57 protein-coding genes and 4 pseudogenes (1 of these 61 only partly in view) are annotated in these 56029 nt (G+C 69.2%); 32 read left to right on the forward strand and 29 right to left on the reverse strand.

Translation table 11 applies throughout. The annotated features are described in order from the left end of the window. Positions 1–236: 236 nt before the first annotated feature. Together FHX42_RS01940 and FHX42_RS01945 are read left to right on the forward strand one after the other, a co-directional pair. Positions 237–1013, forward strand: a complete 777-nt coding sequence (locus tag FHX42_RS01940; RefSeq protein WP_182542445.1) for a YoaK family protein — start codon at positions 237–239, stop codon at positions 1011–1013. Positions 1014–1223: 210 nt separating this feature from the next. After that, positions 1224–2207, forward strand: a complete 984-nt coding sequence (locus tag FHX42_RS01945; protein WP_220479758.1) for a LacI family DNA-binding transcriptional regulator — start codon at positions 1224–1226, stop codon at positions 2205–2207. Positions 2208–2212: 5 nt separating this feature from the next. Here the strand turns inward: FHX42_RS01945 and FHX42_RS01950 are convergent, their stop codons facing one another. From FHX42_RS01950 to FHX42_RS26165, 4 genes and pseudogenes are all read right to left on the reverse strand, one after another. Beyond that, on the reverse strand, positions 2213–3640 hold the full coding sequence (locus FHX42_RS01950; RefSeq protein WP_182542447.1) for an APC family permease: 1428 nt from the start codon (positions 3638–3640) through the stop codon (positions 2213–2215). Between the two features lie 127 nt (positions 3641–3767). Next, positions 3768–5021, reverse strand: a complete 1254-nt coding sequence (gene fmdA, locus FHX42_RS01955) for a formamidase (protein WP_182542448.1) — start codon at positions 5019–5021, stop codon at positions 3768–3770. A 126-nt stretch (positions 5022–5147) separates the two neighbouring features. Next, positions 5148–5327, reverse strand: coding sequence for a hypothetical protein (locus FHX42_RS26160; protein WP_235987132.1), 180 nt, complete (start codon positions 5325–5327; stop codon positions 5148–5150). A gap of 124 nt (positions 5328–5451) precedes the next feature. Further along, positions 5452–5658: pseudogene (locus tag FHX42_RS26165) on the reverse strand (lipase family protein); the annotation flags it as partial. Between FHX42_RS26165 and FHX42_RS26170 the strand changes: the two are divergent. After that, positions 5594–5791, forward strand: coding sequence for a hypothetical protein (locus FHX42_RS26170; protein WP_235987133.1), 198 nt, complete (start codon positions 5594–5596; stop codon positions 5789–5791). The pseudogene FHX42_RS26165 and the gene FHX42_RS26170 sit on opposite strands and share 65 nt — an antisense overlap. Before the next feature lie 251 nt (positions 5792–6042). Here FHX42_RS26170 and FHX42_RS01965 read toward each other — a convergent pair whose 3' ends face one another. After that, positions 6043–7002, reverse strand: coding sequence for a bile acid:sodium symporter family protein (locus tag FHX42_RS01965; protein ID WP_182542449.1), 960 nt, complete (start codon positions 7000–7002; stop codon positions 6043–6045). 345 nt (positions 7003–7347) lie between these two features. Between FHX42_RS01965 and FHX42_RS01970 the strand changes: the two genes are divergently transcribed. Continuing rightward, a complete protein-coding gene (locus tag FHX42_RS01970; RefSeq protein ID WP_182542450.1) occupies positions 7348–7764 on the forward strand; it encodes a CBS domain-containing protein in 417 nt (138 codons plus the stop codon). Positions 7765–7887: 123 nt separating this feature from the next. Further along, positions 7888–8169 (forward strand): DUF6480 family protein, encoded by a 282-nt coding sequence (locus FHX42_RS01975; protein ID WP_220479437.1) that lies wholly within the window; start codon positions 7888–7890, stop codon positions 8167–8169. A 59-nt stretch (positions 8170–8228) separates the two neighbouring features. Here FHX42_RS01975 and FHX42_RS01980 read toward each other — a convergent pair whose 3' ends face one another. From FHX42_RS01980 to FHX42_RS01990, 3 genes are all read right to left on the reverse strand, one after another. Further along, the gene (locus FHX42_RS01980) at positions 8229–8540 is read right to left on the reverse strand and encodes a DUF3040 domain-containing protein (RefSeq protein ID WP_182542451.1); all 312 of its coding nucleotides are present in this window, start codon (positions 8538–8540) and stop codon (positions 8229–8231) included. A 78-nt stretch (positions 8541–8618) separates the two neighbouring features. Continuing rightward, positions 8619–9611, reverse strand: a complete 993-nt coding sequence (locus FHX42_RS01985) for an aldo/keto reductase (protein WP_182542452.1) — start codon at positions 9609–9611, stop codon at positions 8619–8621. A gap of 36 nt (positions 9612–9647) precedes the next feature. Further along, positions 9648–10673 (reverse strand): aldo/keto reductase, encoded by a 1026-nt coding sequence (locus tag FHX42_RS01990; RefSeq protein WP_182542453.1) that lies wholly within the window; start codon positions 10671–10673, stop codon positions 9648–9650. A 420-nt stretch (positions 10674–11093) separates the two neighbouring features. Here FHX42_RS01990 and FHX42_RS01995 point away from each other — a divergent pair, with 420 nt between their 5' ends. The 4 genes from FHX42_RS01995 to FHX42_RS02010 are packed head-to-tail and all read left to right on the forward strand — an operon-like array spanning position 11094 to position 14941. Then, positions 11094–11393 (forward strand): hypothetical protein, encoded by a 300-nt coding sequence (locus FHX42_RS01995; RefSeq protein WP_182542454.1) that lies wholly within the window; start codon positions 11094–11096, stop codon positions 11391–11393. Between the two features lie 27 nt (positions 11394–11420). Further along, entirely contained in the window at positions 11421–12215 is a 795-nt protein-coding gene (locus FHX42_RS02000) for a hypothetical protein (RefSeq protein WP_182542455.1), read from the forward strand. Positions 12216–12255: 40 nt separating this feature from the next. Beyond that, positions 12256–14154: a fumarate reductase/succinate dehydrogenase flavoprotein subunit gene (locus tag FHX42_RS02005; protein WP_182542456.1), complete on the forward strand. Its 1899-nt coding sequence runs from the start codon at positions 12256–12258 to the stop codon at positions 14152–14154. A gap of 28 nt (positions 14155–14182) precedes the next feature. Continuing rightward, positions 14183–14941 (forward strand): succinate dehydrogenase/fumarate reductase iron-sulfur subunit, encoded by a 759-nt coding sequence (locus FHX42_RS02010; RefSeq protein ID WP_182542457.1) that lies wholly within the window; start codon positions 14183–14185, stop codon positions 14939–14941. Positions 14942–15124: 183 nt separating this feature from the next. Here FHX42_RS02010 and FHX42_RS02015 read toward each other — a convergent pair whose 3' ends face one another. The 3 genes from FHX42_RS02015 to FHX42_RS26175 all read right to left on the reverse strand — a co-directional run bounded on the left by FHX42_RS02015 (position 15125) and on the right by FHX42_RS26175 (position 17928). Beyond that, a complete protein-coding gene (locus FHX42_RS02015) occupies positions 15125–15943 on the reverse strand; it encodes a bifunctional allantoicase/(S)-ureidoglycine aminohydrolase (RefSeq protein ID WP_182542458.1) in 819 nt (272 codons plus the stop codon). Positions 15944–16320: 377 nt separating this feature from the next. After that, positions 16321–17214 carry an SDR family oxidoreductase gene (locus FHX42_RS02020; protein ID WP_235986875.1) on the reverse strand — a complete coding sequence of 298 codons (894 nt, stop codon included), beginning with the start codon at positions 17212–17214 and terminating at the stop codon, positions 16321–16323. Positions 17215–17310: 96 nt separating this feature from the next. Then, a complete protein-coding gene (locus FHX42_RS26175) occupies positions 17311–17928 on the reverse strand; it encodes a DUF305 domain-containing protein (protein WP_182542459.1) in 618 nt (205 codons plus the stop codon). Positions 17929–18286: 358 nt separating this feature from the next. Between FHX42_RS26175 and ctaD the strand changes: the two genes are divergently transcribed. The 5 genes from ctaD (at position 18287) to FHX42_RS02050 (ending at position 24808) form a co-directional block, all read left to right on the forward strand. After that, positions 18287–20068 carry an aa3-type cytochrome oxidase subunit I gene (ctaD, locus tag FHX42_RS02030; protein ID WP_182542460.1) on the forward strand — a complete coding sequence of 594 codons (1782 nt, stop codon included), beginning with the start codon at positions 18287–18289 and terminating at the stop codon, positions 20066–20068. A 171-nt stretch (positions 20069–20239) separates the two neighbouring features. Continuing rightward, positions 20240–21475 carry a phosphoserine phosphatase SerB gene (gene serB, locus FHX42_RS02035; RefSeq protein ID WP_182542461.1) on the forward strand — a complete coding sequence of 412 codons (1236 nt, stop codon included), beginning with the start codon at positions 20240–20242 and terminating at the stop codon, positions 21473–21475. 60 nt (positions 21476–21535) lie between these two features. Next, positions 21536–22321, forward strand: a complete 786-nt coding sequence (locus tag FHX42_RS02040; protein ID WP_182542462.1) for a peptidyl-tRNA hydrolase — start codon at positions 21536–21538, stop codon at positions 22319–22321. 313 nt (positions 22322–22634) lie between these two features. Beyond that, complete coding sequence (locus FHX42_RS02045; RefSeq protein WP_235986876.1) at positions 22635–23609, forward strand: tetratricopeptide repeat protein; 975 nt, start codon at positions 22635–22637, stop codon at positions 23607–23609. A 116-nt stretch (positions 23610–23725) separates the two neighbouring features. Next, positions 23726–24808 (forward strand): polyprenyl synthetase family protein, encoded by a 1083-nt coding sequence (locus tag FHX42_RS02050; RefSeq protein ID WP_182542464.1) that lies wholly within the window; start codon positions 23726–23728, stop codon positions 24806–24808. Between the two features lie 50 nt (positions 24809–24858). Here the strand turns inward: FHX42_RS02050 and FHX42_RS02055 are convergent, their stop codons facing one another. The 8 genes from FHX42_RS02055 to FHX42_RS02090 form a co-directional block, all read right to left on the reverse strand. Further along, entirely contained in the window at positions 24859–25464 is a 606-nt protein-coding gene (locus tag FHX42_RS02055; protein ID WP_182542465.1) for an energy-coupling factor transporter transmembrane component T family protein, read from the reverse strand. After that, positions 25461–26135: an energy-coupling factor ABC transporter ATP-binding protein gene (locus tag FHX42_RS02060; RefSeq protein ID WP_182542466.1), complete on the reverse strand. Its 675-nt coding sequence runs from the start codon at positions 26133–26135 to the stop codon at positions 25461–25463. The genes FHX42_RS02055 and FHX42_RS02060 overlap by 4 nt, the downstream gene beginning before the upstream one ends. Beyond that, entirely contained in the window at positions 26132–27262 is a 1131-nt protein-coding gene (locus tag FHX42_RS02065) for a thiolase family protein (RefSeq protein ID WP_182542467.1), read from the reverse strand. Before FHX42_RS02065 ends, FHX42_RS02060 begins: the two co-directional genes overlap by 4 nt. Further along, a complete protein-coding gene (locus FHX42_RS02070) occupies positions 27259–28659 on the reverse strand; it encodes a class I adenylate-forming enzyme family protein (RefSeq protein ID WP_328795844.1) in 1401 nt (466 codons plus the stop codon). Before FHX42_RS02070 ends, FHX42_RS02065 begins: the two co-directional genes overlap by 4 nt. 3 nt (positions 28660–28662) lie before the next feature. Further along, entirely contained in the window at positions 28663–29244 is a 582-nt protein-coding gene (locus FHX42_RS02075; RefSeq protein ID WP_182542468.1) for a biotin transporter BioY, read from the reverse strand. 173 nt (positions 29245–29417) lie between these two features. Beyond that, on the reverse strand, positions 29418–31361 hold the full coding sequence (locus FHX42_RS02080; RefSeq protein WP_182543446.1) for an ATP-dependent DNA helicase: 1944 nt from the start codon (positions 31359–31361) through the stop codon (positions 29418–29420). Between the two features lie 257 nt (positions 31362–31618). Continuing rightward, the gene (locus FHX42_RS02085; protein WP_182542469.1) at positions 31619–32182 is read right to left on the reverse strand and encodes a nicotinamidase; all 564 of its coding nucleotides are present in this window, start codon (positions 32180–32182) and stop codon (positions 31619–31621) included. A gap of 95 nt (positions 32183–32277) precedes the next feature. Next, positions 32278–33582, reverse strand: coding sequence for a nicotinate phosphoribosyltransferase (locus FHX42_RS02090; RefSeq protein WP_182542470.1), 1305 nt, complete (start codon positions 33580–33582; stop codon positions 32278–32280). A gap of 73 nt (positions 33583–33655) precedes the next feature. Between FHX42_RS02090 and clpS the strand changes: the two genes are divergently transcribed. From clpS to FHX42_RS02120, 6 genes are all read left to right on the forward strand, one after another. Then, positions 33656–33949: an ATP-dependent Clp protease adapter ClpS gene (gene clpS / locus FHX42_RS02095; RefSeq protein WP_182542471.1), complete on the forward strand. Its 294-nt coding sequence runs from the start codon at positions 33656–33658 to the stop codon at positions 33947–33949. Beyond that, entirely contained in the window at positions 33946–34509 is a 564-nt protein-coding gene (locus tag FHX42_RS02100) for a DUF2017 domain-containing protein (protein ID WP_182542472.1), read from the forward strand. Before clpS ends, FHX42_RS02100 begins: the two co-directional genes overlap by 4 nt. Then, entirely contained in the window at positions 34506–35555 is a 1050-nt protein-coding gene (locus FHX42_RS02105) for a P1 family peptidase (protein ID WP_182542473.1), read from the forward strand. Before FHX42_RS02100 ends, FHX42_RS02105 begins: the two co-directional genes overlap by 4 nt. 88 nt (positions 35556–35643) lie before the next feature. Continuing rightward, the gene (locus FHX42_RS02110; RefSeq protein WP_328795845.1) at positions 35644–36099 is read left to right on the forward strand and encodes a M67 family metallopeptidase; all 456 of its coding nucleotides are present in this window, start codon (positions 35644–35646) and stop codon (positions 36097–36099) included. Positions 36100–36175: 76 nt separating this feature from the next. Then, positions 36176–36454, forward strand: coding sequence for a MoaD/ThiS family protein (locus FHX42_RS02115; protein ID WP_182542475.1), 279 nt, complete (start codon positions 36176–36178; stop codon positions 36452–36454). A 234-nt stretch (positions 36455–36688) separates the two neighbouring features. Beyond that, positions 36689–37639: a PLP-dependent cysteine synthase family protein gene (locus FHX42_RS02120; protein ID WP_182542476.1), complete on the forward strand. Its 951-nt coding sequence runs from the start codon at positions 36689–36691 to the stop codon at positions 37637–37639. Between the two features lie 79 nt (positions 37640–37718). Here FHX42_RS02120 and FHX42_RS02125 read toward each other — a convergent pair whose 3' ends face one another. Further along, positions 37719–38561 (reverse strand): SMP-30/gluconolactonase/LRE family protein, encoded by an 843-nt coding sequence (locus FHX42_RS02125; RefSeq protein WP_182542477.1) that lies wholly within the window; start codon positions 38559–38561, stop codon positions 37719–37721. Between the two features lie 106 nt (positions 38562–38667). On the opposite strand from FHX42_RS02125, the gene FHX42_RS02130 reads away from it, so the two are divergent. Together FHX42_RS02130 and murI are read left to right on the forward strand one after the other, a co-directional pair. Further along, a complete protein-coding gene (locus FHX42_RS02130) occupies positions 38668–39306 on the forward strand; it encodes a rhomboid family intramembrane serine protease (RefSeq protein WP_182543447.1) in 639 nt (212 codons plus the stop codon). Beyond that, entirely contained in the window at positions 39303–40112 is an 810-nt protein-coding gene (gene murI / locus FHX42_RS02135; protein ID WP_182542478.1) for a glutamate racemase, read from the forward strand. The genes FHX42_RS02130 and murI overlap by 4 nt, the downstream gene beginning before the upstream one ends. A 169-nt stretch (positions 40113–40281) precedes the next feature. Here murI and FHX42_RS26180 read toward each other — a convergent pair. Beyond that, positions 40282–40563: pseudogene (locus FHX42_RS26180) on the reverse strand (zinc ribbon domain-containing protein); the annotation flags it as partial. On the opposite strand from FHX42_RS26180, the gene FHX42_RS26185 reads away from it, so the two are divergent. Continuing rightward, positions 40514–40678, forward strand: coding sequence for a hypothetical protein (locus tag FHX42_RS26185; RefSeq protein ID WP_235987134.1), 165 nt, complete (start codon positions 40514–40516; stop codon positions 40676–40678). The pseudogene FHX42_RS26180 and the gene FHX42_RS26185 sit on opposite strands and share 50 nt — an antisense overlap. A 248-nt stretch (positions 40679–40926) precedes the next feature. On the opposite strand, the pseudogene FHX42_RS26190 reads toward FHX42_RS26185, so the two are convergent. Beyond that, positions 40927–41139 (reverse strand): annotated as a pseudogene (locus tag FHX42_RS26190) (helix-turn-helix domain-containing protein); the annotation flags it as partial. A 26-nt stretch (positions 41140–41165) separates the two neighbouring features. On the opposite strand from FHX42_RS26190, the gene FHX42_RS02145 reads away from it, so the two are divergent. From FHX42_RS02145 to FHX42_RS02165, 5 genes are all read left to right on the forward strand, one after another. Next, positions 41166–41936 (forward strand): MBL fold metallo-hydrolase, encoded by a 771-nt coding sequence (locus FHX42_RS02145; RefSeq protein ID WP_182542479.1) that lies wholly within the window; start codon positions 41166–41168, stop codon positions 41934–41936. Positions 41937–42004: 68 nt separating this feature from the next. Continuing rightward, on the forward strand, positions 42005–42424 hold the full coding sequence (locus tag FHX42_RS02150; protein WP_182542480.1) for an Imm1 family immunity protein: 420 nt from the start codon (positions 42005–42007) through the stop codon (positions 42422–42424). 54 nt (positions 42425–42478) lie between these two features. Further along, positions 42479–43237, forward strand: a complete 759-nt coding sequence (gene rph / locus FHX42_RS02155; RefSeq protein ID WP_182542481.1) for a ribonuclease PH — start codon at positions 42479–42481, stop codon at positions 43235–43237. Then, positions 43234–43839, forward strand: coding sequence for an RdgB/HAM1 family non-canonical purine NTP pyrophosphatase (gene rdgB / locus FHX42_RS02160; RefSeq protein ID WP_182542482.1), 606 nt, complete (start codon positions 43234–43236; stop codon positions 43837–43839). Before rph ends, rdgB begins: the two co-directional genes overlap by 4 nt. Before the next feature lie 191 nt (positions 43840–44030). Continuing rightward, a complete protein-coding gene (locus tag FHX42_RS02165; RefSeq protein WP_182542483.1) occupies positions 44031–44789 on the forward strand; it encodes a sulfite exporter TauE/SafE family protein in 759 nt (252 codons plus the stop codon). A 41-nt stretch (positions 44790–44830) separates the two neighbouring features. Here FHX42_RS02165 and bcp read toward each other — a convergent pair whose 3' ends face one another. Further along, positions 44831–45298: a thioredoxin-dependent thiol peroxidase gene (gene bcp, locus FHX42_RS02170; RefSeq protein ID WP_182542484.1), complete on the reverse strand. Its 468-nt coding sequence runs from the start codon at positions 45296–45298 to the stop codon at positions 44831–44833. 420 nt (positions 45299–45718) lie between these two features. Here bcp and FHX42_RS02175 point away from each other — a divergent pair, with 420 nt between their 5' ends. From FHX42_RS02175 to FHX42_RS02185, 3 genes are all read left to right on the forward strand, one after another. After that, positions 45719–47449, forward strand: coding sequence for a pyruvate dehydrogenase (locus tag FHX42_RS02175; RefSeq protein WP_182542485.1), 1731 nt, complete (start codon positions 45719–45721; stop codon positions 47447–47449). 72 nt (positions 47450–47521) lie between these two features. Then, entirely contained in the window at positions 47522–48370 is an 849-nt protein-coding gene (locus FHX42_RS02180; RefSeq protein ID WP_182542486.1) for a helix-turn-helix domain-containing protein, read from the forward strand. Further along, the gene (locus tag FHX42_RS02185) at positions 48371–48619 is read left to right on the forward strand and encodes a DUF397 domain-containing protein (protein ID WP_182542487.1); all 249 of its coding nucleotides are present in this window, start codon (positions 48371–48373) and stop codon (positions 48617–48619) included. Positions 48620–48631: 12 nt separating this feature from the next. Here FHX42_RS02185 and FHX42_RS02190 read toward each other — a convergent pair whose 3' ends face one another. From FHX42_RS02190 to FHX42_RS02210, 6 genes and pseudogenes are all read right to left on the reverse strand, one after another. Next, positions 48632–50149, reverse strand: a complete 1518-nt coding sequence (locus FHX42_RS02190) for a PH domain-containing protein (RefSeq protein ID WP_182542488.1) — start codon at positions 50147–50149, stop codon at positions 48632–48634. Continuing rightward, complete coding sequence (locus FHX42_RS02195) at positions 50146–50661, reverse strand: PH domain-containing protein (RefSeq protein WP_182542489.1); 516 nt, start codon at positions 50659–50661, stop codon at positions 50146–50148. The genes FHX42_RS02190 and FHX42_RS02195 overlap by 4 nt, the downstream gene beginning before the upstream one ends. A gap of 190 nt (positions 50662–50851) precedes the next feature. Then, positions 50852–51100, reverse strand: a pseudogene (locus FHX42_RS26195) (hypothetical protein); the annotation flags it as partial. 43 nt (positions 51101–51143) lie between these two features. Beyond that, positions 51144–52493 carry a hypothetical protein gene (locus tag FHX42_RS02200; protein WP_328795846.1) on the reverse strand — a complete coding sequence of 450 codons (1350 nt, stop codon included), beginning with the start codon at positions 52491–52493 and terminating at the stop codon, positions 51144–51146. Positions 52494–52557: 64 nt separating this feature from the next. Further along, positions 52558–54342: a glycoside hydrolase family 15 protein gene (locus FHX42_RS02205; protein WP_235986877.1), complete on the reverse strand. Its 1785-nt coding sequence runs from the start codon at positions 54340–54342 to the stop codon at positions 52558–52560. Continuing rightward, positions 54339–55349, reverse strand: a complete 1011-nt coding sequence (locus FHX42_RS02210; protein WP_182542490.1) for an SDR family oxidoreductase — start codon at positions 55347–55349, stop codon at positions 54339–54341. The genes FHX42_RS02205 and FHX42_RS02210 overlap by 4 nt, the downstream gene beginning before the upstream one ends. 171 nt (positions 55350–55520) lie before the next feature. Here FHX42_RS02210 and FHX42_RS27230 point away from each other — a divergent pair, with 171 nt between their 5' ends. After that, positions 55521–56029: the 5' portion of a HigA family addiction module antitoxin gene (locus FHX42_RS27230; RefSeq protein WP_328795847.1), read on the forward strand. 88 nt of this gene lie beyond the right edge of the window; only the first 509 of its 597 coding nucleotides appear in the window; it begins with the start codon at positions 55521–55523; its stop codon lies beyond the right edge, outside the window.

A 56029-nucleotide genomic window follows, 5' to 3' on the forward strand; every position in this document is an offset into this window, starting at 1 on the left:
CATTCCGATGACGGCGAAAACGCTGCTGTGCACAGAACTTCATATGTAATTCATTTTCTTGTCACAAAAAAAGAGTAGTTCTTACACGATCGAGTGTTTCCGGTCATTTTTCGTTGGCGATCGGTAATGTCGTGGCTAGTGTGGGAGTGCCTTGACTCGGTAATTTTCGGGCGTGTCCGCACGTTCGTCAATGCTGCCGAGCTTCCGCTTTGCTTCCGTTTCGGAACGGCCCCATCATGAGTGCTTCGACAGCGGGCGCGGACACCGATGCGTCATCGGCCCGGATTCCGAGCCAGCGCCGTCGGGCGTCCGCCCACGAACCCTCCGACAGCGGCCTCCCCACGGTTCTCATGGGACTGACCGTGCTCAGCGGCATCATCGACGCGGTCAGCTACCTCGGGCTCGGGCGGCTGTACCTGGGGAAGATGACCGGTAATATCGTCGTTCTCGGTATCTCCACCGCGCAGGTGCCGGGGTTCTCGTTGAGCGCCCCGGGGACCGCGCTGTTGTCCTTCCTGGTGGGAGCCGTTCTGGGAGGACGGTTAAGGACCGATCTCGGGCATACCAAGTTCCGGTGGGTGACGGTGGCGCTGGCGCTCGAGGCGAGCCTGCTGGCGGCCTCCGCGAGTACCGCCGGCGTGGCCGCCGCGGACGGCTCCGGACTGACGGAGACCGAGATCCTGGTTCTGATCATGTTGCTGGCCATGGCCATGGGGCTGCGCAACGCCACCGTGCGCAAGCTCGCGATCCCGGACATGACCACCACGCTCATCACGCTCACCCTGGCCGACGTGGCTGCCGACTCCTTTCTGGCGGGGCGGCGCAATCCGCGCTTGAACCGCAGGATCGGTGCCGTGCTCTCGATCTTCGGCGGGGCGCTCCTCGGCGGTTACCTCGTGTTCAGGTACGGGTTGGCGGTGCCGTTGGCCGTCGCCGCCGCGCTGGCCACGGCGCTGGCCGTCGGGTATCCGGCGTCGTGCGTGTGGCGTGCCCGCGGGCGCACCCGTCGCTGATGGCGAGGATTTCGCTCGCATCGGTGAGGGCGTGGTGCCGGTGAAATATGAAAGCGATTACGCAAGCGCTTTCGTATGATGTGTCCGTGGCGATGACGGCCGAGAGGCGATCGGGTGGATTTGCCGTAGCAATCGCTTACGTAACAACTTTTCGCGCGGTAGGATTGCCGGAACGGGTTTTCGGGAGGTTCGGGAGGCATCGTGACGACCATGGCTACGGTCGCCCGGGTGGCGGGCGTGTCCGTCGCGACGGTCTCGCATGTTCTCAACGACACCCGGCCGGTTCGTTCGGCGACTCGTCAGGCCGTCCTCGAGGCGGTCGACGAGCTCGGCTACACGCACAACACGCTGGCGCGCTCGCTGGTCACCGCGAGCACCCGGACCATCGCCGTGGCCATTTCGACGGTGAACAACCCGTATCTCACCGACCTCCTGCAGGGCATCGAGGCAGAGGCCGTCGCCAGTGGCTACACCCTGTTGTTCGGTGATCCGCACGACGACCCGGACCACGAGCTGGACGTGGTGCGCACGCTGCACCAGCGCAGGGTGGACGGTGTGATCGTCGCCCCCTCCGCGCGTCCGACCGAGTTGGTGCGCTACCTCGACCGGCACCGGGTTCCCGCCGTTTTCGTGGACCGGTTGGTCGGCGAGGGATACGACCAGGTGACCGCCGAGAGCGCCGAACCGGTGGCGCGGCTGGTCGACCACCTCGCCGAGCACGGTCACCGCAGGATCGGGATGGTCTCCGGGTTGCCGGGCCTGAGCACGACGGCGGAGCGCGTCGCGGGCTACCGGCAGGGTTTGTGGCGGAACCGGCTGGTCGACGAGGACCTGATCGCGACCGGTTACTCGGAACCGGACGGAGCCTACGGCGCGGTGTCGCGGCTGCTGTCCGACGAGACGATCACGGCGCTGGTGACCGGTAACAACTTCATGACCATCGGTGCGATGCGTGCGCTGCGGGACACGGGACGTTCGATCCCCGAGGACATCGCGCTGGTCTCCTACGACGACTTCGCCTGGGCGGACCTGTTCTCCCCACGCCTGACGGCCGTCGCGCAGCCGAGCCGCGAACTCGGCGTGCGGGCGGTGCGGTTGTTGTTGAGTCGGCTGGCCGACCCCGAGCAGCAGCCGCGCACCGTCCGGTTGCCCACCACCCTCATGCACCGGGAATCCTGCGGCTGCCGCACCTGAGGTTTTCAGGTGCGACGTGCGTCCAGGGCTTCCGCCAGCTGGTTCTCGGCTTCCGGGCCCGCGGGTACACGAGGCACGCGAGTCAGGAACACCACCCCGACGGTCCAGAACACGATCATGATCAACCACTCGTGCGGCCAGGCCAGGGCGGCCGGCATACCGGGCAGGCACACCACGATCAGTGCGGAACTGAGCACCGCGGCCAGCACTCCGACGGTGCGGGCAGCGCGTACGCGGTACGGGCGCGCCAGCTCGGGTTCCCGTCGCCGCAGGACGAGGAAGGACACGGCGACCAGCAGGTATCCCACGGCGATGTTCGTCGCGCCGGCGTTGGACAACCACGTCAGCATCCTGTCGCCGAACAGCGGTGCGAGCACGCTGATCGCCCCGACGAACAGCACCGCGTTGCTCGGGGTCCGGTGACGCGGATGCAGCCTGGCGAACCAGCTCGGCAGCATGCCCGAGGTGCCCATGGCGTAGAGCAGTCGGCTCGCCCCGATCAGCAGCCCGTTCCAGCTGGTCAGGATTCCGGCGATGCCGCCGAGGACGAGCACCTGCCCCATCAGCTCGCTGTGGTAGACGGCCGTCATGGCCGCGGCGGTGTCCAGTTCGGAGGCTTGCAGTGCTCCTCCGCTCAGCGCGGTGCCCACGGTGAGTTGGACGAGGACGTACCAGGCTGCTGCCAGGAGCACCGAGAGGACCAGCACCCGACCGATCTGGCGGTAGGGCAGCTTGATCTCCTCGGCGGACTGGGGGATGACGTCGAATCCGACGAACAGGAACGGTGTGGCCACGACGACTCCGAGCACACCCGTGGCGCCCCCGGTGAACAGCGGTTCGGCGTGGCTCCACGAACCGCCGAGAACGGAGCCCACCACCAGCAACGCGCCGATGCCGAGCAGGAAGAGCACGGCCAGCGCCTGTATCACGGTGGCGGGACGGATGCCCACGTAGTTCACCGCGGTGATCGCGACGGCGCCACCGACACCGACGAGTACCCAGCTCGGGTAAACTGCGGACCCCGCCATGGTCCACAGGGGGCTCGTCGACAGCGCTGCCGTCGACGTCCCGGGGAGCAGGTAGGACACGGTTTCCGGCAGTGCCACGGCTTCGAAGGCGACCACCGAGACGTAACCGAGCAGGACCGCCCACGAGGCGACGAAAGCCCAGCGGGTTCCCAGCGCACGCAGCGCGTAGTGGTGCTCCCCGCCGGCCTTGGGCATGGCGGCCACGAGCTCGGCGTAGGTCAGCCCCACCAGGCCGACGACCATACCTCCCACGGCGAAGGCCAGGGCCGAGCCGAGCGTGCCCGCCTGCGCGAGGTAGTCGCCGGCCAGCACGACCCAGCCGAATCCGATCATCGAGCCGAATCCGAGCGCGATGACGTCCCGGCGTCCGAGCACTCGGACGAACGCCTCCTCGGTACTGCTCATGCTCGCTCCCACGTGAACGCAGTCACCGCCGGCGGGCGGTGGCGATCATCTTCGGTCGCGTGCGAGGCGATTCGCAAGAGCCGTGGAAGTGGTGGGAAGCGGTGCCGGAGTGGCCGGGTCCGGTCGGTCAGGAGGAGGGAACGGCGCACTGCCCGCGGTCGGTGCGCACGGGTCCGGAGTCGCCGGGCCTGATGTCGACGTCGAAGATCTCCGTCGGCAGGTACAGCGTGCAACAGGCGTTGGGGATGTCCACGATCCCGCTGACCCGTCCCTCGATCGGCGCCGCGCACAGGATGAGATACGCCTGCTGCCCGGTGTAGCCGAACTGCTTGAGGTGGTCGATGGCGTTGAGGCAGGCGCGCCGGTAGGCGATGGTGGCGTCCATGTAGTGCTGCTCGCCGGACTCGTCCACCGACACTCCCATGAACGAGAGGAACTCGGTGTAGTGCGGCTGCTGCCTGCCCGGCTCGAACAGCGGCATGCTCGTGCCGTAGCGGCGCATCCCGTCCTTGATCAATCCCACGCCGATGTCGACGTGGCCGCCCATCTCCACGGCTCCGCAGAAGCTGATCTCGCCGTCGCCCTGGGCGAAGTGCAGGTCCCCGATCGAGAAGTTCGCCCCGGGGACGTAGACCGGGTAGTACACCCGGGAACCGACACCGAGATTCTTGATGTCGACGTTGCCGCCGTGCTCACGAGGAGGGACCGTGCGCGCCCCCTCGCGGGCCACGCGGTCGCGGGCCGCGCCGGTGAGCGTGCCCGGCAGGGCGGCGGATTCCAACGGTGGCAGTGCCAGCGGCGGAACCCGGTCGGGGTCGGTGTCGACGAGGGCCCGTTCGCGCCTGTTCCACTTGGTCAGCAGCTCCTCCGAGGGAGCGCATCCCGCCAGGCCGGGGTGGATGTTGGAGGCGATGCGCACTCCGGGCAGGTGGCGCGAGGTCGCGTAGCGACCGTGGAAGTCCCAGACCGCCTTGCCCGCTTCGGGGAAGTGGTCGGTGAGGAAGCCGCCGCCGTTGTCCCTGGCGAAGATCCCCGTGTAGCCCCAGCCCTGGCCGGGCTGGCCACCGCGACCGCGCTCGACCGTGTGCGCCGGGCCGATGTCGAGGTAGTCGACGACGAGCAGGTCACCGGGTTCGGCACCCGCGACGGCGACGGGACCGCTGAGCATGTGGTTGTGGTCCAGCACCATGTCGCGGACGTCGTCGGCCGAGTCGTTGTCGCCCACCTGGCCGTCGGTCCAGTCCTTGCACTCGATCCGGAACTCGTCGCCGGGACGCACCTCGGTGACCGCGGGGATCTCGGGATGCCAGCGGTTGTGCCCGGGAACGTCCTGGTCGTGCATCGACTTCGTCTGGTCGACGTGGAACACCGTCTCGGGCATGGGGCCTCCTCGCCACCGGTCGGGGTGGGTCTCGCGCACCACCCGTGCTCCCGTGATAGCAGCGTTGCCGTCGGCGCGCGACCGGATCTCCCCGGCCCGGCGGCGCGGGCCGGGGAGAGGGCGACCTCAGGCGAGGTTCTTTTCCATGGCCTTCAGGTAGTTGCTCGTGAAGTGGTCCCGGAGCCCGTCGCCGGCGGGAGCGAGCGGGTCGGCGGTGAGTCCTCCGATCCTGTCTCCCAGGGTGCTCAGGTACGTCGCGTCCTCGTGCACGTTCCCGCCCGCGTCGAGGTAGCGCACGCTCTGCACGTGACTGCAGAGCGGCTCCGGCGGCACCGTCGGGACGACGTCGTTGTTGGCGAAGCGGAAGCAGCTGCGGCTCCTCGAAGTACAGCCGGGCCCCGGCCAGCATGGCCAGGGCCCCGCCGAGGCTGTGCCCGGTGATCCACAGGGTCTGCTCGTTGGTGCGATACTCCTTGATCGCGTCCCGAACGTCCGGGTACGCCGAGTCCAGCGCCTGGCTGAACCCGAGGTGGACCATGCCGTGCTGCGCAGGACCGGGGGCGGTGGGTGCGTTGACGTCCGAGAGCCAGTCCTTGATGTTGGTCGGTTCGGTGCCGCGGAACGCCATGATGACCATGTTGTCGCTGGCCGCGACGTGGGCCTGCGTGTCGTCCAGCGGGAACGACTCCTCGTGGCTGGTGTGGAAGAACCGGAACCGGTCGAAACCCCACTCGCCGGTCCTGGCGCGGATCGTGGACTCGTCCTCGTAGGCCAGTTCGGCGGTTCCGCACAGCCAGTAGGCCTGGTGCGTCCCGTACTCGGTGGCGTGGTGGTCGATGGGGCGATGGTCATCGGCGTGCACCTTTCGTCGTGCTTCGACGGAATTGCCGTGACCAAGTTAGAAGTCGTGGGGGCCGTGTCCGTGGGAATCAGAACGGCGTGAGAGTGACTTTTCACGACGATTCCGATGCTCGTCGTGAGTATCTCCTCCGCGGAAACGAGTTCTCGCCCGAATCACCAGTTACGAGGACGCCACCTCGGAATCGTCGGAACGCGAGGCGGGACGTCGGGACCAGAAGGAGGCCACGGTCGCCCCCGAGAGGTTGTGCCAGACCGAGAAGACCGCGGCGGGCAGGGCGGCCAGTGGCGTGAAGTGGACCGTGGCCAGGCTGGCGGCCAGCCCGGAGTTCTGCATCCCCACCTCCACGCTGACAGCGCGACGCGCCGCTTCGGTGAGTCCGACCGCCTTCGCGGCGAAGTAGCCCAGCGCCATGCCGCAGGCGTTGTGCAGGACGACGGCCAGCAGTACGAGCAACCCGGCGGAAAGCACCGTCCGGGCGTTGGATCCCACCACGGCCGCGACCGTGACCACGATCCCCAGCACCGACACCAGCGGCAGGAGCGGAAGCGCGCGCTCCACCGCACGGGGAGCGAGCCAGCGCGTGCCGATACCGGCCACGACGGGAACGAGCACGATCTTGACGATGGACAGGAAGACCCCGACCGCGTCGACGGGCAGCGCCGAACCGGCCAGCCCGAGCACCAGCAGGGGCGTGAGCAGCGGTGCGAGCAGGGTGGAGAACGACGTCATCGCCACCGACAGCGCGACGTCGCCGCGGGCGAGGTAGACCACGACGTTGGAGGCCGTGCCGCCGGGGGAGGAGCCCACGAGCACCATGCCCACCAGCAGGGTCGCCGAGAGCCCCAGGGCCGCGCCGATGCCCCAGCCCAGCAGCGGCATGACGACGTACTGGGCGAGCAGTCCCACCAGCACCGCCCGGGGATGACGCAGCACCACGGAGAAGTCACCGGGCCGCAGCGTCAGCCCCATGCCGAACATGATGACCCCGAGCAGCAGCGGAATCGCCGGGGCCGCGCTCGCCGTGATCCCCGGCAGCAGCAGGCCCACGGCGGCGCCGGCCAGCACCAGCAGCGTGAACCACCGACCGATGAATTCGGCGATTCCGCGCAGCGCGCTCATCAGCCCGTGTCCTTTCATGACAGAGGTCACCGCGGGAGAGGATTCCGCGGGAGGGTCGGTGACACACTGGCTCCGACGAGGATGTCTACCCGAATTCGTCTCACCGTGTAAAGGCGTCCCGAACCATGGACACCAAGAGGCAACGACGTGGTGCCGACATCCCGGCGTTCTCGCCGAGGCCTGTCGCGGCGGTGAAAGCGTCGTCGTGTTCGATTCAACGCGCACCGTCATGATTCCGGCGGGTTTTCGCGACGATCAACCCGGGTATGCCTCACACGAACAGCCGGTGACCTCCTCGGCGCGGGATCGCCGAGGAGCACCGCACTCACCAGGAGGAGGGTAATCGTGACCACAGCCAGGGAGATCATGACCGCCGGTGCGGACTGCGTGCGTACCGACCAGACGGCCGCCGACGCCGCTCGCCTGATGACCGACCGCGGGGTGGGCGCGCTGCCGATCTGCGGCAAGGACGACAAGATCAAGGGCGTGCTGACCGACCGCGACCTGGTCGTCAAGGTGCTCGGCCCCGGCCGTGACGCGGGCACGTTCCCGGCCGGGGACCTCAACCAGGAGGAGGCCGCCACCGTCGGCGCCGACGACGCGGTCGAGGACGTGCTGGCCACCATGACCCGCTACAAGGTCCGTCGGCTGCCCGTCATCGACCAGCAGCGGCTCGTCGGCATGATCTCGTTGGCCGACGTCGCTCGTGCGCTGCCGGAGTCGCAGGTCGGTGACCTGGTCGAGGTCCTCAGCAGCGAGTGAGTCCTCCGGGGACTCTCCGCGGGGGTTCCACGGTTGGAGCATCACCGGTGCGGGAACACCGGGAGGAGGACTCGTGGAGTGGCCGGTGGTTCCACCGGCCACCGACCGCGGGGAGGTGTCGACATGTCAGAGAACCGCCCCGACCCGGATCACGGATCATCCGGTCCCGATCCGGATCGCGAAACACCCGGGCCCGATCCCGACGTGGTTCCCGGACTGGGGCCGGGCGGGGACGTACCACCCGGAGAGACGCCACCGGAATCGGCGACGACCTCGGGCCTGTCCCGGCAGGAGAAGGGGCCGGTCCGCTGGACGCACCTGATCACGCTGTTCGCTCTGCTGATCGTCGTGCTGGCCGTCGCGGCGTTCTTCGGCGGATATCTCTTCGGGTTGTTCCAGATCTGACGAGGATGTGCGGTTTCGGAGCGAATCGCACATCCTCGCCGCGCCGTTCCTCCGGTGGATCACCCGCTGGGCGAACGGCCGCCGTGCTTCCTCCTGAGCCACAGCAGCGTGATTCCGGGCAGGAGCGCGAAAACCCCCAGGGCCACCGCGCCGGGGACGGAGCCGCCCGCGAGGCTGACCAGGGCCAGCACCACGAGAAAGACCATCGTCGCCAGCAGCAGGCCGTGTAGCGTGCGCGCCCGCTGCCGAGGAGTTCTACGGTCGAAACACCGCAGCCTCATGGCCAGGTCCGGGTCGTCCTCGGTCAGTTGGTGCTCGATGGCAGCCAACCGTTGCCGCTCCCGCTTGCTCAACATGCCGACCCCCGGCACGAGTGCTCCTACCGTTGCCCGTTCGACCTCTCGGTTTCCCGTTTCGGCGGCTCGTTAAGCCCCTCCCGGGCACCGAGTTCAGCGATGGATGGTCGTCATGCCCTGCTCGTTGTAGCGCTGGCCCGCGGCCACGCCGCGTGGTGCGACCGCCTCGATCGCGTCGAGATCGGACTGGCTCAGCGAGATGGTGGCGGCCCCGAGGTTCTCCTCCAGGTACTCGCGCCGCTTCGTGCCCGGGATGGTGACGATGTCCTCGCCCTGGGCGAGCACCCAGGCCAGCGCGAGCTGCGTGGGGGTGATGCCCTTGCGGTCGGCGAGCTGGTGCACCTGGTCCACCACCGCCAGGTTGCGGTCGAAGTTCGCACCCTGGAACCGGGGCGATCCCCGGCGCCAGTCGTCGGTGGGCAGGTCGTCCAGCCCCCGGATCGTGCCGGACAGGAACCCGCGCCCCAGCGGTGAGTAGGCGACGAAACCGATGCCCAGTTCGCGGCAGGTGTCCAGCACGCCGTTGTCCTCCGGTTCACGGCTGAACAGCGAGTACTCCGTCTGCACCGCCGTGACCGGGTGGGTCTCGTGCGCCCGCCGGATCGACTCCGGAGCGGCCTCGGAGATGCCGAGATAACTCACCTTGCCCGCTTCGACCAGCTCGGACATGGCTCCCCACGTCTCGGCGACGGGCACGTCCGGGTCCACGCGGTGCTGGTAGTAGAGGTCCACGTGGTCCACGCCGAGCCGTCGCAACGAGCCGTCGACGGCCTGCCGCACGTACTCCGGCCGTCCGTTGACCCGGCCGACGAGGTTGCCGTTGGCGTCGACCTCGTTGCCGAACTTCGTGGCGAGCACGACCTCGTCACGACGCTTGCCCAGGGTTCGCCCGATCAGCCGCTCGTTCGTCCACGGGCCGTACATGTCGGCCGTGTCGAGGAACGTGGCACCGAGGTCGAGCGCGCGCAGGATCGTGGCGGCCGACTCCTGGTCGTCACCGCCGGTGTAGGCGAAACTCATGCCCATGCACCCCAGCCCCTGCGCGGGCACGGTCAGGCCCTGGCTTCCCAAACTCCGTTGCTGCATGTCAGTGGCTCCAGGTAAGTCGCTGTGGCTTCGGGCTCACCGGCGGCGGCGTAGCTTCTTGTCGGCCAGCGGTGCGGGGGTCCATCCCGCGTCGGCGGGGTTGAGGTTGGTGCCCGGCGGGACGATCTCGTCGACGCGGTCCAGGGTCTCCTCGTCCAACCGGACGTCGGCGGCGCCGAGCTGGGATTCGAGTTGTTCCATGGTGCGCGGCCCGATGATCGGGGAGGTGACCGCCGGGTGGGCCAGCGTGAAGGCCAGCGCCAGCTCGACGAGGCTCACCCCCGCGTCCTCGGCGACGCCGATCAGGGACTCGACGGCGTCGATCTTGGCGGCGTTGTCCGGCGAGTTCGGGTCGAACCGGGACATCGCCCACTGGGAGCGCAGGCTGTCCGTGGCCGTTCCCCTGCGGTACTTGCCGGACAGCCAGCCACCGCCGAGCGGGCTCCAGGGCAGCACCGCCATGCCGTACTTCTCGGCCGTGGGCAGCACGTCGGTCTCGATGCCACGGGTCAGGATCGAATACGGTGGCTGCTCGGTGACGAACCGCTCGCGACCGCGCTGCTCGGCGGTCCAGTGCGCCTCGACGATCTCGTGCGCGGGAAACGTCGAGCAGCCCGCGTAACGGATCTTGCCGGCGCGGACCAGGTCGCTGAGCGCGGCCAACGTCTCGTCGATGTGGGTGTCCGGATCCGGCCGGTGGATCTGGTAGAGGTCGATGTGGTCGGTGCCCAGCCGGCGCAGGCTGTTGTCGACCTCGCGAACCAGCCAGCGTCGCGAGTTGCCGCGGGTGTTGGGATCCTGCCCCATCTGGGCGTGAGCCTTGGTGGCCAGCACCACGTCGTCACGGCGTCCGTCGGCCAGGGCCTTGCCCACGATCTCCTCGGACTCGCCGTGGGAGTACACGTCGGCGGTGTCGATGACGTTGATCCCGGCGTCCAGGGCGCGGTGGATGATGCGAACCGAGTCGTCGTGGTCGGTGTTGCCCCAGGCCCCGAAGTTCATCGCCCCCAGCGTCAGCGGACTGACCCGGACTCCGGTGCGGCCGAGTGGCACGTATTCCATCTCGAAGGCTCGCTTTCCTCGGGACGTTCACCGCCGGTCACCACTCCGGTTTCCGTCGTTCCGGCGGGTGAGGTGAACACCGGTGATCTTATCGAAGGTTTTTGACGGTGGGCAATCCGACAACGGCGCGTGCGTGTCGCGTCGGCCCGAAAGGGCGGTGGCATTCGGGTGATTCCCCGTGAAAGCGTCGGCGTGCGCGTGTGCCCGGACCGATGGCGAATGCGCGCAGTAATAGTGAAAGTCGTTCATTCGGTTTCCGCGCCCCGATCGCCCCGGCGCCTCCGGGACGCCGATCTCGTGGGCCCGTCGCGGCCGGAGGCGCGCGAAGTGATCGCTTCCCCAGTGTGTCGCTTGTCACGAGAGCTTGTTCGGGGCAGAGTTTGCGAGTAAGGCAGTCACCCACCTGAGAGGTGTTCTCCCATGCCCGCTACGACCACCGAGCTTTCCGACGTTCTCCGGGCGCTGGCTCAGCTGCGCGCCGGTGTCGGTGCTCTGCGCGCTCGCTACGGCGACGTGGCCGAGGTGCGCCGGATCGACAACGATCTGGAGCGACTGGAGATCGACGTCGCCGATCTGTCCACGGTGAATCCCGCGCCGATGCAGCGGCACGGCGGTACGAAACAGCGGGAGATGGTCGAGGTGCCGGACACCCCGTACGACTCATCGCTGTGGCGCGATGTCGACGAGGAGGGCATGGGTGGCTGGAAGCACGAGCACTGACGAACAGGAACGACGGCGAGGTTGTCGATGTCAGCTCCCACCACCCGGGCAGGCCGCGCCCGCACGTCCGCACGCACCCTGCGAACCGACCGGTGGTGGTTACCACCGCTGGTGACGTTCGTCGGACTGTCGCTGTTCGTGATCTACGGACTCGTCCGCACCTTCATGAACCAGTGGTACTGGGCACCGGAGTACCACTACCTGGCTCCGTTCTACTCACCGTGCCTGAGCACCTCGTGCGTGCCGGGAGCGAGCCACCTGTTCGACGTCCCGTTGCCGGGGTGGTTCCCACCGCCGATCATCGTGCTGCCGTTCGTCCTCGGGTTCCGGTTGACCTGCTACTACTACCGCAAGGCCTACTACCGCTCGTTCTGGGCGTCCCCACCGGCCTGCGCGGTGACCGAGCCGCACAGCCGCTACACCGGCGAGTCGCGGTTCCCGCTGATCCTGCAGAACGCGCACCGCTACTTCTTCTACCCCGCGCTCCTGGTCGCCGCCGTGCTCACCTACGACACCGTGATCGCCTTCCACGGCGTCGGCGGCGGGGTCGGCGTCGGGCTGGGCACCGTGCTGATGCTGATCAACGCCGTGCTGCTGTGGGCCTACACCCTGTCGTGCCACTCGTGCCGCCACCTGGTCGGTGGTCGGATCAACCACTTCTCCAGGCATCCGGTGCGCTACTGGATGTGGACCCAGGTGACCAAGCTCAACGGCAGGCACATGATGCTGGCGTGGGCCTCGCTGATCTCGGTGGCGGTGGTGGACCTGTACGTGATGCTGGTGGCGGGGGGAGTGTTCCCGGACCTTCGCCTGATCAACTGAAAACGCCTGATCAACTGAAAACGAGGAGTCGGTACCACAGATGGCAGACATCGAACGCCACGACTACGACGTGATCGTGATCGGGGCCGGTGGCGCGGGGTTGCGCGCCGCGATCGAGGCGCGGAGTCGGGGCCTGCGCACCGCCGTTGTGTGCAAGTCGCTGTTCGGCAAGGCCCACACCGTCATGGCCGAGGGCGGCATCGCCGCCTCGATGGGCAACGTCAACTCCCGCGACAACTGGCAGGTGCACTACCGCGACACCATGCGCGGCGGGAAGTTCCTGAACAACTGGCGCATGGCCGAACTGCACGCCAAGGAGGCCCCGCAGCGGGTCTGGGAACTGGAGACCTACGGTGCCCTGTTCGATCGCACTCCGGAAGGAAAGATCAGCCAGCGCAACTTCGGCGGCCACGAGTATCCGCGGTTGGCGCACGTGGGCGACCGCACCGGGCTGGAACTGATCCGCACCCTGCAGCAGAAGATCGTCTCCCTGCAGCAGGAGGACCACGCCGAGCACGGTGACTACGAAGCCCGGCTGCGGGTGTACCCCGAATGCACCGTCACCGAGCTGCTGCTCGACGAGGGGCGCATCGCGGGTGCGTTCGCCTACTGGCGCGAGAACGGGCGGTTCCTGCGACTGGAAGCGCCCACCGTGGTGCTGGCCACCGGTGGGATCGGCAAGTCGTTCAAGGTCACCTCGAACTCCTGGGAGTACACGGGGGACGGGCACGCGCTCGCGCTGCGCGCGGGAGCGAACCTGATCGACATGGAGTTCGTGCAGTTCCACCCGACCGGGATGGTCTACCCGCCCAGCGTCAAGGGCATCCTGGTCACCGAGTCGGTACGTGGCGACGGCGGAGTGTTGCGCGACGCCGAGGGGCGCCGGTTCATGTTCGACTACGTGCCCGAGGTGTTCAAGGGCTCCTACGCCGACAGCGAGCAGGAGGCCGACGGCTGGTACTCCGACCCGGACAACAACCGACGACCCCCCGAACTGCTGCCGCGCGACGAGGTGGCCCGCGCGATCAACAGCGAGGTCAAGGAGGGGCGCGGCTCCCCGCACGGCGGTGTCTACCTGGACGTGGCCAGCAGGCTCCCGGCCGAGGAGATCGCGCGTCGCCTGCCGTCGATGCACCACCAGTTCAAGGAACTGGCCGATGTGGACATCACGGCCGAGTCGATGGAGGTCGGCCCCACCTGCCACTACGTGATGGGAGGTGTGGAGGTCGATCCCGACACCGCCGCGTCCGGGGTGGCGGGACTGTTCGCGGCCGGGGAGGCGGCCGGCGGGATGCACGGTTCCAACCGGCTCGGCGGTAACTCACTGGGTGACCTGCTGGTCTTCGGCAAGCGCGCCGGAGCCGGCGCCGCGGAGTACGTGGCCGGGCTGGGAGCCCGGCCGGAGGTCTCGCAGGCCGATGTGGAAGCCGCCGAACAGCGCGCGTTGCGGCCGTTCGAGGAGAGCGGCTCCGCGGCGGCGCAGCACCCGTACGCGCTGCACGGCGAGTTGCAGCAGGTGATGAACGAGCTGGTCGGCATCATCCGTCGGGGCGAGGAGATGAGCTCGGCGTTGGACGAGCTGGCCGAGCTCAAGGACCGCGCGGGTCACATGGCCGTGTTCGAGGGCAACCGCCAGTTCAACCCCGCCTGGCACCTGACGCTGGACGTGGCCAACATGCTGCTGGTCAGCGAGTGCGTGGCCAGGGCGGCACTGCGGCGCACCGAGAGCAGGGGCGGACACACGCGCGACGACCATCCCGGCATGGACGCGACCTGGCGGCGACGACAGCTCGTCTGCGAGCACCGCGACGGCGCGGTCACCGTCACCGAACGGACGCATCCGCCGATGCGTCGGGACCTGCTCGAGCTCTTCGACATCACCGAGCTGCGCAAGTACTTCACCGCGGACGAGCTGGGCGAAGTCACCGCTGAACTCTGAAAAGGCACGAGGAAGGACGAGCGCGACGATGGCATACCAGGCGCATCTCCAGGTGTGGCGCGGTGACGCCGATTCCGGCGAGCTGCGGGACTACACCGTCGAGGCCAACGAGGGCGAGGTGGTGTTGGACCTGCTGCACCGCTTGCAGGCCACCCAGTGTCCGGACCTCGCCGTGCGGTGGAACTGCAAGGCGGGCAAGTGCGGATCGTGCTCGGCCGAGGTCAACGGGCGTCCACGGCTGACCTGCATGACGCGCATGTCGGTCTTCGCCGAGGGCGAGACGATCACGGTCACGCCCATGCGGACGTTCCCGGTGATCAAGGATCTCGTCTGCGACGTGTCCTACAACTACGTCAAGGCCCGCGAGGTGCCGTCGTTCACGCCGCCGGAGGGGCTGGAGCCGGGGGAGTACCGGATGCAGCAGGTGGACGTGCAGCGCTCGCAGGAGTTCCGCAAGTGCATCGAGTGCTTCCTGTGCCAGGACACCTGCCACGTGATCCGCGACCACGAGGAGAACAAGGAGTCCTTCTCCGGACCTCGCTTCCTGATGCGCGTCGCGGAGCTGGAGATGCACCCGCTGGACAGCTACGAGGAGGCCGGAGGCAACCGGGCCGAGGAGGCACGCGGCGAGCACGGCCTCGGCATGTGCAACATCACCAAGTGCTGTACCGACGTGTGCCCCGAGCACATCCAGATCACCGACAACTCGCTGATACCGCTCAAGGAGCGCGTCGCCGACCAGCGCTACGACCCCATCACCCGCTTCTTCCGCCGCAAGAAGGACTGAGTCCCCGGTGGTGTCCTCCGACGACGCCCCGGCGACGTTCTCGCCGGGGGCCGAGGCGCCCGTGGATGCCCGGGTGCGTGGAGAGTGCGGTTTCGCGCGAATCCGTCAAAATGCGGTTTCGCGCGAAACCGACGGAACCCTCGCCCGGGTGCCGTCGCGCACCTCCACCGGTCGTGAGCGGGGTCAGGTGAGCTTGATCTGGCGGTTCACGTCCTTGTAGAGCAGGTAGCGGAACCTGCCCGGGCCGCCCGCGTAGCAGGCCTGCGGGCAGAAGGCGCGCAGCCACAGGAAGTCACCGGCCTCCACCTCGACCCAGTCGTTGTTGAGCCGGTACACCGCCTTGCCCTCGAGCACGTAGATCCCGTGCTCCATCACGTGGGTCTCGGCGAACGGAATGACGGCGCCCGGCTCGAAGGTCACGATGTTGACGTGCATGTCGTGGGCGAGATCGTCCGGGTCGACGAACCGCGTGGTCGCCCAGGCGCCGTTCGTGTCGGGCATCGGCGTGGGCTCGACGTCCTGTTCCTGGACGGTGAACGCCTCGGGGGCGTGGCCCTCGAGGGGCTCGTAGGGCTTGCGCACCCACTGGAAGCACGCCCGTTCCGCGGACTCGTTGGCCACCGACCAGTCCGACCCGGCGGGGAGGTAGGCATAGCCGCCGGGTGCGAGGAAGTGGTCCGTGCCGTCGATGGTGACGTGCAGGTCGCCGGTGAGCAGGAAGAGCACCGATTCGACGCCGCTCTCGGGCTCGGGCTCTGTGCTTCCACCGCCCTCGGAGACCTCGACGATGTACTGGGCGAACGTGGTGGCGAAGCCGCTGAGGGGCTTGGCCAGGATCCAGGCCCGAGTACGGTTCCAACCCGGCAGGTTGCTGGTGACGATGTCGCGTAGTACGCCACGAGGAATGACCGTGTAGGCCTCGGTCATGACGGCGCGGTCCGTCAGCAGCGTGGACTGCGAAGGCAGACCGGCCTCCGGTGCGTAGTACGTCGGCTCGCTCAAGTGGGACTCCTGTCCTGGTCGTGGCGGGTTCACGCGCTGCCGGGGTCGGCGCCGTCCTGACGGCGCCACGCATGAGGAACGGACCTTCGCAGCCTAGACAACCCGCGCTGCTCTTCGGAAGCCGTTGGGCCCGCGCGACTTCGTGATGAATCAGGCAAGTGGCCGTGGTGGCGTTTTCTCGCCACTCCCGCCGCGGCGAACGGCGCCGCCACTACATTCGATGCCAACTCGAAGCGGGTTCGAACGACCGTCCGTGAACGCCCACCGTACGAGTGTCCGCCGACTCGCTCGCCGCCGAAGCTCCTCTCCTCGGCGCCGAGCGCCCCGGCGGCCGGGCACGGCCCCGGCCGCCGGGTTCCACCGTCCGGGCGTCGCAGTCAGTCGGTGCCGGTGCGCTCGATGTTCAGCTGTTGGTTGCGGGCGGTGAAGGAACGTCCGAGATCGGCCACCTCACGTTCCATCTTCGGCATGAGCCGGCGGGTCAGGGGACGCATCAGCAACCCCGTGAACCGCGCGGCGGGCACGTTGCGCAACCAGTGCATCAACATGATCGAGCGAGGGACGTAGACGCGGCGGGCACGGCGCCGCACCCCGTCGGCGAGAGCTCGGCCACACCGCTCGACGGTCGTGGTCGAGCGCATCGGCCAGGGCAGGCGACGTCGCATCTCGCTGAAGGTGGGCAGGTCGGAGGAGACGTCGCGGACCAGATCGGTGTCGATCCAGGAAGGGTGTGCGCTGCCCACGGCCACGCCGTGGTGGGCTACCTCCGAGTGCAGGGCGCTGGCCAGCGCCTCGCAGCCGGCCTTGCTCGCGGTGTAGGCCGCCATCCCGCCGATCGGCGCGAAAGCCGACAGCGAGGAGACCGCCAGCAGGTATCCGCGCCGGTCGATGAGGTGCGGAAGGGCCGCTCGTGCCGTGTGGAACACGCCGTTGAGGTTCACGTCGACGGTCTTGGTGAAGGCGCGCGGATCGTGACCGCGCACCGTGCCGAAGGGAGCCACCCCGGCATTGGCGATCACGACGTCGATTCCGCCCATCGTGGTGACGGTGTCGGACACGGCGGCCTCGATCGAGGCCGGGTCGGTCACGTCGGCCTCGAACCAACGGTGCTTCGGTCCCAGCTCGGCGGCCATCGCCTCGAGCTCGTCGGGTTCCAGCCCCACCAGGGAGACTCGGGCGCCGCGACCGGCCAGCACCCTGGCGGTCTGCGCACCGATCCCCCTGGCGGCGCCGGTGATCAGGACGACTTTGCCGGACACGGACATCGACATGGGGCTCCCCGTTCCTACTCGGCAGTAGTTTACTCATAGTAGGCTGGAGCGATCGCCGGCGAAAGGGTGCGAAGGGCGCCGATCTCCGCGACGAACTCAGTACTTGCGTTGCAGCGACTTCAGCGTGTCGATCTCCTTCTCCCGCTGGGTCTGGATCTGCCGGGCCGCCTCCCGCATCTGCGGGTCGCTGCCCCCCGCGAGCTCGGTGTGGGCGATCTGCATCATCTGGTGTTCGTGGGTGAGCATGGACTTGATCCACAACGGGATGAACTGACCCTGCTGAGCCTCCCGCAGCTGGGACATCTCGGTGTTGCCCACGCTCGGCATGTACAGCCCCTCGCCGGTTCCGACCTCCTCCGGAGCCGCCTCCGGGGATATGTTCTTGGTGGCCAGCCACTGCTTGACGTGCTCGATCGTCGGCGGGTGCTGGCGGATCCGTTCGACCAGCCCCAGGACGTCCTCGTTGTCGGTGTTGGTCTCGGCGACCTCCACCAGCTGCTTCCCGACCTCGTGGTGGGCGATCACCTGCTCGGCGAACCGAATGTCGACGGTGTCCTTCTTGGCCTCGCCCGTGTTGGTGGCGGGCGCGATCGCGCTCGGCGGGGGCGGAGTGCCCGGCACCGGGGGCTGGGAGCTGGGAACGTCGGAGTAGCTGCATCCCGTGAGTGCGAGGCCGGCAGCCGTCAGAATGCCGGTGATCAGGCTCGTGCGCACTGTTGTCGCCTCCAGCGATGGTCGTCGAAAAGGAGCGGTCCTGCCGGGGTGAGGTACCGATCGCGTGTCGGGGCGTGAAGCCCTGTGCCCATCAGGTTAACGGGCCTTCCACCGCGCGCTCGTCGCCCACTCGCCGCGGCCGCTCCTGTCGTGTGGATCTCATCGGCGGTGACCGCCTCCCCGTCGATGACTAGGGTGGCTACGGCCCGCTCGCGTTGCCGAAAAGTGTTCGGGCTAGTATCCGCAGATGGCAGCGATCGTGACCTTGGGCCGCGGGCTGTCGGTAACGATGAGCCGACCCAACCGGGTCGGGCGGACTCCATGGGGTTCGTAAGCTTCAGGCAGTGCAGGAGGCACCGTGACGGCCGTCGCGCCACAGCCGATCGCCTCGCGCCCACACCCGGTGCGAAAGACGTCCAAGGGGTCCGCACTGGTGCGCATGCTGCGTACCACCGACCCCAAGCAGATCGGGCTTCTCTACCTGGTCACCTCGATGGGCTTTTTCCTGATCGGTGGCCTGATGGCCATGCTCATCCGTGGTGAGCTGGCCGTTCCGGGGATGCAGTTCCTGTCCCAGGAGCAGTACAACCAGCTGTTCACCATGCACGGCACGATCATGCTGCTGCTGTACGCGACACCGGTCGTGTTCGGCTTCGCCAACTACATCCTGCCGTTGCAGATCGGCGCGCCGGACGTGGCCTTCCCCCGGCTGAACGCCTTCTCGTACTGGCTGTTCCTGTTCGGCGGGCTCACGGTGGTCAGCGGCTTCCTGGCGCCGGGCGGTGCGGCCGACTTCGGCTGGTTCGCCTACACGCCGTTGTCGAACACCATCTACTCGCCGGGTATCGGCGCCGACCTGTGGATCGCGGGTCTGCTCGTGTCCGGGCTGGGCACCATCCTCGGTGGTGTCAACATGGTCACCACGGTGGTCTGCCTGCGCGCCCCCGGCATGACGATGTGGCGGATGCCGATCTTCACCTGGAACATCCTGGTCACCAGCGTGCTGATCCTGATGGCGTTCCCGATCCTGACCGCCGCGCTGCTGGGCCTGATGGCCGACCGGCACCTCGGTGCGCACGTGTTCGACCCGGCCAACGGCGGGGTGATCCTGTGGCAGCACCTGTTCTGGTTCTTCGGCCACCCCGAGGTCTACATCGTCGCGCTGCCGTTCTTCGGCATCGTCACCGAGATCTTCCCGGTGTTCTCCCGCAAGCCGCTGTTCGGCTACCACGGTCTGATCTACGCCACGCTGGGGATCGCCGCGCTGTCGGTGGTGGTGTGGGCGCACCACATGTACGCCACCGGTGCCGTGCTGCTGCCGTTCTTCGCGTTCACGACCTTCCTGATCGCCGTGCCCACCGGGATGAAGTTCTTCAACTGGATCGGGACCATGTGGCGCGGTCAGCTCACCTTCGAGACCCCGATGATCTTCAGCGTCGGCTTCCTGGTGACGTTCCTGTTCGGTGGCCTCACCGGGGTGCTGCTGGCCGCCCCGCCGATCGACTTCCACGTCTCCGACACCTACTTCGTGGTCGCCCACTTCCACTACGTGCTCTACGGCACGATCGTGTTCGCGACCTTCGCCGGGATCTACTTCTGGTTCCCCAAGTTCACCGGCCGGATGATGGACGAGCGGCTGGGCAAGCTGCACTTCTGGCTGACCTTCATCGGCTTCCACGGCACGTTCCTGGTCCAGCACTGGCTGGGCAACGAGGGGATGCCCCGGCGCTACGCCGACTACCTGCCCTCCGACGGGTTCACCACGCTGAACACGATCTCGACCATCGGCGCGTTCGTCCTGGGCGCGTCGATGCTGCCGTTCCTGTGGAACGTGTTCAAGAGCTACCGCTACGGTGAGGTCGTCAGCGTCGACGACCCGTGGGGCTACGGCAACTCGCTGGAGTGGGCGACCTCCTGCCCGCCGCCGCGACACGGCTTCACCGAGCTGCCCCGGATCCGTTCCGAGCGCCCCGCGTTCGAGCTGCACTACCCGCACGTGGCCGAGCGCATGCGCCTGGAGGGACACGTCGGGCTCTCCGGCAAGCCCCTGGGCCACAAGTCCGGTCACGAGTCCGGTGCCGGCTCGCACGCGGTGGCGGTACTGGACCAGGACACCGGAAACGAATCCGAGGATAAGTGATTTTCGTTCTAGTCCGGCACCGCACGGGTGTGTAACAGTGGACCAGCTCGACGTTGAGCCCCGGCAGACACCGGCCTCCGGTGTGCCGGGGCTCGATTGTTGTCCGCCCCGGGCGGGCACGTCGTCGACGCGAGAAGAACGGTTCACAACCCCAAAGGAGTGCCTTCCGCCGTGACCACGTCGAACACCACCACTGTGTTGATCACCGTGACCGGTCGGGACAAGCCGGGGGTCACCTCGGTACTCTTCGCGGCCCTGACCAGGCACGGGGTACACGTGCTCGACGTCGAGCAGGTGGTGATCCACGGACGTCTAGTCCTCGGTGTGCTGGTTTCGACCAGCAACGATCCGGAGCAGCTGCAGGAGTCGATCGAGCAGGCCATGGCCACCGTCGGCATGTCGGTGGAGATCGAGATCGGTGCCGACGACGGAGAGGCCGACAAACTGGGCTCCACCCACGTCGTGGTGGTGCTGGGGCAACCGGTGACCGCCCGCAGCTTCTCCGAGGTCGCGCGCGATCTGGCCGCGATCGACGTGAACATCGACTCCATCCAGCGCGTTGCCGACTACCCGGTTACCGGGCTGGAGTTGCAGGTCAGCGCCCCGGGCCGGGGTGAGGAAGCGGACACCGCGCTGACCGCCCAGATGGCCCAGCTCTCCGCCCGCAGCGGTGTCGACGTGGCCGTGGAGCGCACCGGCCTGATTCGCCGGGCCAAGCGGCTGGTGGTCTTCGACGTCGACTCGACCCTGATCCAGGGCGAGGTCATCGAGATGCTCGCGGCCAAGGCCGGCTGCGAGGATCAGGTGCGCGAGGTCACCGAGCAGGCCATGCTCGGTGAGCTGGACTTCGCCGAGTCGCTGCGGCGTCGGGTGGCGGTCCTGGAGGGGCTGCCCGCCAGCGTGCTGGACGAGGTCGCCGCCGAACTGGAGCTGACTCCCGGTGCCCGCACGACCGTGCGCACGCTGCGGCGCCTGGGATACCACACCGGAGTGGTCTCCGGCGGGTTCACGCAGATCATCGACGCGCTCGTCGACGACCTCGGCCTGGACTTCAGCGCGGCCAACGATCTGGAGGTCGTCGACGGCAAGCTCACCGGCAGGGTGCTGGGCGAGATCGTCGACCGTCCGGGCAAGGCGCGCGCGATGCACCGCTTCGCCGAGTCCTTCAACGTGCCGATCGGGCAGTGCGTGGCCGTGGGTGACGGGGCCAACGACATGGACATGCTCTCGGCCGCGGGGTTGGGTGTGGCGTTCAACGCCAAACCCGCGCTGCGCGAGGTCGCCGACACGGCGCTGTCGCTGCCCTTCCTCGACGCCGTGCTGTTCGTCCTCGGTGTGACCCGGGCCGAGGTGGAGGCCGCCGACGCGGAGGACGGAACCCTGCGCCGGGTGCCGCTGGAGGCCTGAGGCGTCGACGTGGCCGAGCACACGCTTCGGTCACCCGTGGCGGGCGGGCATGATGGTCGGGTGACCGATGCCGCTTCCGTGCTCGAACCGTTGGCCGCCCGCTACGCGTCCTGGCTGAGGTTGTCGGAGGAATCCACCGCCGACACCTCGGACGAGGACCCCGACACCGTCGTGCTGATGCCGATGGTGCTGCGCATCGAACGTGCGGAGCCGCCACGGCGCACGGCGCTGCTGGAGGCTGCGGCCACGGCGGCGTTGGCGGTGTGCCTGGACGAGCGTTGCGCGCCCGGCGGGGAGTGGCACGAGGCCGTGCACGCCTGGACCTCGGGACGCATTCGCAAGGTGACCAGGCGTGCCCGGGGCTCGCACTGGAACGCCGTGCAGTCGTTGCCGGGAATCACCGTGAACAGCGGCGATGCGGAGGTTCGGGCGTTGCTGCCGATGCGGGTGGCCGACATGCCCCGGCAGCTCACCCGGCTGCAGATCTCCGGCAGCGAGCTGGAACACGACGAGCCGGACGCCGTGCCGGAAGGCGTGCCGACACTGTGGCTCAACCCCGGGGTGGAGATGAGCGCGGGCAAGGCCGCCGCTCAGGTCGGTCACGCGAGCATGATCCTGGCCGCGCTGTTGCACGCCGACGGCCTGGGCGCCGAGCTCGAGCGGTGGAGCGAGTCGGGGCTGCGCTGTGCCGTGCGCGCTCCGGGGTCCGACAGCTGGCAGCGTTGGTGCCCGCGGGGCGACCCCGAGACGGCCTGGAGTGAGCACCGGATCGCGACGGTCCGGGACGCCGGGTTCACCGAGGTGGATCCCGGCACCGTCACCGTGCTGGCACAGTGGCCGCGGTGAGGCCGGCCGAGGAGTTGCTTCACGAGGGGCCGGTGGCGGTCGCGCGCTCGATGACGCCGGACGCCGCTCGGGGGCGCCCCGAGAATCACCTCGGCCGAAAGTACGAGACACGACTGTTCCTCCAACCGCTCGACTGAGCGAATATCGGCGGTTCGGCCGAGGTGCGCCGGCGGATTTTCCGGATACTTTTGAACTCGGCGGGAGAGAAGTCCCGTGATTCCGCGGACCGGATCGGTCGGTCGAGAGAGCAGTTCGGGTGATGTGCGTGTCGTGTACGGCGTTCGCTCCGGAATACCGGGGTTCGCTCGGGGAAATGTCGGTCAATACGGCTTACTCGCAGGTGTTGGAGGAGGCGTACGGCCGCGAGCGTCGAGCGGAGGAGGCGCGGGATTGGCTGGAAGTGGCCCATGCCCGCTTGGCGGTGGCCGAGGCGTGCCGGCGCCTGGGCCGGCTCGATCAGGCGGAGGCCGCGTGGAAGGCGAGTTACCGTACCGCGAGATCGCTGCCGGATTCCGGAGCCATGGCCTGGGCGCTGTGGAGCGGGGGAACGTTGGCTCGTCAGAGCGGCCAGCTGGACATGGCGCTGCGGTGGCTGCAGCGTGCTTACCGGTTGGCGCGCGAGGGGGAGGACGAGCACGCGTGTGGATACGCCCTGGCCGGGATAGCGGAGACCCGCCGGATACGGGGTGAGCACGAGGAGTCGAGGACGCTGCACCAGCGGATTCTGACCGAAGCCCGCCAACGGGACGAGACGCGGCACATCGTCTGGGCACTCGAGGGAATCGCACAGATCGATCGCACTCTCGGGGACCTGGAGACGGCCCGGAGTGGTTTCGCCGAGGCCCGTGACATCGCGCGGCGGGGGAGTGACTTCCGGGGGTATGCCTGGGCACTACGCGGCCTGGCCGATGTGTCCTCCCTCGAAGGTGAGTGCGAGCCGGCCTTGGAGCTGCTGCGGTGGGCCGAACGGACCTGCCGTGAGATGGACCTGATCAGTGCCTTCGCCTACTGCCGGAAGATGCGGGGGAACGTGCTGTACCGGGCGGAGCGGTTCGCCGAGGCCGAGCAGGTCTACGGGGAGGCGTTCGTGGAGTTTCAGGGCATCCACGAACCGCGCGGGAGCGCCCTGGCGCGCCTGGGCACGCTGAAAAGCCAGCACCGGCTCGGCCGGGACCGTAGCGCGACGCGCCACGATCTCCTCGCACTGTACGAGTCCCTCGACAGTCATCAATTGCACCACACGCGCTCCATGGTCGAAAAAGCCCTTTTCGAGCTCACGGGCGAATGATTCGGAAAAGTCGGTGACCGTGCGGAACGGAACATTTTTCCTTTCGGTGACGTCGCCGCTGTAATCGTGTTTTTCGAAGGGGAAACTGCATGGTACTGACACAGTATTCTTCCGACATGGTTCTTCCCGGCATGGAGGAGGTCCGTGAGCGTGTCGACGTCCGGATGAGGGATTTCGTCGACAGGCAGCGAACTTGTTCGGCGGCGTTGCTGCCCGAGCGGGGAGATCGCTTCTCCTGGTCCGTGGCCATGGACGATCTTCACCGTTTCGTCGGGCGCGGCAAGCGCCTGCGCGCTGCTTTCTGCTACTGGGGCTGGCGTGGGGCGGGGGGTGATCCGGATGACGAGGGGATCATCACCGTGGCCGCCGCCGTGGAGTTGTTGCACGCGTTCGCGCTCATCCACGACGATCTGATGGACGACAGTGACACGCGTCGCGGGGAGGACTCGCTGCACCGACGACACGCCTCGTTGCACAGCTCGTCGGGTGCGGGAGGTTCCTCGGAGCACTTCGGCAAGTCCGTGGCACTGCTACTGGGAAACCTGTGCCTGGGGTGGTTTCACGAGCTGCTGGCCGAGACGACGGCTCCTCCGGAACGGGTCCGGGCCGTTCGTTCCGTGGTCTCCCAGGAGTTCCTGGAACTCGTGTTCGGCCAGTACCTCGATCTGGTGGAACAAACGGGTTTTCCCGGTTCCGTGGAGCGTTCCCGGCGCGTGATCCACTACAAGACGGCGAAGTACACGATCGAGCGCCCCCTGCATCTCGGAGGCGCGCTCGCGGGAGCCTCCCCGGGACTGCTGGACTCCTACACCGCGTACGCGGAGCCGTTGGGCGAGGCCTTTCAACTCCGCGACGACGTGCTGGGGGCCTTCGGCGACCCGGCCTCGACGGGAAAGCCCGTCGAGGACGATCTCACGACGCGCAAGGCGACCGTGCTCATGGCCACCGCTCGACGCAGGGCCACGGCCGCTCAGGCCGTCCGAATGGAGCGTGTGTTCGACAAGCCACACCTCGACGCCGAAGACGTCCAGACCCTGCGGACCCTGCTCGTCGACACCGGAGCCCTGGCGGAAATCGAAGGCGTGATCGAGGAGAGGGCCGCGGTCGCGGCCACGGAGTTGAGCACGCTTCCCGCGGATGCCCGCACACGGCACGTGCTGGACGAGCTGATCCACTCGGTCACACACCGTCGGCAGTAACACCTCACCGGCGGGGGTTCTCGTGTCCGCCGCACAGGACCGTGTCGAGTTCAGTCGTCGCCGACGCCTCGGGCAGCCAGTGCCTCACCCAGTTCGTCGGCGTGCCGCAGCGTGCGCACGAGGAAGGGAATGGCGAAGGCCGAGACCGAACGGTCGGCACTCCGTGCTCGCTGCGCTTCTCGTGTCTGGCTCGCCATGGTGGACAGGGCGGCCACCGCTTGCAGGGTCAGTCCGACCAGCAGTCCGACCCGCTCCGGTCGCACACCGAACCGCCGCGTGGGGCGAAGACCTCGTTCCACGGCCGCGACCAGGTCTTCGACCCGGGTGGTGAGGGTGAACAGATTCGCAGCGGCCAGAGCCGCGAGCAGCCGCAGGCACACCACGGCCGCACTGTCGAGTCCCAGCAGCCACCACTGCACGGCGAACACGAGCCCCAGCATCGGCACCAGTAGCCGCGCGATCCCCCAGCAGTGCCGCGGCGCGATACCGGCGACGAAGTAGCCGAGCACGACCATCCCCGTGACCACGCCCAGCCACAGGGGGGATCCCACCACGAGGACGAGGACCGCCAGGGACAGCAACGCCAGGAACTTCCAGCCCGCGGGCACTCGATGCAGCGGACTGGTTCCGGGCAGGTACAGGCCGAGGGGAGTCAACCGATCAACGCCCTGTAGTGCTTCAGGGCCGTCTCGGGCAGGTCGTCGGCCACGACCCGGCCGGCATCGAGCACGATGACGCGCTCGAAGCCCTCCAACAGCTCCAGGTCGTGAGTGACCAGCACGACCTGCTGCTCCAGCTGCTCCAGCCGCTCGACGAAGCGTCGCTTGTTGCGCAGGTCGAGCAGCGTGGTGGGTTCGTCGCAGACCAGCACGTCCGGTTCCAGCACGAGCATCGAACACAGCGCCAACAGCTGTTTCTGCCCGCCCGAGAGCTGGTGGGCGGGATGCTCGGCGTATCCGTCCAGGCCGTGGCGCGCGAGCGCCTCGGCCGCCCGGTCCCGGCGTTGCGACTTCGACAGTCCCCTCCCGCGCAGCGAGAACGCGACGTCCTCGCCCGCCGTGGGCATGACGATCTGGCTGTCGGGATTGGTGAAGACGAACCCGACCCGTTTACGGACGGCGCGCCCCTCGCGGGCCGGGTCGTGGCCGTCGACCAGTACCCTGCCCCGGCTCGGCAGCACCAAGCCGTTGATCATCCGGGCCAGCGTCGACTTGCCCGAGCCGTTGGCGCCGACGAAGGCGACCCGCCGTTCCGGCAAGCGCAGGTTCACCCCGTCGAGGACGGCATGGTCGTCGTAGTCGTGCCCGACGTCCTCGAACTCGATCACAACACTCGCTCCCACATCGTGGCTACACCCAGTCCGCCCCCGGAGGAGACGGCGGACAGTCCGGTGCTGTGGTCGCCGCGCACCATCCTGTCGAACAACCGCACCACCAGGATGGCACCGGAGGCACCCCAGGGGTGCCCCAGCGCGATGGCGCCACCGTCCGGACTGACCCGGTGCTCGTCGATACCGGCCGCGTCCAGGCAGGCCAGCGCCTGCCCCGCGAAGGCCTCGTTGAACTCCACGACGCTCGGCGCCGACTCCCCGCGCTCCAGCACCTCCCGCATGGCGGGGGCGGCCCCGAGCCCCAGCCGGTTCGGATCCACCCCCGAAGTCCGTGCGTCCACCAGCCGCAGTCCCGGGAGACCACGCCGTCGACGGTAGGCCTCGCTGACCAGCAGGACGACGGCCGCCCCGTCGTTGATTCCACAGGAGTTCCCGGCCGTGGCCGTGCCGTCCGCGGTGAAGGCGGGTCGGAGTCGAGCGAGCCGCTCGGCGGTGAAGCGCTCGCGGGGCCGCTCGTCGGTGGTGGTGCCGCCGACTTCCACGAGTTCCGCGTCGAAGCGGCCGGTGCGCCGCGCCTCCACCGCGCGTGCGTGACTGCGTGCGGCGAACTCGTCCTGCCGCTCGCGGGAGATCCCGGCCTCCGCCGCGACCAGATCGGCGGCCGGCCCCATGTCCGGATCCCCGTGCTGGGGTGGGGCGAACGGTGCCCGGGTGTAGAAGCGGGGCGGTTCGGCCGCCGAACGCGGTCGCCACGCTCGCCACGGTGCCGTCGACGGGCTCTCCACCCCGCCCGCCAGGTACGCGTCGCCGACACCGGCGCGGATCATCGAGGCAGCGGTGACGATCGCGCTGAGCCCGCTGGCGCACTGGCGGTCGAGGGTCATGCCGGGAACCGCGTGCCCGAGCCCCGCCCGGAGGGCCGCGACCCTGGCCGGATTGCCGCCGGGACCGAGGGCGTTGCCCAGCACCACGTCGGTGACCGCCTCGATCCCGACATCCTCGAGCGCCTTGGTCAGCGGCGGTGCGGCGAGCTGATCGACGGTGTGGTTCCGGAGCACGCCCCCGGCCTCGCCGACCGGGGTGCGGCGAGCCGCGACGACCACCGGTGTGCGCGGATCCGTCATGGCAGCGCCCCTCTCTCCGGTGCCTCCCACGCGCGCGCTTCCAGCGTGCCCGTCGCCAGCCGTTCGGCGATCAGCGACCGTGCGGGCTTGCCCGCCGCAGTACGGGGAAGATCGGTGGTGGCCAGCCAGCTCCGCGGTCGTTTGGCGGATTCCAGTGACTGCCGGACGCGGGAGCGCAACGCGGACAACCACGGTGGCTCGTCGGGGTCGATCTCCAGCACCGCCGTGACGATCGAGCCGAGCCGGGGGTGGGGAGTGGCCGAGACCACGACGTCGAGCACGCCCGCCACGTCGCGCACCACGGCCTCGACCTCCTCGGCAGAGACCGCTCTCGCCCCGCTGCTGATCGTCGAACTTTCCCGGCCCAGCACGGTCAGCGATCCGTCCTCGTGTCGCACGGCCCGATCCCCCACGCTGGAGAATCCCGCACCGGGGACTCGGACCGTCCCCTCGTCGAGGTAGCCGCCGAAGGTCAGCTCGGAGCGGACCCACAGTTGCCCGGCCGTCTCGGGCGGCAGCCCGCGCTCGCCCTCGCGGACGTCGACCTCGACGCCGTCGACCGGATTCAGCGGCCCGTCACCGCGGCGAATCCCGATGAGGGAGTGCTCGGCGGCCCCGTAGTACTCGATCAGTTCGCATTCGGGGAACACGGCGTGCAACCGGCTGCGCAGCGCCGCGTCCACGCGAGCACCGCCACAGACGACCTTGTCGACCACGCACCTCTCGCGCAGCCGTGGCTGGTGCTCCCAGATCGCCAGCAGCGCCGACAGCATCGGCGGCACGACGTGCAGCACCGTGCTTCGACGGCAGGCTTCGGCCGCCTCCGCCGCCGACCAGCGTTCGAGCAGGTGCACGTCGGCACCTTCGCGGAGCCCGTGCAGGGCGGCGAACAGGAACAGCGAGGAGCTCAGCGGTCCCGGGACCAGCACCGCGTCCCGCGCGGTCAGACCGATCTCGAAAGCGTCGAAGCTGCGCAGCCAGGAACGGCGATCGCGCGTCATGACGCGCGGCCGTCCGCTGCTGCCCGAGGTCGTGGGCAGGTAGAAGTGCGTTTCTTCGTCGCCGCGGGGTGTTACCGGGCGAGAGGTGGGGTGCGGCATCGCCTCCACGAACCTGTCCGGGCGCGCGTCCCCGAGAACCGCTTCGTGCTCACGTGCGGTCCAGGTGGGCTCGGTGATCAGGGTCGCCGCACCGAGGAGATCCGCGCCGAGGAACCAGCACATGCGCGAGAGCGCATCGGTGTTCGGTCCGACCGCGATGCGCGCGGGCGCGCCGGTGTCCGCCAGCTCTCGGGCGGCGCCGTGCGCACGCGCGAGCAGTTCAGGAGCGCTCAGGCTCGCGTTCTCGGAGGAAAGGTGGAGGGTGGTGGGGTCGCCGAGGACCGGAGGTGTGCGCACGGATCAGCTCCGCGCGACGCGGGTGGGTCCGGTCAGTGACGCGGGAACCGCGCGATGGACGGCGACGGCCACGAGCGAGACGAGCACGAGCTTGACGGCGTCACCGGGGAGGAAGACCAACGACTGGATGGCGGCTGCCCCCAGGTCACCGGTGAACGCGGCCCAGTACGGGATGCCGACGAGGTAGTCCACGACCACGCCGGCGAGGTTGGCGAGCAGGAGCACGAGCAGGCCGGGCCGGGGCGTGGCACGCCGCACGATCAGGCCGACGACCACGGCCGAGAACACCCAGCCGATCAGGAAACCACCGCTCGGGCCGAAGAAGGGGGCGATACCGCCGCGTCCACCCGACAGCAGCGGGAGCCCGAGCGCGACCAGGGCGAGAAACAGCAGCACCGACGCGCCGCCCCGGCGCGCACCCAGGATGCTGCCCGCCAGCAGCGGTCCCATGTTCTGCAGGACGACCGGTACGGCGGCCCCGCCGAGGTAGAAGCCGGGAAAGATACCGAGCACGGCGATGAACGCCGCGAAGACCACGGTTCTCGCCAGGTCCGCGGCGGGCAGGGCGTTACTCGATCCGGGCACGATGCCTCCCTGGAGTCAGCCGGTCGGGCGGCCGTTGTCGATGGTGCGGCGACAACGTACCCGGCATCGGCACGAGAACAGAAAAGATCGCGGCAGGTTGTGGACAGCCCACAACCGGGCGCTTGGGCGCGGCGGTTTCGCGCGAAACAGCGCCGGCGACGGTGCCGCCGGGGTCACCCGGTTCCCGCGGAGGTGTCGAGGCGACGCAGGGCACCACGCACCAGTTCGGGGTCGTACGTGGTCCAGAACGGCGGCAGCGACGCGCGCAGGAAGCCGCTGTACTTCGCCGTGGCCAGCCGCGGGTCGAGCACGGCGATGACTCCCCGGTCGTGGGTGGAACGCAACAAACGACCCGCGCCCTGGGAGAGCAACAGTGCCGCGTGCGTGCCGGCCACGCTGAGAAAACCGTTGCCCCCGCGCGCGTCGACCGCCTGCTGCCTGGCAGAGGCCAGCGGATCGTCCGGGCGGGGAAAGGGAATCCGGTCCATCACCACCAGTTGGAGCGACTCGCCGGGCACGTCCACGCCCTGCCACAGCGACAGGGTGCCGAACAGGCACGCGCGCGGGTCCTCGGCGAACGAGGAAACCAGCAGCGAGGTGGTGTCCTCGCCCTGGCAGAACACAGGCGTGTCCAGGCGCTCCCGCAACTGTTCACTGGCCTGGCGTGCCGCCCGCATCGAGGAGAACAACCCCAGCGTGCGCCCGCCCGCGGCCCGAACCAGCTCGGTCAGTTCGTCCAGGTACTCCGCGGGCAGTCCGTCACGTCCCGGTTTCGGCAGGTGCCGCGCGAGATAGAGGATCCCGCTGCGCTGGTACTCGAACGGTGAGCCCACGTCCAGACCGGACCACTTCGGGCCGGTGGAGTCCGCGGGCGGTTCCTTGTCGAGCGCCATGTCGGCGGCCGGTTGCGCCTGCTGTCGCGGTGGTAGTCCCCACTGCTGGGCCAGCGGGTCGAAGGAACCGCCCAGCGCCAGGGTCGCCGAGGTCAACACCGTCGTGCGCTGCCCGAACAGTCGCTCGCGCAGTAGTCCGCCCACGCCGAGCGGTGCGATTCGGATGGTCGGGGCGCGGTTGGGCTCGGCGGTGGTCCAGACGACGTCGCGACGCTCGCCCACCTCCTCGCCGAAGGTGTCGATCAGCCGAACCGCGGTGTCGTGCACCTCCTCGGTGACGGCGAGCGCGAGCTTGCGGGCCGTACCTTCCTCGGTGTCCTCCCGGCGCTCGGCACCCAGCGCCGTGGTGCAGGCCGCCGCCGCGTCGCGCACGGAGCTCAACGCCCCCGACAGGTCGCGGGGCAGTTCGTCGAGCCGCCCGGGGCGCGCGTCGGTCAGGATCAGTTCCAAGCCGTCCCCGGCCTCGTCGAGCCGGTCGGCGATCTCCTGGTCGACCGCTCGCCCGCACCGGCGCGCGGCGAGCTTGATCGCGCTGGCGGACAACTCACCCGTGGACGCCGAGGTCACGCGGTCGACCAGCTCGTGGGCCTCGTCGACCACGACCACGTCGTGCTCCGGCAGCACCGGCCGGTCGTCCAGCGCGTCGATGGCCAGCAGGGCGTGGTTGGTCACGACCACGTCGGCCCGCCCGGCCTCGCCGCGAGCGCGCTCGGCGAAGCAGTCGGCACCGACGGGGCAGCGGTGCGCTCCCAGGCACTCCTTCGCGGTGACCGAAACCCGGCGCCACACCTGGTCGGAGACGCCGGGAACGAGGTCGTCGCGGTCCCCCGTCTCGGTCTCCGACGACCACTCCCGCACGCGCTTGACCTGCCGTTCCAGCGCCGAGGCCGCGAACGGGTCGAACAGCTCCGAGGTCTCGGGTTCCTCCGGGGCGTTGCCGTGCAGCCGGTTCAGGCACACGTAGTTGCGCCGCCCCTTGAGGATCGCGAAGGTGGGCGCGCGTCCCAGCGCACCGGACAACGCCGTTGCCAGCCGGGGCAGGTCCCGCTCCACCAGCTGGGTCTGGAGCGCGATCGTGGCCGTCGAGATCACCACCGTGGCCCCCTCGGCGACGGCGTGGCGCAGTGCCGGGACCAGGTAGGCCAGCGACTTGCCGGTGCCGGTTCCCGCCTGGACCGCGAGGTGCTCGCCCGAGTCGATCGAGTGCCGCACCGCCTCGGCCATCGCCGCCTGACCCTCGCGCTGCGTGCCGCCGACCGCGTCCACCGCGAGCTCCAGCAGCGTGCTCAGGTCCGCGACCTCGCCGGTCCCCGCTTCGACCGGTCGTTGCTCGGTCGGCTCGTCCCCGTCCAGTTCGGCGGCGAGTTCGGGTGGCAGCTCGTCGTCGCCGTCGAGCTCGAAGGTATCGGGGTCGGACCACCGTGGCGCAGAGGTAGGCACGCCCCGAAACACTACCGTTCTCCCGCGAGGCCGCGGACCAGCTATCCCACGACGGGTTCGCCGTGCAGGGTGACCCCCGCGGCGCGCAGCTCGTCCAGCGCGGCATCGACCGTGGAGCGCGACACCCCCGCCGTCAGGGGCAGCAGCACGGTGGTGGCGAAACCCGCACGGGCGGCGTCCAGGGCCGTGGCACGCACGCAGTGATCGGTGGCCAGGCCCGCGACGTCGACCCGGTCCACGTCGCGCTCGCGCAGCCAACGCCCCAGGTCGTGCTCCTCGGTGACCTCGAATCCCGAGTAGCCGTCGGTGTACTGCCCCTTGGAGAACACGGCGTGCACCGCGGAGAGGTCGAGCTCCGGGTGGAACGACGCTCCGGGAGTGCCCGCCAGGCAGTGCACCGGCCAGGAGCGCACGTAGTCCGGTTGATCGCTGAAGTGGGCGCCCGGATTGATGTGGTAATCACGGGTGGCCACGACGTGGTCGTGATCGGCACCGGTCAGGTACCGGGAGACGGCCTCGGCCACGTCGGATCCGCCCGTCACGGCCAGCGCACCTCCCTCGCAGAAGTCGTTCTGCACATCCACGATGATCAAAGCTTTGCTCATCACGACCCCTTCGCCGACCTCGTCGTCCCCGCCCATCCTGCGACACGTGCGCCGCCGGCCGACACCCTTTCGCGACGGGTCGTGCGCCGAACGGTTCAGGACACGTCCGGGAAAACCGTGGGGATCGCCGGTTCCCCCGCGGAAAGCTTCAGACCCTCCCACGGCACGCTCACCAGGGCGTGCCGCAGGCGCTGCCGATTGTCCTCCAGACCGGGCAGGTCCTCGACCCGTTGGCCCCCGCGCATCAGCGGGATCGGCACGAACCGGTCGTGGGGCCCCGGCTGTGGCGGGGCGTGACCGGGCGAGGTGGGGTACACGAGCTCCTCCAGCGCCGTACCGGTGCTCTTGTGCCTGCGCAGCGCACCCTTGCCGCCACCGCGCGACTCCTTGTGCGAGCTGCGTTTGGCCACCGGACGTCCCTCCACCTCCACGAGCTTGTAGACCATGCCCGCCGTGGGAGCTCCCGACCCGGTGACCAGCGAGGTGCCCACCCCGTAACCGTCCACGGGTTCCGCGCGCAGCGCGGCGATGGCGTACTCGTCGAGATCACCGGAAACAACGATGCGGGTGCCGGTGGCACCGAGCGAGTCGAGCTGTTCGCGAGCCTGTCTGGCCAGCACGCCCACGTCGCCGGAGTCGATCCGGACCGCTCCCAGCCCGGTACCGGCGACGTCGATGGCCGTCTCGATGCCGGTGGTGATGTCGTAGGTGTCGACCAACAGCGTGGTGCCGGTTCCCAGGGCTTCGGTCTGGGCCTCGAACGCCGAGCGCTCGGTGTCGTGCAGCAGCGTGAAGGAGTGCGCCGAGGTGCCCGTGGTCGGGATCCCGTAGCGGAGCCCGGCCTGCAGGTTCGAGGTGCCCGTGAATCCGGCCAGGTAGGCCGCTCGAGCCGCTGCCACGGCCGACTCCTCGTGCGTGCGGCGCGAGCCCATCTCGATGATGCGGCGTCCGTTGGCCGCCGAGACCATCCGCGAGGCCGCTCCGGCGATCGCGCTGTCGTGGTTGAGGATCGACAGGATGACCGTCTCCAGGACGACGGCCTCGGCGAACGTGCCGCGCACCGTCAGCAGCGGCGAGCCGGGGAAGAACAGTTCCCCTTCGGGGTAGCCGTCGATGTCCCCGCGAAAGCGGTAGTCCCGCAGCCAGGCCAGCGTCTCCTCGTCACCCACCTGCTCCCGGGACAGCGACCGCAGCTCGGCCTCGCCGAACCGGAAGTTCTCGACGGCTTCCAGCACCCGCTCCATACCCCCGACGACGCCGTAGCGCCGTCCGTCGGGCAGACGTCGGGTGAAGGCCTCGAACACGCACTCGCGTTCGGCGGTCCCGTCGCGAAGCGCGGAGGCGAGCATGGTCAGTTCGTAGTGATCTGTGAACAGCGCCGTACTGCCTGGATCGGTCATGTGGAAGAGGCTACGTGCCGTCTCGGGCGCTGTGGTCGGTATCGGGCGGGCACGTTCGTGAGAAAATGGAACCATGACCTCGCCCGCCGAAACGGAACACGCCGAACCCCAGGTGGAGGAGAGCTCTTCCGAGGACAGGCCCTGGGTAACCATCGTGTGGAACGACCCGGTCAACCTGATGTCCTACGTGACCTACGTGCTGCAGAAGGTGTTCGGATACGGTCGCGAACACGCGACGAAGCTCATGCTCGACGTGCATCACAAGGGCAAGGCGGCGGTGTCCTCGGGAGAGAAGGAAAAGGTGGAGGCCGACGTGGCGAAACTACACGCCGCGGGTCTCTGGGCCACGATGCAGAGGGACTCTTGAACGGCTGGACACGCAAGAACGGTCGCTTGGTGACCGAGTTGGCGCAGCAGGAAGCCGCGGTGATCCGCGGCCTGGTGGGCCAGATCAGGGACATGCTCACGGCACGTGCCGACGAGGCCCCCACCGACGAACTGGCCGAGCTGACCGGCATCCGGACCGGGCCGACCACCCCGCCGCGGGACCGGGTGCTGGAGCGCTTGTTGCCCGACTTCTACCGGAAGGACCCCGAGACGGGGGAGTCCGACGAGGAGGAGGCCGACGCCGCCGGCGCGATGCGCTCGCTGCACGAGCCGGAACTGATCGAGCTCAAAAGCGGTGTCGCGGCCACCGTCCTGGAGACCTGCCCCGCCGAGGGCGGCAAGGTCAAGCTCACCGCGGAACAGGCCGACAGCTGGTTGTCGGCGCTCAACGACGTGCGATTGGCCCTGGGCACCGCGCTGGACCTCGACGAGGAGACTCCCGAGGAACTTCCGGAGGACGACCTGCGGCAGGAGCACCTCAACATCTACCAGTGGCTGACGTGGGTGCAGGACAGCATGGTCGAGGCCCTGTGGCCGTGAGCGCGCCGCGTCGTGGGCCGGGCAACACCGTCACCGACGTCGACGGCGTGCGGCTGGGGCACCACCAGCGGCTCGACGAGCAGTGGGCGAGCGGGGTCAGTGCCGTGGTGGTGCCGGAGGGCGCGGTCGCGGCGGTCGACGTCCGGGGCGGTGGTCCCGGCACGCGCGAGACCGACGTGCTCGAACCCACGCACCTCGTTCAGCAGGCCCACGCCGTGCTGCTGGGCGGTGGCAGCGCCTACGGGCTGGCCGCCGCCGACGGTGCCATGCGCTGGCTCGGCGAGCGGGGTCACGGCCTGGCCGTGGCGGAGGGGGTCCACGTCCCGATCGTCCCCGCGGCCGTGCTGTTCGACCTTCCCGTGAACGGTCCGGGCCGATGGCCCGACGCGGAGTTCGGACACGCCGCGTGCGCGGCGGCCACCACCGACGAGCGCGGGCGGGGCAACATCGGCGCCGGTACCGGCGCCGTGTCCGGCGGTATCAAGGGCGGATTGGGCACGGCCAGCGCGGTGCTGGGCAGCGGAGCGACCCTCGGTGCCGTCGTCGCCGTCAACTCCGCGGGCTCGGTGATCGATCCGGACACCGGGCTGCCCTGGGCGGCTCGGTTCGGCCACGACGGTGAGTTCGGCCTGCGCGCACCCGACGGCGCCGAGGTCGCCGCCGCGCGAGAGCGCACGACCCGTCCCGCCCGGGGTGGTGCGGCGACGTCGATGCTGAACACCACGATCGGCGCGGTGGCCACGGACCTGACGCTGACCAAGGCCGAGTGCCACCGGGTGGCCGTGGCCGCCCACGACGGGATCGCCCGCGCCGTCCGGCCCGCCCACGCGATGGTCGACGGGGACACCGTCTTCGCGCTGGCCACCGGACACCGAGCCGCGCTGCCCGGACCGGTGGGTGGTGCGGACTGGGCGGGCGCGCTCGACGAGGTCGGCGCCGTGGCGGCCGATGTAGTGACCCGGGCCATCGTGCACGCCGTGTTGGCGGCCGAGCCCGTCGCAGGGGTGACGACGTACACGTACCTCTATCCGTCGGCACGGGAATGAAGCACAGTGGGGATCACGTTCCCCGGGAGAACACCCCGGTGTGTTCACATGCTGAGACCCCGGTGACTCATTCCGTAGGATGGTGCCTGTGCTGGTGATCCAACGCGACCTCGTCGACAGGATGGTCGCGCATGCTCGACGGGACCACCCGGACGAGGCGTGCGGCGTTATCGCCGGCCCGGAGGGGTCGGACCGACCCGAGCGAATGGTCGAGATGGTCAACGCCGAGCGTTCGCCGACCTTCTACCGTTTCGACTCGGGCGAGCAGTTGCGGGTGTGGCGCGAGATGGACGCCGCCGACGAGGAACCGGTGGTGATCTACCATTCACACACCGCGACCGAGGCATACCCCTCGCGTACCGACATCTCCTACGCCTCCGAGCCGTACGCGCACTACGTGCTCGTCTCCACCCGGGATCCGAACTCCTACGAGCTGCGCTCCTACCGCATCGTCGACGGTGTCGTGACCGAAGAACCGGTCGACGTCGTGGAGTCCTACATGTTCGCCCACACCGGCGGCGACGACGTTCCCGACGGCGAGTGACCCACTCCCCCTCACGCCGGTGCGGCGTGATGCGGTCTCGCGTGCAATTTCCTTGTAGTGGACAGGAGGTCCCGTCATGGCAGTCAACGTTTCGATCCCGACCATTCTGCGCTCCTACACCGGCGGTCAGAAGTCCGTCGAGGCCAGCGGCAGCACGGTCGCCGAGGTCATCAACGACATCGACAGCCGCAACGGTGGTATCAAGGACCGGCTGGTCAAGGAGGACGGCCTGCACCGGTTCGTCAACGTCTACGTCAACGACGAGGACGTACGCTTCGTCGGTGGCTTGGAAGCCAGCGTCGCCGACGGCGACAGCGTGACGATTCTGCCGGCCGTGGCCGGCGGCATGCGCTGAACATTCCGACGGTCCCCTCAGCGGGGTTTTGGCGGTAAGCGGCGAAGCCGCTTACCCAGCGAGCAAGCAAGCCGACCCGCCGTGGGTTCTCAGACGTCGCCTCGCGAGGACGGCCATCCACCCCCTGGGGTGGGCAGCGTAGTGGCTACTCGGTGTGCCGGATCCCGGGGACGAGGCGACGTCTGAGGTTCCCCTACCCGCACCGCTCGAAAACCACTCCACAAGGACTCTTCCGTGGCACGTTACGACTCGTTGTTGGACACCCTCGGCGACACCCCGATGGTGGGGTTGCCCAGCTTGTCGCCGTCGGAAAACGTGCGACTGTGGGCGAAGCTGGAGGATCGCAACCCGACCGGCTCCATCAAGGACCGGCCCGCGCTGGCGATGATCGAGGAGGCCGAGAAGGCCGGCAGGCTGACCCAGGGTTGCACGATCCTGGAGCCGACCTCGGGAAACACCGGCATCTCGCTGGCCATGGCCGCCAAGCTCAAGGGCTACGGGTTGGTGTGCGTGATGCCGGAGAACACCTCGGAGGAACGCAGGCAGATCCTCCAGGCCTACGGCGTCAGGATCGTCTCCTCCCCGGCCGCGGGGGGTTCCAACCAGGCCGTGGTGGTGGCCAAGGAACTCGCCGAGCAGAACCCCGACTGGGTGATGCTGTACCAGTACGGCAACCCCGCCAACGCCGAGGCGCACTACAGCACCACGGGACCGGAGATCCTGCGCGACCTGCCCGGGGTCACTCACTTCGTCGCCGGGCTGGGCACCACCGGGACCCTGGTCGGCGTCGGCCGGTACCTGCACGAGCAGAAGTCGGGAATGCAGGTCGTGGCCGCGGAGCCGCGCTACGGCGAGCTCGTCTACGGACTGCGCAACCTCGACGAGGGCTTCGTTCCCGAGCTCTACGACTCCAGCGTGCTGACCAGGCGGTTCTCGGTGGGCTCCTACGACGCCCTGCGGCGTACCCGGCAGTTGCAGGAGAACGAGGGCATCTTCGCCGGCATCTCCACCGGCGGCGTGCTGCACGCGGCGTTGACCATCGCCGAGAAGGCCGAGCGGGCCGGGGAGACGGCCGACATCGTGTTCGTCGTGGCCGACGCGGGCTGGAAGTACCTGTCGACGGGGGCCTACGGTGGCACCCTCGACGAGGCGGCCCAACGACTCGACGGCCAACTCTGGGCGTAGTGCGATTTTCCCTAAAGTTGTGCCACAACTTTAGGGAAAATCGCCCAGCTCCCGGCGCAGGCCTGACGAACCGTGCCCCTCACCCCGCGAAGGTGGTGGTGCGCAGTCCCTGGCCGAGGTCGGTGAGGGCGAGCAGGGAGCCGTCGAGTTCACCGGCCTCGGGATCCTGTCCGGCCGAGGTCACGTACAGCTCGGTGAGCTCGGAGCCACCGAAGCAGCACGCGGTCGGGTTCCGCACCGGCAGGGACACCGTCCGGTCCGGCGTGCCGTCGGGCGCGTAGCGGCGCAGTTCGCTCCCCACGGTCGTCCACAGGCACCCCGCGGTGTCCACGCACAGTCCTCGTGGCTCGCCGTCACTCACGTGGCACAGCGGGCGACGGCAGGAGAGCTGGCCCGAGGGCGCGTCGAAGTCGAAGACGTCGATCCGTCGTGTCGGTCCGTCGACGAAGTACAGCAGCGTGTCCTCCGGACTCCAGGCCAGACCGGTACCCCTGGCCACGTCGTCGAGCACTGCCGCTGCCGCCCCGTCGCCGCCGACGCGGGCGAGCCAGCCGCTCCCCGCGGCGTCCTCGTGCTGAGTGCTCGCCCAGAGCCGCCCCCTGGTGTCGACCGCGCTCACCCCGCCGACGAAACCGTCACGCGCCCAGTACACGAGCCAGGTTCGCTGCTCGTCGTCGTCGGGGAACAGTGCGATCCCCTCGGCGAGGTGCAGCATCAGACCCCGGCCACTGCGTGGCTTCGCCGCGCTCACGGCGTGGGGGACCTCCAGTTCGTGGTCCCGGGGATCGGGTCCGAATCGGTGCACGGTTCGAGCGGCGGCATCGACCCACAGCAGACTGTTCGTACCGGTGTCCCACGTCGGGGACTGCCCCAGGCGAGCCGCCGCTCGCACCGCGATGTCGGTTTCCGGATGAGCGGACACGCCCGCATCCTTTCAGACTGGTGATCGACGACGTGCGATTTCCGGGTTTTCCCCGATGGGAACCGGGCGCGCGCGGCGTAACCTCGGTGGTGTGGAAACCCGCCCGATGGCCTCGAACCAGGGCCGACGGCCCCGCGTCGTGCCCGCGAAGCCGCTGCGCGCGGCTTTCGTGGTGCTCGGGTTCGTCGTCGTGCTCTACCTGGTCGAGCTGATCGACACGTACTTCGTCCCCGCCGAGCTGGAATCCAACGGTATCGATCCACGCTCGGTGGGCGGACTCGACGGCATCCTGTGGGCGCCGCTGCTGCACGGGGGATGGGATCATCTGCTCGCCAACACCGTGCCACTGCTGGTGCTGGGCTGGTTGGCGCTGTCCGGGGGGATCCGGCAGTTCGTCGCGGTGACCGCCGTGGTGTGGATCGTCGGTGGGTTGGGGACCTGGTTGATCGGCGCCGACAGCGTTCACATCGGTGCTTCCGGACTGGCCTTCGGCTGGATGGTGTTCCTGCTGGTGCGCGGGTTCTTCAACCGCAGCTTCGCCCAGATCGCGGTGGCGGTGCTGCTGTTCGCCTACTGGGGCGGCATGTTGTGGGGAGTGCTGCCCGGGCAACCCGGTGTCTCCTGGTCGGGCCACCTGTTCGGCGCGGTCGGCGGGTTGGTCGCGGCCTGGCTGGTGACCCGCGCCAACCGCCGCTCGGGTTCCCGCTCCTCGCGGAGTCGTTCCGCTGGGACAATGAGCCCGTGACGGATGCACCGATCGGAATCTTCGACTCCGGCGTGGGCGGTCTCACGGTAGCCCGCGCGATCATGGATCAGCTTCCCGGAGAGCGGGTGCGCTACGTCGGCGACACCGCCAACGCTCCCTACGGGCCGCTGTCCATCGCAGAGGTCCGCGAGCACGCCCTCGGCGTGGCCGACGCGCTGGTCGACGAGGGGGTCAAGATGCTGGTCATCGCCTGCAACACCGCTTCGGCGGCCTGCCTGCGCGACGCTCGCGAGCGCTACGACGTCCCCGTCGTGGAGGTGGTGCTGCCCGCCGCGCGCCGAGCGGCGGCGACCACGCGCAGCGGCCGGGTCGGCGTCATCGGTACGAGCGCGACGATCCGGTCCCGAGCCTACGACGACGCCTTCGCCGCGGCCCCCGTGACGTTGAGCACGGTCGCCTGCCCCCGCTTCGTCGACTTCGTCGAGCGCGGGATGACCAGTGGCCGCCAGATTCTGGGGTTGTGCCAGAGCTATCTGGACCCGCTGCAACAGGACGACATCGACACCCTGGTGCTCGGCTGCACGCACTACCCGCTGCTGACCGGGGTGCTGCAAATCGTCATGGGTGACCAGGTCACCCTGGTATCCAGTGCCGAGGAGACGGCCAAGGACGTGGTGCGCGTGCTGACGGAGAACGAGCTGCTGGCCGAGCCGGCCGAGACCTCGCCCACCCACGAGTTCCGGCCCACGGGCTCACCCGAACCGTTCGCCAGGCTCGCCCGCCGGTTCCTCGGACCGGTGACCGGTGCGATGGAACCCCGCGACGTGTCACGCTCGGCCGTTTGACTGTTTCCTGCTCCCGAGGGGCGGGGATTCCCGTGGGGCTCGCGCCCGTGGGTTCCTGCTTCGTCGCCGGCTGCGGAAGGGAGGGCCCTTGCCGTCCGATGTCAGCTCCACAGGCTTCGCCGGGGTTTTCCCCGGCTACGGCACGACCTGCCGCGAGGACGTTCGTGGCCGCGTTGTGGTCCCGATCGTGTCGGGTGCGGCATTCCGGGCACGTCCAGTACCGGGTATCGGGCTTCAGGCGGTCCAGCAGGTGTCCGCACGCGGAGCACGTCTTGCCGGACGGGTACCACCGGTCGATGACGATGACGCGTTTCCCGGCGCGAGTAGCTTTGTATTCCGGTTGGCACCGGAACTCGCCGAGGGCGGCGTCGCGGATCGCTCGGTTCAGTCCGGCCTTCTGCTTGACGTTACGACCCGGCTTGTCGACGGTGCCTCGCGCCGAGCTGGACATGCCGTCCGGGTCGCGGGACACGATCACCACCGTCGGGTTGACCGTGTTCGGATCGATGTCGGTCCGGGACCACACGAACCGCAACGGGCTCGCCTGCTTCGCCAGCCGCAACTGACCGTCGCGGATGCGGAACGCCGACCGGGTGTAGTGCGCCGACAGGCGCCCGGTGCGGGACTTGAACCTCGGACACTTCGCGCGCCCGGTGAAGAAATCGCCGAACGCGGTGTGCTGATGCCGCAGCGTCTGCTGCAACGGCACCGACGACACCTGCGACAGGAATCCCGGACCCTCGGTTTTCCTCCACACCGCCAGCGCCGCGTCGGTCTCTTCGCAGGAGGTGGATCGGCCCTCGGTGTGGCAGCGGCGGTGTCGGGCATCCAGCGCCTTGTTCCGCACCGGACGTACGCACCCGAACGTGCGGCCCAGCTGGGCCGCACGTTCGGAGTCCGGGTACACCCGGCACCTGCACGCCGTCCGCACATTGATCACGCGACACGGTCGTCGTGTCCGTGTAAGGGCCGATTTCACGTGGGGGCGCGGAACATTCGGGATAGGCTTTCTCCTCGACGTGTGCATCGGAGCCTCCACCGATTGGAGTGCAGGTGAAGCTGACGATTCTGGGCTGCTCCGGCAGCATTCCCGGGCCGGACTCCCCCGCTTCCGGCTACCTGCTCGAGTCCGGGGACACGCGCATCGTGCTCGACCTGGGCAACGGCACGCTCGGAACGCTGCAGCGGTTCGTCGACCCCTTCGAGCTCGATGCCGTGCTGTTCTCGCACCTGCACCCCGATCACTGCGCCGACTTCGGCGCGCTGACGGTCCTGCGCCGCTACCACCCCGCACCGCCGTACGACCCGAAGCTGCGACGGCTGCCGGTGTACGGGCCGGAGGAGACGCACCACCGGCTGGCGGCGCTGTACGAACCGAGCTCGGAAGCACTGGCCGACGCCGACCTCTCCGACGTCTACGAGTTCCGCCCCCCGCCCTCCGAGCCGGTGCGGATCGGTGACTTCGAGGTGCGGGCGCTACCCATGGCCCACGTGTGTCAGTCGTGGGGGCTGCGCGTGGCAGCGCAGGGGCGCGTGTTGGCTTACACAGGCGACACCGGCCCCTGCGGGGATCTCACCGAGCTCGCCGCCGAAGCCGACGTGCTGTTGTCCGAGGCCTCGTGGCCGGACTTTCCCGACGCCCCGGACGGTCTGCACCTGTCCGGACGTCAGGCCGCCGAGGCCGCCACCGAAGCGGGTGTCTCCCGGCTGCTGCTGACCCACCTGCAACCGTGGTCGGACCGGCGGGCCGTCCTCGACGAGGCCAGGACGCACTTCGCCGGTCCGTCCGAACTCGTCGAAACGGGCCGTGTTTACGAGCTGTAGCGTGGGAACCCCGGTGCTGCCGGAAAACCGGGAACACCCGCCGAACGGCGAACACATGGGGAGAAAGCTTGACGATCACCGCTGTATGGCCGATTTCCTCGGAGCAGGACCCGAACGCCGGGGACAGCATGACCATCACCGATCCCGGCGAGATCGAGACGCTGGTTTCCCGGTTGTCCGAGTCCACCGCCGGGGCGGCCACGGTCTGGCACGAGGGTCGTGAGCTCGCCGACACGGACACCCAGATGCACGATCACGACGTCATGGCCCTCGTGGCCGAGGGGTACGGCTACCTGAGCTACATCGACGCCGACCACGACTACGCGGTCCTCGACGGCGACCCCGCGTCCCCGGCGTGGAACGGGGAGGACGTCGACTTCCCCAAGGGCAGTGGAGTCTCCCCGGAGACGCTGGCCGAGGCTCTGCGCGAGTTCCTGGACTCCGGGGAGCGCCCGGAGTCCGTGGAGTGGCAGCCGGCCGAGTGGTGACTGCCGCACCTGCCGGGCTGCGTCGGCGACGAGGCGACACCTTAGGCTGGACGCGTGGCAAGAGCTGATGGCAGAAATGACGATGCGCTTCGTGACGTAAAGATTACCCGGGGTTACCAGGACTGGCCCGCCGGGTCGGTGCTGGTGGAGTTCGGACGCACCCGCGTGCTGTGCGCGGCCAGCGTCCAGGACGGTGTTCCCCGGTGGCGGTCCGGCTCCGGCCTGGGGTGGGTGACCGCCGAGTACGCGATGCTGCCCTCGGCGACCGGCAGCCGCAGCCCCCGCGAGTCGGTGAAGGGCAAGATCGGCGGGCGGACGCACGAGATCAGCCGGCTGGTCGGGCGCTCGCTGCGGGCGTGCATCGACATGTCGGCCCTGGGAGAGAACACGATCACGCTGGACTGCGACGTGATCCAGGCCGACGGCGGCACCCGCACGGCCGCGATCACCGGCGCCTACGTCGCGCTGGCCGACGCCGTGACGTGGCTGCGCGCGTCGCGGAAGTTGTCCGACCCGAAGCCGCTGTCCTGCTCGATCGCCGCCGTGAGCGTGGGCGTGGTGGACGGCCGGGTGCGGCTGGACCTGCCCTACGAGGAGGACTCGCGCGCCGAGGTGGACATGAACGTGGTCGCCACCGACCACGGCACCCTGGTCGAGGTGCAGGGGACCGGTGAGGGCGCGACCTTCCCGCGTTCCACGATGGACAAGATGCTCGACTTCGCCCTGGAGGGGTCGGCCCAGCTGTCGGAGATGCAGGCGGCGGCGCTGGCCGAGCCGTACCCGGGTGAACTTCCGGGAGGAATCAGGTCGTGACGAAGCTGCTGCTGGCCACGCGCAACGCCAAGAAGCTCGACGAGTTGCGCCGGATCCTGGAGGCCGAGGCGGTGACCGGTGTCGAGGTCGTCGGCCTCGACGCGGTCCCTGAGTTCCCGGAGGCCCCGGAGACGGGCGAGACGTTCGAGGCCAACGCCGTGGCCAAGGCAGCGGACGCGGCACGGGCCACGGGACTCCCCGCCGTGGCCGACGACTCCGGGCTGACCGTCGACGCCCTCAACGGGATGCCCGGGGTGCTCTCGGCTCGCTGGGCCGGTGGGCACGGCGACGACCAGGCCAACCTGGATCTGCTGCTCGGTCAGCTGCGCGACGTGCCGGACGAGCGCCGTGGTGCGGCGTTCGTCTCGGCGGCGGCGCTGGTGCGGCCGAGCGGCAGCGAGGTCGTGGTGCGCGGCGAGTGGCGCGGCGCGCTGACGCGCGAGGAGCGCGGCACCAACGGCTTCGGCTACGACCCGATCTTCGTCCCCGAGGGCGACACCCGCACCTCGGCGGAGCTCACCTCGGAGGAGAAGGACGCCGACTCCCACCGGGGGCGCGCCCTGCGGCTGCTGCTGCCGCACCTGCGGGAGCTGGCCGAGTAAGTCAGGTACGCGGTGGTGGTGCGATTTTCCCTAAACTTGTGTCACAAGTTTAGGGAAAATCGCAGAGACCCGGGGCGGACGTACCCGCTGATCCTTCCGGTGCTCCGCATCGGCGTCAATCAACCGAACGACTGTGACGCATCTCCCCCCGGTGTGGGCAGGGGTGATCCGGGCGGCTAATTTCCCGGTTCGTGTTCACCGGATGGCTCGAACTGGTCCTGTTCGCCGTGGTCGGATTCCTGTCCGGCGCGATCAACGCCGTCGCGGGCGGGGGGTCGCTGCTGGTGTTCCCGGCGCTGCTGGCCTCGGGAATGACGCCGCTGGTCGCCAACGTGACGAACTCGGTGGCCCAGGGCCCCGGCTTCGTCGGGGCCGTGGTCGGTCAGCGCCACGACCTCGCCGACAACAGGCGCAGGTTGGTCCCGACGTCGATCGCGGCGGTGCTGGGGTCGGCGGTTGGCTGCGCGTTGCTGCTCACGCTGCCCGGCTCGGTCTTCGACATGGTCGTGCCCGCGCTGGTGGGACTCTCGGCCGTGCTGATGGCCTTCCAGAACCTGATCCGCAAGTGGCTGGGCAATCCGGATTCGCACGGGCCGGACAAGACGGTGCTGCTCACGGCCGGGATCTTTCTCGCCTCGGTCTACGGTGGCTACTTCGGCGGAGCGCGCAGCGTCATCCTCATCGTGATTCTGGTGCTCACCGCCAACGCGGCGCTGCGCACGCTCAACGCCGCGAAGAACTGGCTGAGCTTCGTCGGCAGCGCGGTCACGCTGCTGATCTACGCGCTGGTGGCCCCGGTGGACTGGTTGGCCGTGCTGACACTGGTGCCGACCACGCTGCTGGGCGGGTTCGTCGGGAGCAAGCTCGCGAGGCGGCTGCCGTCGACGGCGCTGCGCTACACGGTCGTGGTGATCGCAGCGGCGGTGGCCGTCTACATGTTCCTGGACTGATGAATGAGGGGCGCCCCGCCGGGAAGGGCGCCTCGGGTGCTTCAGACGCCGATCTGCTTGCGCAGTCGCTCGACGTGGCCGGTGGCCTTGATGTTGTACAGCGCCTTGTCGATCTTGCCGTCGGCGTCGACGACGAAGGTCGAGCGGATGACGCCCTGCACGGTCTTGCCGTAGTTCTGCTTCTCGCCGAAGGCACCCCACTCCGTCATGACGGAGCGGTGCGGGTCGGACAGCAGCGGGAACGTCAGTCCCTCGGAGTCGCGGAACTCGACCAGCTTCTCCGGGGAATCAGGGGAGATGCCCAGCACGGTGAAGCCGGCGTCGTTGAGCTCGGCGAGGTTGTCACGGAAGTCGCAGGCCTCCGTGGTGCAGCCGGGGGTGCTCGCGGCGGGGTAGAAGTAGACGACCACGGAGCCGCCCCGGAAGTCCGACAGGGAGACGGTCTTGCCGTCGGCGTCGGTCAGCGTGAATTCCGGGGCGGCGTCGCCGGGGGAGAGTTTTTCGGTCATCCTCCGACGCTAGCCGATACGCCCGTGCGATCAGGGCCGTGGTGGCGTAGTCGACAGCTCTGTCTGCGAAACGGCGGAAATCGCCGGTGTCGCGGTTTCCACGCGGGGTTGGGCGGAGGCCATGATCGCACCCAGCCAGAGGCCGGCCACGGCCGAGAGAGTGACGGAGATCGCGGACAGTGTGTAGACGCGGAGGCTCACCGCGCGAGTCCTTTCAAGAGAAGTCGATGTTGGACATCATGGTGATCGTCGGGCACCGCTGAATCGTTACTGTCATCATTCGAACGGGTTACCGCCCGTGATTCGTCCGCAGCGCGCCCGGTGATCCGTTCGGGTGTGCACCGGTCGCTGTCGAGTTGCGCGCTCCCGCGGACGGGCGTAAACGAAGAGGCGCCGCCGATCGCACCCGAAGGGGAGACGATGCCGACAGTCGCCGACCAGTTCATCGAAGTTCTTGCCCAAGCCGGAGTCGAGCGGGTGTACGGCATCGTGGGCGACAGCCTCAACCCGGTGGTCGATGCGGTGCGCCGCACCGAGGGCATCGAGTGGGTCCACGTGCGGCACGAGGAGGCCGCGGCGTTCGCCGCCTCCGCGGAGGCTCAGATCACCGGAAGGCTCGCGGTGTGCGCGGGAAGCAGCGGGCCGGGAAACCTGCATCTGATCAACGGGCTCTACGACGCGCACCGCAGTGGTGCTCCGGTGCTGGCCCTGGCCTCGCAGATCCCGTCCGAGCAGCTCGGCACCGGTTTCTTCCAGGAAACCCACCCGGAGGAGTTGTTCGACGAGTGCAGCCACTTCTGCGAGCTGCTGTCCCAGCCCGAGCAGATGCCCCGACTGCTGCGCAGCGCGATGCAGACGGCGGCGGGACGGCGTGGCGTGTCGGTGCTGGTGCTTCCCGGCGACATCGCCCACAAACCGTCCGTGAACCCCACCGGGCACGGTGCGGTGCATTGTGAACCGCCGACGGTCGTCCCTCCCGACTCCCAGGTCCACAGGCTCGCGGAGGCGTTGAACTCCGCCGAGCGCGTGATGCTGTTCTGCGGAATCGGGACGCGGGGCGCCCACGACGAGGTGATGCGCCTGGCCGACGTGCTCAACGCGCCGATCGGCCACGCCCTGCGCGGCAAGGAGTGGATCCAGTACGACAACTCCTACGACGTCGGGATGAGCGGTCTGCTCGGCTACGGTGCCTGCTACGAGGCGACGCAGCGGGCCGATCTCCTGGTGCTGCTGGGCACCGACTTTCCCTACGACAACTTCCTGCCGCAGGCCAACACGGTGCAGGTCGACATCGAGGCCGCGCACCTGGGACGCCGCACGGTGCTGGATCTCGCGGTGCAGGGCGACGTGGGGGAGACCATCCGCGCCGTGCTGCCGCACGTCGAGCGAAAGACCGATCGGTCCTTCCTGGACCGGATGCTGCGCGAGCACGCCGACGCGCTGGAACAGGTCGTGGAGGCCTACACCCGCGACGTCGAGAGCCACGTTCCCATCCACCCGGAGTACGCCGCCGACGCGCTCGACGACCTCGCCGCCGACGACGCGGTGTTCACCGTGGACACCGGCATGTGCAACGTGTGGTCCGCGCGCTACATAACCCCCAACGGGCGCAGGCGCGTGCTGGGGTCCTTCGTGCACGGGTCGATGGCCAATGCGTTGCCCCAGGCCATCGGCGCGCAGCTGGCCGACCCACAGCGGCAGGTGGTCACGATGGCCGGGGACGGTGGCCTGTCCATGCTGATGGGAGAGCTGCTGACGCTGCGCACCCGGAACTTGCCCGTCAAGGTCGTGGTGTTCAACAACGCCTCGCTGGGCATGGTGAAGCTGGAGATGCTGGTCGACGGACTGCCCGACTTCGGCACCGATCACGAGACGGTGGACTTCGCCGCGATCGCCGCCGCGGTCGGGATTCACAGCGTCCGCGTCGACGATCCCCGCCACGTCCGCGAAGGGCTCGCCGACGTGCTGAACCATCCCGGTCCGGCGCTGCTCGACCTCGTGACCGATCGGAACGCGCTGTCCCTGCCGCCGCACGTCACCGGTTCCCAGGTGAAGGGATTCGCGTTGGCGGTGAGCAGGACGGTGCTGGCGGGTGGTGTCGGCAAGATGGTCCGACTCGCCCGCAGCAACCTCCGCAACATCCCGAGGTGACGGTTGCCCGGTCGATCTCCGCGGGATGGCCGGTTGGTGACGCGCCGTGGCGGCCGGAGGATACTGCCCGGTATGACAGCGAGTCCCACGGTGCGTCGTCGCCGCCTGGCCGCGGAACTACGCCGACTACGGGCGGCGGTCGACGTCACGCAACAGCAGGCCGCCACGCACCTCGGTTGCACCCAGGCCAAGATCGGACGATTCGAAACGGCCAAGCGCGTGCCGTCGCCGGGAGACGTCTCGGCACTGATGGACTTCTACGCCGTCGACGACGACCAGCGGGCACGGCTCGCCGATCTCGCGCGGGACGCGCGCAAGCGCGGATGGTGGCACTCCTACAGCGACGTGCTGCCCGAGTGGTACGAGACCTACGTCGGGCTGGAGGCCGAGGCATCGTCGATGCGGACCTACGAGTCCGACGCCGTTCCCGGGTTGCTGCAAACGCGAGAATACGCTCACGCGATCACGTCGTCGACGCTCGTTCGTCCGGATGAGAGCGAGGTGGCTCGTCGGGTGGAATTGCGACTCCGCCGACAGCACCGGATCACCGGGGAGAATCCCCTCGAATTGTGGGCGGTCATCGGGGAGGCGGCGCTGCGGCGTCGTGTCGGCGGTACCGGTGTGCTGCGGCGCCAACTGACCCACCTGCTCGAAATGTCCGAACGGGAGCACGTGACGGTGCAGGTCATGCCGCTGGACGCGGGCGCGCATCCGGCTCAGGCCGGGCCGTTCGTCATTCTCGGATATGCTCATCACGCCGATCCGGACCTGGTGTATCTGGAAACCCATGCCGGGGGCATGTATCTTGACAAGGAAGTGGAACTGTCCCACTACACCGCGATGATGGACCATTTGCGGGCGCACGCGTTGAATCAGCGAGCGTCGTCGCGAATCATCGACGAGCACAGAGGTGAATTGTAGATGGACGAGGTCGTCCGGTGGCGCACCAGCACTCGCACCCAGGGACAGGGTCAGTGCGTCGAGGTCGGGGCCGCCCGACGGGGGATCGGCGTCCGCGACACCAAGCACCGTCGCGGCGGATACCTGATGGTGTGCCGGCGCAAGTGGCGGGCGTTCGTCGCCGACCTCAAGAGCGGCCGGTTGTCCGGATCGGAGTCCGGGGCGGGGGCTTTTCTGAGCAGTACTGCCGTGCGCTGCCGGGACTCGTGAGCCGGGTGGGGGTCATCCTCGCGGGGCTTCCTCCAGGAAGGGACGCAGCAGCTCGGGCACGGCCTCCTCGGCGAAGGTCAGCCCCTCGCCCGTGGCCACGTCGCGGATCGCGTAGACGCCGTGTCCCGCCGACGTCGTGGCCGAGAGGGTGACCAGACCGGCACGTCGCTGGAACAGGGACTGCTTCACGCGCCACCCGATCACCCCGTCCCGGCGCAGCGCCACCGTGTTGCGCACGCCGGTGCCGCATCGCGCGATCAGGTAATCCCCGGCGATGCCGTGACCGAGATTGCGGTAGGCGTCGACGGCGCAGGTGCCCGCGGCCGGTAGTGCGATCACCGCGACCACCCACGCCCAGCTCGGCCCCGGAACCCCCGGTAGCGCGAGGGCCGCCGATGCGGCCACGATCGGGCAGGAGATCGCCAGCGACCAGATCAGCCGTCGCCGCAGGGCCGCTCGGGGATGCCGCCGCAGCGCGACATCGGCGAGCGAGCCGCGCTCCCGCAGCACGGCGGCGCTGACGCGGTGAGCCTCGGCGCGCGGGGCGGGAGGTAGCAGCGTCTTGCGCGCGGGCTGCTTGGACTCCTGACCCGTGCTCAGTCCCGTGGCCACCGCGTTGACCCTGGCGCCGCCCACCCACCGCAGCAGCAGCGGCTCGGCGAGTTCCGCTCCTCGCAGCCTGCGTTCCTCCAGCGACACCGATCGCGTGGTCAGCAGTCCGCGCCGCACGCGCAGCGTGTCACCGCGTTCGGAGTCGGTTCCGGGCTCGCGCGTGAGGCGGAACGCCCACCACATCTCGACCGACAGCGCCACCGAACCCGCCATGCCGATCAACAGCATTCCCAGCAGGACGGTGCCGATCCCCACCCACAGCGGAAGGGAGACGAACCGTTCGGTGGCCGCGTCGAGCAGTCCCAGCTTCTTGACGAGTTCGGACAACGAGCTGATGCCCGAGACCAGCGCACCCCAGACGACGAGCACGAACGAGGCCGTCAGCGCCGAGTAGCCGAACCACGCCGGACGTATCCGGGCGATCTCGTCCTCGGCGGGCTCGGCGGCAGGTGCCTGCCCGGCGCCGCGCAGCAGCTCGCGGCGCAACGCCGCGGCGCGGGAGGTGGTGACCGCATCCAGCTTGATCTCGCTGTCGGCACCGGACTGCTGACCGGTACCGATCTTGACCACGGACAGGCCGAGCAGGCGGTGCACCGGCTGGGAGGTGAGGTCGACGCTGCGGACGCGGTCCCTGGGGATGGAGCGGTGACTGCGCGAGAGGTTGCCCGCGCGCAGCTCGAAGCGGCGCGCGGTGATCCGGTAGCGGGTGAAGTACCAGCTCACGGCGGTCGCGGCCGAGACGAGCACGGCGATGCCCACCCAGATCCCCACCATGGACAGCACCGCCGCGACCTTCGCGCCGGTGAGGGTCATGAGGGCACCGGTCGGGATCAGCGGGGCGAGCGCGAGCACACCGACGGCCAGGACGCTCTTCGGGTCGAGCCGCTGCCACCGCTCGTCGCCGTCCGAGCCGCTCATGTGGCATCACCCGGTGCGGCCTGGGTGGTCGCCGTCAGGCGTTCCACCAGTTCGGTGGCGATCCGTCGGTCGAGCCCGTCGATGTTCAGCGGCCCGGCGGCGGAGGCCGTGGTCACGGTGACGCTGGAGAGCCCGAACACCTGCTGCAACGGACCGCGCGCGGTGTCGACGGTCTGGATCCGCGACATCGGCGCCACCCGCCACTCCTGGTTGACCCACCCGGACGCGGTGTAGACGGCGTCCTCGGTGGTCTCGTAGCGGTGCACGCGGTAGCGCCACGACGGCATCACGGCGACGTAGGCGATGCCGAGGACGCCGACGACGAGCAACGCGAGCAGCAACCAGTAGCGGACCGCCGGAAGCATCCTGCTCAGCACCGCCAGCACGATCAGCACCGGGACGACCGACAGCGCGGCCTGCACCGTCCACCACGCGATGGCCCGGCGCTCCACCCGGTGGCGGGGCGGGCGCAGCCGTACGGCCTCGGTCGGTCGTTCGTGCGGTTCGGACACCTGCGCTCCTCACTGCCCGCACTGCTTTCGCGGCATTCTCGCAGGGGCGGTCGGTGGTGGTGCGATTTTCCCTGAAGTTGTGCCACAAGTTTAGGGAAAATCGCACAAACCCCGGCACGGACGGACGCGGCCAGTTCGGCACCACCGGCGACCACGCCCAGCACGGCCAGGAACAGCACCCAGCCCGCAGCGGGACCACCCGGTGGGCGATCTCCTGGGCACGCAGGCCGGAGACGCCGATGACGCGCCGGACGTTGAGCTGCACGGCGAGGTCGACCAGGATCGAGATCAGCAGCGCGAAGGCGAAGGCGGCCCCGAGCTGGTCGGTGAACTCCGCCGTCTGGGTGATGAGTCCGGGACCGATCGAGCTGGTGGCCATGAGGAACATGGCGCCCAGCAGGGAGGTCCGCGTGGCACGGGACGTGCTCGCGCCTGCCAATGTCGTGCTTTCCGTCAGGTTGCGCCCTGCTCCCGGGGATTGTTCACGACACGATCGGGTGACCGACGGCCCGGCCCGCGGCTCGCACCAGAATCGTGGTCTCGTCGGCGATCGCGTGCCGGTCGGAGGTGAACCGATCGCCGGTGAGCCTGCCGGGCGGATTGTTCAGCACCGGTGTGTGCAGGTGCCCACCGGCGAGCGAGTCCCCGCCGAGCCCGAGTCGCAACCGGTTCGAGCGGTACATGCTCTCGTTGGAAAGGTAGTCTTCGCCGCTGCCCGAGGCCGCGACAGCGTCCGGAGCGGGTTCACCGTCCTCGTGGCACACGGGGTCACCGGCGCCGGGACGGTCGGAATCGGGCCAGCTGCAGAAGCGGGTGTTGAAGCGGACCGGGTAAGGACCGCTCTCCGCCGCGAGCATCGCCCGGTGCGGCAATGTCGTTTCGATGAACTCCGCGGCCGGTTGTGGCCATCCCGCCGCGTCGGGGACCGGTCCGGTCGCGTGGACGCCGTTGTTGTCCGCGGCTCCGCCGCGCCAACGTCCCGCCCAGCGCTCGATGTCGAATCGGCCCGGCCTGCCCTGGCTGAGCGTCATGATCAGGTCGGGACGCCGTCGGCCGAGGAGCGCCGAACCGTAGGCGTGCTCCACGATGCCTCGGTCGAAAGCTCCCCACAGCACGGGAAGAGCGACGGTCTGGACCGTGATCCTGCCGGTGGGAGCGTCGAAGGTCCTGCCGTCGAGCCGGAGCGCGGCGACTCCGGCGGGATTGCCGCGGTTGAGGTTGCCGTCGTCGAGTCCGAAGGGGTCGAAACCGCTGATCATGACGCGAGTGGCCTTCCCGCCCGGGAATCGCTGTGAGCTCATGCCCCTGCTGGCGCGGTCCAACTCCCGGAGCAGGTGAGCGCGCTGCCGTGGGACGAGTTCGTGGTCCGGCCGCCACTGCCGAACGGCCCGGGTGAGCAGCAGGCGTGCCCAGTAGAGCGGGCGATCGTCGTAGGAGTCGAGGTCGCCGTGGTCGAACCGCCCCTGCGCGCGGGCCACGGCCGTCTCCCACAGTCGCTCGCCCCGCCGCTCGACGAACTCGGCGGCGGCTCGGGCGTTCGGTTGCTCGCACAGTCGGGTGGTGAAACGTGTGACGAGCGGTCCGAAACCCGCCCGCTCGACCAGTTCGGGACCGGCAGCCGGGGCTCCTGGCACGAGCGAGTCGTCGAGTCTCCGCTCCTCGACGGTCAGCGGGGCGCTCTCGTCGTAGCAGTCCGTTCTCTCGGTCGCGGTGGCGACACCCGGCCCCGCGACCAGGGAGACGGACAGCAGCACGAGCGCGCACGAACGAAGGGAAACAGCCGACCGGCGCATCGCGATCCTTTCCTCGTGGCGCGCGGTGAGCTCCACCACGCGACCGCGAGGACTCTAGATCGCGATCTCGCTTCGTTCAATGCCCTGGCGAGACCTCGCCGCCTCACTCGCTGCCGGTGACGTGGGCCGGGGTGACGTGCCCGGCGCACTCCAGCAGCATGGCGTGGACGAAGGCCTGGGGCAGGTTCCCGCGCAACTGGCGCTGGGCGACGTCGTACTCCTCGGAGAACAGCCCCGGAGGACCGCAGGCCGCCCGGTTGCGCTCGAACCAGCGCACCGCCCGTTGCCGGTTGCCCTGGTACCAGTCGGCCAGGGTCATGACGAACCCGCAGAGCAGGAACGCCCCCTCGACGTCCCCGAGCCGGCGGGGAGCCTGCGGAAAGCGGTACACGTAGCCGTCGACGCAGAGCTGTTGCCGCACGGTCTCCAGCGTCGCCCGTGTGCGCGGGTCGTCCTGGGACAGGGCGCCGCGCACCGGTGGCAGCAACAGCGCTGCGTCGGGGCCGGAGTGCGCGGGGCTGCGCTGCCAGTAACCGTGCGGATGCAGGCAGCGCCGCGAGGTCTCTGCCAGGATGGCGTCGGCGAGCGCCAGCATCCCGTTGGTGTCCTTGGTGGTGGGACTGACGGCGGCAGCGGCGTGCAGTCCGGCCACGCAGGACAGTCGTGAGTGCGTCCACCACTCCTCGCCCAGTTCCCACAGGCCCGCCTCGGGACGCTGCCAGTGCTTCGAGATGGCATCGGCGGCGACCTGCATCGCCCGCCAGCCGTCCCGGTCCAGCCGGTCGTGTCGCGCGGCGGCTGCCAGCAGCTGGAGCAGCTCCCCGAAGGCGTCCAACTGGAACTGCCGGGTCACCCAGTTGCCCTTGATGATCTTCTGCCCACCCGGGTACCCGGGCAGCGAGAGCCGCTGCTCGTCCGGGATGGACTCGCCGCACACTGTGTAGGCGGGTTTCAGCGCGTCGCCGTCGTCGAGGAGACGGGCCGTCATGAACTCCACGGTCTCGTCGAGCAGCGGGTCGGGGCCGTGGGCGGCGACCGCGATGCCGGCGTAGCACTGGTCGCGGATCCAGGCGTACCGGTAGTCGAAGTTGCGACCCTGCTCGGCGCGTTCGGGCAGCGACATGGTCGCGGCGGCGACCATCCCCCCGCTCGGTCGGGTCAGCCCCCGCAGCACGGCGTGGGCCTGCTGGGAGTCGCGGGGGGCCAACGTGTCGCCGAATTCGGGGACGGCCCGCTTCCAGGCGTTCGCGGTGCCGTTCCAGGCGGTCGCCGGGTCCACCGGTCGTCCGGGGGAACCGCTGCCGAGTTCGAGCACCAGATCGTGGTATCCCCCTGAGGGGACGGTGATCTCGGTGCGCAGCACCCCGTCCTCGTCGAGGACCGCCTCGGGGGCACCGGACCATCGCAGGTGCAGCGATCCGCTCCGTCCCGTCCAGCGGCCGTGCTCGTCGAGGCGCATCTCGGTCATCGGCTCCGCACCGAACCCGGCCCGCACGTCGAGTTCCACGCGCAGGCGCACCTCGCGTTCCACCGCCTCGATCCGACGCAGCAGGACGACTCGATCCGGATCGCCCGGATAGGCCAGCGCCTCGCGGCACTCCACCACGGTGGAGGTGGTCACCCACCGGTTGCGCCAGATCAGGGAACGGTTCTCGTAGTTGCCGCCCCAGACGAACGCCTCCACCGGAGTGATCGCGTACACCCCGCGCCCGCCCAGCAGGGCGGAGAAGACGGCGTCGTCGTCCCACTGCGGTGCGCACATCCACACGATCTCGCCGTGCGGCCCGCACACGGCACCGCGATACCCGTCGGCGATCAGGGCGTACTCCCGCAGCACGTGGGGCGGAAACAGCTGCTGCACACTGCTTCCGGACCGTTCGGCGCTCAACGGCGCCTCCGCAGCAGGGCCAGCCCCACGGCCGTCACGGCGGCGCCGGCGGCGGCGAGCGCGCTGTGGTTGTGCGAGGCCCACAGCTGGCGGCTGTGCCGGTGGGAGGAACGGTCGAAGACGCCGTGCGCACCGTAATCGCGTCCGTCGGGGCCGTCGGCGGGTTCCCACAGGTTCGTCGCGAGCGCCGGGTCGTCCTGGTCGCTCTGCTGGGCGGAGTAGCCGTTGCGCGCCAGGTAGCGATCCAGCAGTCCCGGGGCGAGGGCGTTGGCCAGCAGGGTGCCGACGGTGCTGCCCCCGATCCAGTACTCCCGCCGCTTCGGGTGGTCCCCTGCGTGCAGCACCGCGCGAGCGGCGACCTCGGGCTGGTAGATCGGCGGCAGTGGCTGGGGGTGTCGGGGAAGCCGGGACAGCACCCAGGAGAACTGGGGAGTGTTGACCGCGGGGAGCTGCACCATCGTCGTGCTCACCCCGCTGCGTTCGTGCAGCAGTTCGCAGCGCAGCGACTCGTGGAATCCCTGGATGGCGTGCTTGGAGGCGCAGTAGGGCGCCTGCAACGGCACGCCCCGGTAGGCCAGCGCGGAACCGACCTGCACGATCGCTCCACGGTCGCGGGGACGCATGTGGCGCAACGCGGCCAGGGTGCCGTGGACGAAACCGAGGTAGTCGACCTCGGTCACGCGCCGGAACTCCCGCGGCTCGATCTCGGTGACCGGAGCGAACACCGCGGAGAACGCCGCATTGACCCAGACGTCGATCGGGCCGAGCGCGTTCTCGACCCGGTCGGCGGCGTCGATGACCTTGTCGGAGTCGGAGACGTCGAGCTCGATCGGCAGTGGCTCGCCGCCGCCCTGGCGCACGTCGGTGGCGGCACCGTCCAGCCCCTTGGTGCCTCGCGCCAGCAGGGCCACTCGGGCTCCGCGTTGTCCGTAGGCCCGGGCGACCGCACGTCCGATGCCTCCGCTGGCTCCGGTGACCACCACCACCTGCTGAGTCCCGTCGCTCATCGCCGCGTCACCACTCCTCCGCAAGGCTCGGCTGATCGCCCCGTCGGTCCGGGTCCCCCACAGCCATACCCAGCCGTTGATCGACGAAACCAGTTCCGCCTCGGCGGGGTGCTCCGGACGCGGACAACCCATGACGGTTCGCGTTGATAACGCGACGCGGTTTTATGGAGTGTGCTCCGTTCGTTCCGAGACCAAGACACCGAGGCCGTCTGGCAGCGATGCAGGCCCCGCAGGTTCGATCCCGTCACCGCGCGGGCGGCTCGGCGTAAGCTGATGATTTTGCATGCCGCCGAGACCTTGGAGGATCTACGCACACCCCCGGGGAAACGGCTGGAAAAGCTCAAAGGAGACCGAGCAGGGCAGTACAGCATTCGCATCGATCGACAGTGGCGGCTCTGCTTTTGCTGGACCGATCTCGGGCCTGTTGAGGTCGGGATCACCGCCTACCACCAGGAGACGGCCGTGGACACCGACATCGTGATGCCACCGGTGCACCCGGGAGAGATCCTGGACGAGGAGTACCTCCAGCCGCTGGACGTGAGCCAGTACCGGCTCGCCGTCGAGACCGGCGTGCCACCGCGACGGATCAACGAGATCGTGCACGGTACACGCCGGATCAGCGCCGACACGGCGTTGCGCATGGCCCGGTACTTCGGCACCTCGGAACGGTTCTTCCTCGA

This window comes from Halosaccharopolyspora lacisalsi (assembly GCF_014137975.1).
GTDB classification, from domain to species: domain Bacteria; phylum Actinomycetota; class Actinomycetes; order Mycobacteriales; family Pseudonocardiaceae; genus Halosaccharopolyspora; species Halosaccharopolyspora lacisalsi.

Bases quoted from the DNA above. Each gene is read 5' to 3' on its own strand.
- FHX42_RS01940 (WP_182542445.1), top strand. From the start codon at position 237: ATGAGTGCTTCGACAGCGGGCGCGGACACCGATGCGTCATCGGCCCGG.
- FHX42_RS01945 (WP_220479758.1), top strand. From the start codon at position 1,224: ATGGCTACGGTCGCCCGGGTGGCGGGCGTGTCCGTCGCGACGGTCTCG.
- FHX42_RS01950 (WP_182542447.1), bottom strand. From the start codon at position 3,640: ATGAGCAGTACCGAGGAGGCGTTCGTCCGAGTGCTCGGACGCCGGGAC.
- fmdA (WP_182542448.1), bottom strand. From the start codon at position 5,021: ATGCCCGAGACGGTGTTCCACGTCGACCAGACGAAGTCGATGCACGAC.
- FHX42_RS01965 (WP_182542449.1), bottom strand. From the start codon at position 7,002: ATGAGCGCGCTGCGCGGAATCGCCGAATTCATCGGTCGGTGGTTCACG.
- FHX42_RS01975 (WP_220479437.1), top strand. From the start codon at position 7,888: ATGTCAGAGAACCGCCCCGACCCGGATCACGGATCATCCGGTCCCGAT.
- FHX42_RS01985 (WP_182542452.1), bottom strand. From the start codon at position 9,611: ATGCAGCAACGGAGTTTGGGAAGCCAGGGCCTGACCGTGCCCGCGCAG.
- FHX42_RS01990 (WP_182542453.1), bottom strand. From the start codon at position 10,673: ATGGAATACGTGCCACTCGGCCGCACCGGAGTCCGGGTCAGTCCGCTG.
- FHX42_RS01995 (WP_182542454.1), top strand. From the start codon at position 11,094: ATGCCCGCTACGACCACCGAGCTTTCCGACGTTCTCCGGGCGCTGGCT.
- FHX42_RS02000 (WP_182542455.1), top strand. From the start codon at position 11,421: ATGTCAGCTCCCACCACCCGGGCAGGCCGCGCCCGCACGTCCGCACGC.
- FHX42_RS02005 (WP_182542456.1), top strand. From the start codon at position 12,256: ATGGCAGACATCGAACGCCACGACTACGACGTGATCGTGATCGGGGCC.
- FHX42_RS02010 (WP_182542457.1), top strand. From the start codon at position 14,183: ATGGCATACCAGGCGCATCTCCAGGTGTGGCGCGGTGACGCCGATTCC.
- FHX42_RS02020 (WP_235986875.1), bottom strand. From the start codon at position 17,214: ATGTCGATGTCCGTGTCCGGCAAAGTCGTCCTGATCACCGGCGCCGCC.
- FHX42_RS02045 (WP_235986876.1), top strand. From the start codon at position 22,635: ATGTCGGTCAATACGGCTTACTCGCAGGTGTTGGAGGAGGCGTACGGC.
- FHX42_RS02050 (WP_182542464.1), top strand. From the start codon at position 23,726: ATGGTTCTTCCCGGCATGGAGGAGGTCCGTGAGCGTGTCGACGTCCGG.
- FHX42_RS02065 (WP_182542467.1), bottom strand. From the start codon at position 27,262: ATGACGGATCCGCGCACACCGGTGGTCGTCGCGGCTCGCCGCACCCCG.
- FHX42_RS02080 (WP_182543446.1), bottom strand. From the start codon at position 31,361: ATGGCCGAGGCGGTGCGGCACTCGATCGACTCGGGCGAGCACCTCGCG.
- FHX42_RS02085 (WP_182542469.1), bottom strand. From the start codon at position 32,182: ATGAGCAAAGCTTTGATCATCGTGGATGTGCAGAACGACTTCTGCGAG.
- FHX42_RS02090 (WP_182542470.1), bottom strand. From the start codon at position 33,582: ATGACCGATCCAGGCAGTACGGCGCTGTTCACAGATCACTACGAACTG.
- clpS (WP_182542471.1), top strand. From the start codon at position 33,656: ATGACCTCGCCCGCCGAAACGGAACACGCCGAACCCCAGGTGGAGGAG.
- FHX42_RS02115 (WP_182542475.1), top strand. From the start codon at position 36,176: ATGGCAGTCAACGTTTCGATCCCGACCATTCTGCGCTCCTACACCGGC.
- FHX42_RS02130 (WP_182543447.1), top strand. From the start codon at position 38,668: ATGGCCTCGAACCAGGGCCGACGGCCCCGCGTCGTGCCCGCGAAGCCG.
- bcp (WP_182542484.1), bottom strand. From the start codon at position 45,298: ATGACCGAAAAACTCTCCCCCGGCGACGCCGCCCCGGAATTCACGCTG.
- FHX42_RS02175 (WP_182542485.1), top strand. From the start codon at position 45,719: ATGCCGACAGTCGCCGACCAGTTCATCGAAGTTCTTGCCCAAGCCGGA.
- FHX42_RS02180 (WP_182542486.1), top strand. From the start codon at position 47,522: ATGACAGCGAGTCCCACGGTGCGTCGTCGCCGCCTGGCCGCGGAACTA.
- FHX42_RS02185 (WP_182542487.1), top strand. From the start codon at position 48,371: ATGGACGAGGTCGTCCGGTGGCGCACCAGCACTCGCACCCAGGGACAG.
- FHX42_RS02190 (WP_182542488.1), bottom strand. From the start codon at position 50,149: ATGAGCGGCTCGGACGGCGACGAGCGGTGGCAGCGGCTCGACCCGAAG.
- FHX42_RS02210 (WP_182542490.1), bottom strand. From the start codon at position 55,349: ATGAGCGACGGGACTCAGCAGGTGGTGGTGGTCACCGGAGCCAGCGGA.